Source organism: Veillonella tobetsuensis, assembly GCF_001078375.1.
Classification (GTDB): Bacteria; Bacillota; Negativicutes; order Veillonellales; family Veillonellaceae; genus Veillonella; species Veillonella tobetsuensis.
Map to the genome: position 1 here is coordinate 1 of NZ_BBXI01000003.1, position 57,671 is coordinate 57,671.

At 38.4% G+C, this 57,671-nt stretch carries 55 protein-coding genes, 2 pseudogenes and 2 riboswitches (1 of these 59 running past the window's edge); of the genes and pseudogenes, 43 read left to right on the forward strand and 14 right to left on the reverse strand.

Translation table 11 applies throughout. The features are described 5' to 3' along the window. The 3 genes and pseudogenes from VEI_RS10165 to VEI_RS10040 form a co-directional block, all read left to right on the forward strand. On the forward strand, nucleotides 1-1,991 hold a 1,991-nt coding region (locus tag VEI_RS10165), incomplete at its 5' end, for a hemagglutinin repeat-containing protein (protein ID WP_174874273.1). A 14-nt stretch (nucleotides 1,992-2,005) separates the two neighbouring features. After that, a complete protein-coding gene (locus VEI_RS10375; protein WP_162837716.1) occupies nucleotides 2,006-2,176 on the forward strand; it encodes a hypothetical protein in 171 nt (56 codons plus the stop codon). A gap of 624 nt (nucleotides 2,177-2,800) precedes the next feature. Further along, nucleotides 2,801-2,932, forward strand: a pseudogene (locus tag VEI_RS10040) (transposase); the annotation flags it as partial. Here VEI_RS10040 and VEI_RS01170 read toward each other — a convergent pair. From VEI_RS01170 to VEI_RS01180, 3 genes are all read right to left on the reverse strand, one after another. Beyond that, nucleotides 2,930-3,931, reverse strand: coding sequence for an ABC transporter substrate-binding protein (locus VEI_RS01170; protein WP_059361440.1), 1,002 nt, complete (start codon nucleotides 3,929-3,931; stop codon nucleotides 2,930-2,932). The pseudogene VEI_RS10040 and the gene VEI_RS01170 sit on opposite strands and share 3 nt — an antisense overlap. Nucleotides 3,932-4,040: 109 nt before the next feature. After that, a complete protein-coding gene (locus VEI_RS01175) occupies nucleotides 4,041-4,787 on the reverse strand; it encodes an ABC transporter ATP-binding protein (protein WP_059361442.1) in 747 nt (248 codons plus the stop codon). A 48-nt stretch (nucleotides 4,788-4,835) separates the two neighbouring features. After that, complete coding sequence (locus VEI_RS01180; protein ID WP_059361444.1) at nucleotides 4,836-5,849, reverse strand: FecCD family ABC transporter permease; 1,014 nt, start codon at nucleotides 5,847-5,849, stop codon at nucleotides 4,836-4,838. Nucleotides 5,850-6,246: 397 nt separating this feature from the next. Between VEI_RS01180 and VEI_RS01185 the strand changes: the two genes are divergently transcribed. From VEI_RS01185 to VEI_RS01200, 4 genes are all read left to right on the forward strand, one after another. After that, nucleotides 6,247-7,380, forward strand: a complete 1,134-nt coding sequence (locus VEI_RS01185) for a trans-sulfuration enzyme family protein (RefSeq protein ID WP_059361446.1) — start codon at nucleotides 6,247-6,249, stop codon at nucleotides 7,378-7,380. A 12-nt stretch (nucleotides 7,381-7,392) separates the two neighbouring features. Beyond that, complete coding sequence (locus VEI_RS01190) at nucleotides 7,393-8,577, forward strand: MalY/PatB family protein (RefSeq protein ID WP_059361448.1); 1,185 nt, start codon at nucleotides 7,393-7,395, stop codon at nucleotides 8,575-8,577. Nucleotides 8,578-8,588: 11 nt separating this feature from the next. Beyond that, entirely contained in the window at nucleotides 8,589-9,548 is a 960-nt protein-coding gene (metA, locus tag VEI_RS01195; protein ID WP_059361451.1) for a homoserine O-acetyltransferase MetA, read from the forward strand. Nucleotides 9,549-9,957: 409 nt separating this feature from the next. Further along, nucleotides 9,958-11,229, forward strand: coding sequence for an O-acetylhomoserine aminocarboxypropyltransferase/cysteine synthase family protein (locus tag VEI_RS01200; protein WP_059361453.1), 1,272 nt, complete (start codon nucleotides 9,958-9,960; stop codon nucleotides 11,227-11,229). Between the two features lie 297 nt (nucleotides 11,230-11,526). Here the strand turns inward: VEI_RS01200 and VEI_RS01205 are convergent, their stop codons facing one another. Continuing rightward, entirely contained in the window at nucleotides 11,527-12,117 is a 591-nt protein-coding gene (locus VEI_RS01205) for a PepSY domain-containing protein (RefSeq protein WP_059361455.1), read from the reverse strand. A gap of 310 nt (nucleotides 12,118-12,427) precedes the next feature. On the opposite strand from VEI_RS01205, the gene VEI_RS01210 reads away from it, so the two are divergent. Continuing rightward, complete coding sequence (locus tag VEI_RS01210) at nucleotides 12,428-12,985, forward strand: biotin transporter BioY (RefSeq protein ID WP_059361457.1); 558 nt, start codon at nucleotides 12,428-12,430, stop codon at nucleotides 12,983-12,985. A 53-nt stretch (nucleotides 12,986-13,038) separates the two neighbouring features. Here the strand turns inward: VEI_RS01210 and VEI_RS01215 are convergent, their stop codons facing one another. The 4 genes from VEI_RS01215 to VEI_RS01230 all read right to left on the reverse strand — a co-directional run bounded on the left by VEI_RS01215 (nucleotide 13,039) and on the right by VEI_RS01230 (nucleotide 17,979). Then, on the reverse strand, nucleotides 13,039-13,812 hold the full coding sequence (locus tag VEI_RS01215; RefSeq protein WP_059361459.1) for a TIGR03943 family putative permease subunit: 774 nt from the start codon (nucleotides 13,810-13,812) through the stop codon (nucleotides 13,039-13,041). Nucleotides 13,813-13,824: 12 nt separating this feature from the next. Then, a complete protein-coding gene (locus VEI_RS01220; protein ID WP_059361461.1) occupies nucleotides 13,825-15,351 on the reverse strand; it encodes a permease in 1,527 nt (508 codons plus the stop codon). Beyond that, nucleotides 15,348-16,265, reverse strand: a complete 918-nt coding sequence (locus VEI_RS01225; protein WP_059361463.1) for a CobW family GTP-binding protein — start codon at nucleotides 16,263-16,265, stop codon at nucleotides 15,348-15,350. The genes VEI_RS01220 and VEI_RS01225 overlap by 4 nt, the downstream gene beginning before the upstream one ends. Nucleotides 16,266-16,530: 265 nt before the next feature. Continuing rightward, entirely contained in the window at nucleotides 16,531-17,979 is a 1,449-nt protein-coding gene (locus VEI_RS01230; RefSeq protein WP_059361465.1) for an aminoacyl-histidine dipeptidase, read from the reverse strand. A 224-nt stretch (nucleotides 17,980-18,203) separates the two neighbouring features. On the opposite strand from VEI_RS01230, the gene VEI_RS01235 reads away from it, so the two are divergent. The 3 genes from VEI_RS01235 to VEI_RS01245 are packed head-to-tail and all read left to right on the forward strand — an operon-like array spanning nucleotide 18,204 to nucleotide 21,431. Continuing rightward, nucleotides 18,204-19,655, forward strand: coding sequence for a nicotinate phosphoribosyltransferase (locus VEI_RS01235; protein WP_059361468.1), 1,452 nt, complete (start codon nucleotides 18,204-18,206; stop codon nucleotides 19,653-19,655). Nucleotides 19,656-19,663: 8 nt separating this feature from the next. Beyond that, nucleotides 19,664-20,434 carry an NAD(+) synthase gene (nadE, locus tag VEI_RS01240; RefSeq protein WP_059361470.1) on the forward strand — a complete coding sequence of 257 codons (771 nt, stop codon included), beginning with the start codon at nucleotides 19,664-19,666 and terminating at the stop codon, nucleotides 20,432-20,434. A 19-nt stretch (nucleotides 20,435-20,453) separates the two neighbouring features. Continuing rightward, on the forward strand, nucleotides 20,454-21,431 hold the full coding sequence (locus VEI_RS01245; protein ID WP_059361472.1) for an asparaginase: 978 nt from the start codon (nucleotides 20,454-20,456) through the stop codon (nucleotides 21,429-21,431). A gap of 149 nt (nucleotides 21,432-21,580) precedes the next feature. Here VEI_RS01245 and VEI_RS01250 read toward each other — a convergent pair whose 3' ends face one another. Next, nucleotides 21,581-22,360, reverse strand: coding sequence for an adenosylcobinamide amidohydrolase (locus VEI_RS01250; RefSeq protein ID WP_059361474.1), 780 nt, complete (start codon nucleotides 22,358-22,360; stop codon nucleotides 21,581-21,583). 172 nt (nucleotides 22,361-22,532) lie between these two features. Here VEI_RS01250 and VEI_RS01255 point away from each other — a divergent pair, with 172 nt between their 5' ends. The 3 genes from VEI_RS01255 (at nucleotide 22,533) to yfbR (ending at nucleotide 25,010) form a co-directional block, all read left to right on the forward strand. After that, a complete protein-coding gene (locus VEI_RS01255) occupies nucleotides 22,533-23,444 on the forward strand; it encodes a mechanosensitive ion channel family protein (RefSeq protein WP_059361476.1) in 912 nt (303 codons plus the stop codon). Between the two features lie 45 nt (nucleotides 23,445-23,489). Continuing rightward, nucleotides 23,490-24,344, forward strand: a complete 855-nt coding sequence (locus tag VEI_RS01260; protein WP_082161442.1) for a D-alanyl-D-alanine carboxypeptidase family protein — start codon at nucleotides 23,490-23,492, stop codon at nucleotides 24,342-24,344. 78 nt (nucleotides 24,345-24,422) lie between these two features. Continuing rightward, complete coding sequence (gene yfbR, locus VEI_RS01265; protein ID WP_059361481.1) at nucleotides 24,423-25,010, forward strand: 5'-deoxynucleotidase; 588 nt, start codon at nucleotides 24,423-24,425, stop codon at nucleotides 25,008-25,010. A 14-nt stretch (nucleotides 25,011-25,024) separates the two neighbouring features. Here the strand turns inward: yfbR and VEI_RS01270 are convergent, their stop codons facing one another. Further along, a complete protein-coding gene (locus tag VEI_RS01270; RefSeq protein ID WP_059361483.1) occupies nucleotides 25,025-25,918 on the reverse strand; it encodes an epoxyqueuosine reductase in 894 nt (297 codons plus the stop codon). 132 nt (nucleotides 25,919-26,050) lie between these two features. On the opposite strand from VEI_RS01270, the gene VEI_RS01275 reads away from it, so the two are divergent. The 16 genes from VEI_RS01275 to VEI_RS01350 all read left to right on the forward strand — a co-directional run bounded on the left by VEI_RS01275 (nucleotide 26,051) and on the right by VEI_RS01350 (nucleotide 41,823). Then, nucleotides 26,051-26,833, forward strand: a complete 783-nt coding sequence (locus tag VEI_RS01275) for an FAD binding domain-containing protein (protein WP_059361485.1) — start codon at nucleotides 26,051-26,053, stop codon at nucleotides 26,831-26,833. After that, nucleotides 26,833-27,285, forward strand: a complete 453-nt coding sequence (locus tag VEI_RS01280; RefSeq protein WP_059361487.1) for a (2Fe-2S)-binding protein — start codon at nucleotides 26,833-26,835, stop codon at nucleotides 27,283-27,285. Before VEI_RS01275 ends, VEI_RS01280 begins: the two co-directional genes overlap by 1 nt. Beyond that, entirely contained in the window at nucleotides 27,285-29,576 is a 2,292-nt protein-coding gene (locus VEI_RS01285) for a xanthine dehydrogenase family protein molybdopterin-binding subunit (RefSeq protein WP_059361493.1), read from the forward strand. The genes VEI_RS01280 and VEI_RS01285 overlap by 1 nt, the downstream gene beginning before the upstream one ends. Before the next feature lie 32 nt (nucleotides 29,577-29,608). After that, nucleotides 29,609-30,367, forward strand: coding sequence for a selenium cofactor biosynthesis protein YqeC (gene yqeC, locus VEI_RS01290; protein WP_059361495.1), 759 nt, complete (start codon nucleotides 29,609-29,611; stop codon nucleotides 30,365-30,367). Between the two features lie 8 nt (nucleotides 30,368-30,375). Further along, nucleotides 30,376-31,092 carry a nucleotidyltransferase family protein gene (locus VEI_RS01295; RefSeq protein ID WP_059361627.1) on the forward strand — a complete coding sequence of 239 codons (717 nt, stop codon included), beginning with the start codon at nucleotides 30,376-30,378 and terminating at the stop codon, nucleotides 31,090-31,092. Beyond that, nucleotides 31,089-31,901, forward strand: coding sequence for a selenium-dependent molybdenum cofactor biosynthesis protein YqeB (gene yqeB, locus VEI_RS01300; protein WP_059361498.1), 813 nt, complete (start codon nucleotides 31,089-31,091; stop codon nucleotides 31,899-31,901). Before VEI_RS01295 ends, yqeB begins: the two co-directional genes overlap by 4 nt. After that, entirely contained in the window at nucleotides 31,885-32,616 is a 732-nt protein-coding gene (locus VEI_RS01305) for an XdhC family protein (RefSeq protein WP_059361500.1), read from the forward strand. Before yqeB ends, VEI_RS01305 begins: the two co-directional genes overlap by 17 nt. Then, complete coding sequence (locus tag VEI_RS01310) at nucleotides 32,606-32,920, forward strand: XdhC family protein (RefSeq protein ID WP_059361502.1); 315 nt, start codon at nucleotides 32,606-32,608, stop codon at nucleotides 32,918-32,920. The genes VEI_RS01305 and VEI_RS01310 overlap by 11 nt, the downstream gene beginning before the upstream one ends. 158 nt (nucleotides 32,921-33,078) lie before the next feature. Further along, the gene (cdaA, locus tag VEI_RS01315; protein WP_059361503.1) at nucleotides 33,079-33,891 is read left to right on the forward strand and encodes a diadenylate cyclase CdaA; all 813 of its coding nucleotides are present in this window, start codon (nucleotides 33,079-33,081) and stop codon (nucleotides 33,889-33,891) included. Continuing rightward, on the forward strand, nucleotides 33,888-34,805 hold the full coding sequence (locus VEI_RS01320; protein ID WP_059361504.1) for a CdaR family protein: 918 nt from the start codon (nucleotides 33,888-33,890) through the stop codon (nucleotides 34,803-34,805). Before cdaA ends, VEI_RS01320 begins: the two co-directional genes overlap by 4 nt. 2 nt (nucleotides 34,806-34,807) lie before the next feature. After that, nucleotides 34,808-36,409: an NAD(P)/FAD-dependent oxidoreductase gene (locus tag VEI_RS01325; protein ID WP_059361505.1), complete on the forward strand. Its 1,602-nt coding sequence runs from the start codon at nucleotides 34,808-34,810 to the stop codon at nucleotides 36,407-36,409. 135 nt (nucleotides 36,410-36,544) lie between these two features. After that, nucleotides 36,545-37,900 carry a phosphoglucosamine mutase gene (gene glmM / locus VEI_RS01330; protein ID WP_059361506.1) on the forward strand — a complete coding sequence of 452 codons (1,356 nt, stop codon included), beginning with the start codon at nucleotides 36,545-36,547 and terminating at the stop codon, nucleotides 37,898-37,900. A gap of 540 nt (nucleotides 37,901-38,440) precedes the next feature. Continuing rightward, nucleotides 38,441-40,081, forward strand: coding sequence for a phage tail family protein (locus VEI_RS01335; protein ID WP_059361507.1), 1,641 nt, complete (start codon nucleotides 38,441-38,443; stop codon nucleotides 40,079-40,081). Then, nucleotides 40,081-40,335: a YkgJ family cysteine cluster protein gene (locus VEI_RS10580; protein ID WP_059361508.1), complete on the forward strand. Its 255-nt coding sequence runs from the start codon at nucleotides 40,081-40,083 to the stop codon at nucleotides 40,333-40,335. Before VEI_RS01335 ends, VEI_RS10580 begins: the two co-directional genes overlap by 1 nt. Nucleotides 40,336-40,337: 2 nt before the next feature. Further along, nucleotides 40,338-41,342 (forward strand): hypothetical protein, encoded by a 1,005-nt coding sequence (locus VEI_RS01345; protein ID WP_059361509.1) that lies wholly within the window; start codon nucleotides 40,338-40,340, stop codon nucleotides 41,340-41,342. A gap of 25 nt (nucleotides 41,343-41,367) precedes the next feature. Then, nucleotides 41,368-41,823: a hypothetical protein gene (locus tag VEI_RS01350; RefSeq protein ID WP_059361510.1), complete on the forward strand. Its 456-nt coding sequence runs from the start codon at nucleotides 41,368-41,370 to the stop codon at nucleotides 41,821-41,823. Between the two features lie 358 nt (nucleotides 41,824-42,181). On the opposite strand, the gene VEI_RS10540 is transcribed toward VEI_RS01350, so the two are convergent. Both VEI_RS10540 and VEI_RS01355 read right to left on the reverse strand, forming a co-directional pair. Next, entirely contained in the window at nucleotides 42,182-42,313 is a 132-nt protein-coding gene (locus VEI_RS10540) for a hypothetical protein (RefSeq protein ID WP_256359131.1), read from the reverse strand. Between the two features lie 113 nt (nucleotides 42,314-42,426). Beyond that, nucleotides 42,427-43,773: pseudogene (locus VEI_RS01355) on the reverse strand (hypothetical protein). Nucleotides 43,774-44,326: 553 nt separating this feature from the next. Here VEI_RS01355 and glmS point away from each other — a divergent pair. The 9 genes from glmS (at nucleotide 44,327) to VEI_RS01400 (ending at nucleotide 52,535) form a co-directional block, all read left to right on the forward strand. Next, nucleotides 44,327-46,159, forward strand: coding sequence for a glutamine--fructose-6-phosphate transaminase (isomerizing) (gene glmS / locus VEI_RS01360; RefSeq protein ID WP_059361511.1), 1,833 nt, complete (start codon nucleotides 44,327-44,329; stop codon nucleotides 46,157-46,159). Nucleotides 46,160-46,240: 81 nt separating this feature from the next. Beyond that, complete coding sequence (gene trpS / locus VEI_RS01365) at nucleotides 46,241-47,227, forward strand: tryptophan--tRNA ligase (protein ID WP_059361512.1); 987 nt, start codon at nucleotides 46,241-46,243, stop codon at nucleotides 47,225-47,227. Between the two features lie 29 nt (nucleotides 47,228-47,256). After that, the gene (locus VEI_RS01370; RefSeq protein ID WP_059361513.1) at nucleotides 47,257-47,742 is read left to right on the forward strand and encodes a hypothetical protein; all 486 of its coding nucleotides are present in this window, start codon (nucleotides 47,257-47,259) and stop codon (nucleotides 47,740-47,742) included. Nucleotides 47,743-47,847: 105 nt separating this feature from the next. Continuing rightward, on the forward strand, nucleotides 47,848-48,657 hold the full coding sequence (locus VEI_RS01375; protein ID WP_059361514.1) for an amino acid ABC transporter substrate-binding protein: 810 nt from the start codon (nucleotides 47,848-47,850) through the stop codon (nucleotides 48,655-48,657). Nucleotides 48,658-48,780: 123 nt separating this feature from the next. After that, entirely contained in the window at nucleotides 48,781-49,437 is a 657-nt protein-coding gene (locus VEI_RS01380) for an amino acid ABC transporter permease (protein ID WP_059361515.1), read from the forward strand. Between the two features lie 9 nt (nucleotides 49,438-49,446). Next, entirely contained in the window at nucleotides 49,447-50,205 is a 759-nt protein-coding gene (locus VEI_RS01385) for an amino acid ABC transporter ATP-binding protein (protein ID WP_059361516.1), read from the forward strand. A gap of 55 nt (nucleotides 50,206-50,260) precedes the next feature. Beyond that, nucleotides 50,261-51,526: a hypothetical protein gene (locus tag VEI_RS01390; RefSeq protein ID WP_082161443.1), complete on the forward strand. Its 1,266-nt coding sequence runs from the start codon at nucleotides 50,261-50,263 to the stop codon at nucleotides 51,524-51,526. 141 nt (nucleotides 51,527-51,667) lie between these two features. After that, on the forward strand, nucleotides 51,668-52,114 hold the full coding sequence (locus VEI_RS01395; protein ID WP_059361517.1) for a universal stress protein: 447 nt from the start codon (nucleotides 51,668-51,670) through the stop codon (nucleotides 52,112-52,114). A gap of 130 nt (nucleotides 52,115-52,244) precedes the next feature. Beyond that, entirely contained in the window at nucleotides 52,245-52,535 is a 291-nt protein-coding gene (locus tag VEI_RS01400) for an ArsR/SmtB family transcription factor (RefSeq protein ID WP_059361518.1), read from the forward strand. A gap of 95 nt (nucleotides 52,536-52,630) precedes the next feature. Here the strand turns inward: VEI_RS01400 and VEI_RS01405 are convergent, their stop codons facing one another. Then, nucleotides 52,631-53,620 carry an AEC family transporter gene (locus tag VEI_RS01405; RefSeq protein ID WP_059361519.1) on the reverse strand — a complete coding sequence of 330 codons (990 nt, stop codon included), beginning with the start codon at nucleotides 53,618-53,620 and terminating at the stop codon, nucleotides 52,631-52,633. 205 nt (nucleotides 53,621-53,825) lie between these two features. Between VEI_RS01405 and modA the strand changes: the two genes are divergently transcribed. The 3 genes from modA to VEI_RS01420 all read left to right on the forward strand — a co-directional run bounded on the left by modA (nucleotide 53,826) and on the right by VEI_RS01420 (nucleotide 56,015). Then, nucleotides 53,826-54,614, forward strand: a complete 789-nt coding sequence (modA, locus tag VEI_RS01410; RefSeq protein ID WP_059361520.1) for a molybdate ABC transporter substrate-binding protein — start codon at nucleotides 53,826-53,828, stop codon at nucleotides 54,612-54,614. 94 nt (nucleotides 54,615-54,708) lie between these two features. Continuing rightward, nucleotides 54,709-55,377: a molybdate ABC transporter permease subunit gene (gene modB / locus VEI_RS01415; protein ID WP_059361521.1), complete on the forward strand. Its 669-nt coding sequence runs from the start codon at nucleotides 54,709-54,711 to the stop codon at nucleotides 55,375-55,377. A gap of 8 nt (nucleotides 55,378-55,385) precedes the next feature. Continuing rightward, nucleotides 55,386-56,015 carry an ATP-binding cassette domain-containing protein gene (locus VEI_RS01420; protein WP_059361522.1) on the forward strand — a complete coding sequence of 210 codons (630 nt, stop codon included), beginning with the start codon at nucleotides 55,386-55,388 and terminating at the stop codon, nucleotides 56,013-56,015. 45 nt (nucleotides 56,016-56,060) lie between these two features. Here VEI_RS01420 and cytX read toward each other — a convergent pair whose 3' ends face one another. After that, nucleotides 56,061-57,260, reverse strand: coding sequence for a putative hydroxymethylpyrimidine transporter CytX (cytX, locus tag VEI_RS01425; protein ID WP_059361523.1), 1,200 nt, complete (start codon nucleotides 57,258-57,260; stop codon nucleotides 56,061-56,063). A 52-nt stretch (nucleotides 57,261-57,312) separates the two neighbouring features. After that, nucleotides 57,313-57,418, reverse strand: a riboswitch (TPP riboswitch). An 81-nt stretch (nucleotides 57,419-57,499) separates the two neighbouring features. After that, nucleotides 57,500-57,594, forward strand: a riboswitch (TPP riboswitch). A 62-nt stretch (nucleotides 57,595-57,656) separates the two neighbouring features. Here cytX and thiD point away from each other — a divergent pair. Next, a protein-coding gene (gene thiD / locus VEI_RS01430; RefSeq protein WP_059361524.1) for a bifunctional hydroxymethylpyrimidine kinase/phosphomethylpyrimidine kinase crosses the window boundary here: on the forward strand, nucleotides 57,657-57,671 show its beginning. It continues 831 nt past the right edge of the window; the window shows 15 of its 846 coding nt (coding positions 1-15); it begins with the start codon at nucleotides 57,657-57,659; its stop codon lies beyond the right edge, outside the window.

Consider the following 57,671-nt stretch of genomic DNA (forward strand, 5'->3'; position numbering starts at 1 on the left):
AACAAGTAAATACTGTCTCTGGAAATAATACAGAAATTATTGGTTCTAAGGTTATCGGTGAAAGTGTAACTACAAAAGTTGGACATGATTTGAACATTGAAAGTTTACAAGATACGAATGACTATCATAAAATTAGTAAAAATAAAAGTATATCTGTATCTTATGGAATGAGTGGGCCAGCAAGAGTTGGATTTGAAAATTCTCGAGGGACAACAGATAGCCATTATGCAAGTGTCACAGATCAGGCTGGTATATACGCAGGTGATGGCGGATATAATGTACAGGTAAATCATGCAACTACACTTACAGGTGGTATAATTAAAGGTAGTCCTGATAAATCCAAAAATAGATTATCCTCTAACTCTTTAAAAATGAATGATATTCAAAATGAAGCATCTTATTCTGCCAAGACTTCTGGCTATAGTTTATCTACGACCAAACGCACTAAAAATAATCCAATAGGCATTACAGGTAGTCCTAAAATGGGGATTCCTGTAAAAGGTAGCTCAAAGTCTACTACGCATTCAGCTATTAGTGAAGGTATCATTGAAATTGCTGAGAAAGAATCTTTAGAAAAGATTAATCATGATACGGAACATGCACTTAATAAATTAGCACCAATTTTTGATAAAAAAACAGTAGAAGAAAAACAAATATTGTTAACAAAAATTTCTAATAAAGGTTATAGGTTGATAGGTGATATTGCTGTTAGCGAACAAAAAAAATATGTGATCTTAGCAGAATCTGCTGAAAATTCTAATAATGAAAAATTAGCAAAAGAATATATTGATAAGGCTAAAAAATGGGATGATGGTGGAATTTATAAAGTTGCTTTACATGGTGCATTTGGTGCAACTATATCGAAGCTTTCTGGATATAATTCTTTTGATGGGTTTAAAATTAGTGCAATAAATGAAGTTGCACAACCACTTCTGAGAAAAATTGATAATCCTGATATGCAAAAGTTAGTTAGTATAATTTTAGGGAAAAGTATTAGTGATCAATCAATAGCAGCACCTTTGATAAATTCAGCCGTTGATAATAATTGGTTGACTCATGATGATCAGTTAAACTTGTTACGTGATTATAGAAGTTTTAAATATGGAGAAATTAGTTTAGATGAATGGGTTAGAAAGTTAGCCTTTTATGAAACCTTAATGTGGCATGAATATAATCATCCTGATATATATAAAACAAGTAATGCGACCTCTAGAGAGCTATATGATAAACTAGAATCCGATGAACTTGGATCGGGATCATTTCAAGATGTTATGAGTAATCTTGTATATAAATATGTAATATTAAATGGGTTAGAAGATTCATTTTATATGTATAAGAGAGAAGCGAATGATAAGATCATAAGTTCACGTGAAATATTTATTGCAAATAATTATTTTAAACTTCATACTCAAAATATTTGGGATGTTTCCTCGAATAATTCTCTGGAAAAACCATTAAATTTTATACAATCTAATACTAAAAATGAAAGTTATATTATGCCGTATCAGGAAGGAATTTCAAATCCTGATAAACATAGTAATTTCAGATTGTTTGGTAACGAAACAACAAATATAACTGGAATACATACTGATACAGATATAGGTGGTTTAAGTTTTAACAATAGTATTAGTTCTGGTGTTAAAGGAGAGGTGAGTCTCGTTAGAGTACACCATGAAGCTCAAAAAAATGCCGCTAAAGTTGAAGTAAATGGGGACATTTTATATTTGGCTGGAAGTGTAGATGGAGCCCTAGGGCAAGGTAATTTATATGTTAAAGCAGAAGCTTTGGCTGCATTAGCGGCTGCTCAGGGGAAATATTCATTAGATTTTGGAAGTTTTGTTATTATTGCAGAAGGTAAAGTATATGGAGCTGGAGTTGGAGCTGGAATTGAAGGTGGGTTTAATAAAGAAAAAGGTACAATTAAAATAAAAGGCGACTTATCATATTTTGTTGGTGCTGGTGGGGGTATAACCATTAAATTTAAAAATTAGGAGGATTTAATATCATGAAACGTTTATTTTTCTATGGATTTGCATTATTTGTATTAATATCCATTGTATATGGAATGGCCTATGATTTCATAACTGGTGCTGAGATTCACTATGATTTCTATGGTGCAGGTTTTGTTGCTTGGCTAGTATTTTTTGGTATCTTAAAATTAGTTTTACGAGTATAAAATACAGATATATTTAAAATGCTTTTAATATAAAATCATTCATAATATCGGCGATTTAATGTAATGAGTATTTTACAAACAGTGGTTCAAACATGATTGTTATATATGATAAAGTACTTAGAGATACATATCACTTATTTAATTTATAATTGAAAGAGATATAGGAATGCGACGATTAATATTATACGGATTTGCAATATTGGGAATAATTTCTATCATATATGGAATAGTAGATGATTTCATAACAGGTACTCAGATTAGCTATGATTTTTATGGTACATCTTTTGTTTGTTTATTGATATTTATTATCGTGTTAAAATTGGCTTTTCGTATATAAAGCTATTGTAAGCGTATAATACATTTATAATAAGTAAATAATAGGCAGTGTAATATCTTTTGTGTAAACTGTTCTCAAACAATTGAAAAGAGAACCAATCCTCTTTGGCACCAATCATATGTATGGTTGGTGCCATTCTTTTTGTACACCGAATAGGCATGACTAAAACTCCAGTTAAATTTGGGGAGGCGGTAAAAAAATTCTTAGAGAAAAGGAAAGAACCTCCTAGTGGCAAAATGAAGTTGGCCTAGTAACCACAACATTTTAATATAGGAGGTTCAATGTTAATGAATGACGTAAAAAGCTTATCACATAGTAAATGGAGATGTAAATATCATATTGTTTTTGCGCCAAAGTATAGAAGACAAATAATTTATGGTCGAATACATGTTGATATAGGTAAAATTTTAAGAGATTTATTGAACTGTAATACCGTGAATTTCTTGTGCTAAACGTTTTAAAGCGTCAACAGTACGAACACCAGGTGTGATTTCAGACAATTTTACACGGATAAAGTGATTTTCTTTAATCGCTGTAATGTCTTGTAATTGAGGATTAGCTTTCAATTTAGCGATTTTTTCTTGGAAATCATCATCGTTGCGGATGGAATTGCCGTAGTCAGCGATAATAATATAGTCAGGATTTTGGGCGATTACAGTTTCCCAAGAACCTTTAGCCCAAGTTTTATCAACACCAAGGCCACTCATTACATTATCGGCACCGATGAGACGAAGAATGTTAGTTGTATAGCCTTCAAATGCTGTGAACGGTTGACCATCTTCGGAATCATAGATGAATACGCGTTTTCTAGGGACATCTTTCAATTGGTTTTGTACTTTTGTAAGAGTATCACGTTGAGCCTTAACCCAATCATTAGCTTTAGACTCTACACCGAAGATTTTACCTAACATAATCATATCTTTAAAGTTAGTTTCTAAATCAGCCTTAGTAGAAAGCATAGATTCTGGTAACCAAATATTAACTTTATTAGCAATCATTTTGTCTGCTGGAATGGCACGTTTGCTGAAGGAATCAGGCCAGCCAGTAGCAAAGTCAGGTTTTACGCTCATGAATACTTCGTAAGAAGGCCATTTTTCAGCTAATACTTTTACCTTGTCGTACTCACCTTGTAATGGCTCGTAGATTTCCTCTTCTTTAAATGCAGTGCCTGCCATTTTGTCAGCGAGACCAAGTTGAAGCATCATTTCGGTTGTTGCCTGGGACATGGATACAGCATGTGTTGGAGGTGCACTTACGGAGAAGTTTGTAGTAGCGCCGTCGAATGTTTCGCTCCAGCTAGCGATTGCTTGTGCTGTTTGCGTGTTTTGTTGGGACGTAGTGCCGCAGCCAGTGAAAGCTAGTGTTGTGCCTGCCACCAATAGTCCTAGAAGGGTAAAGCGTTTTACTTTGTTTAACATTATAATGTCCTTTCTGTAAAAACAGTAAGTGAGGAAATCCTCAACATAAGTAGATTAGCTATATACCTGCATATAGCTATATATTTTTTAGCGTTAAACGCTATAAAATCTAATATTGAATACGATAAATACCGTCTTCTGTCTTTGTGGTAAAGGGGATTTCAAATACAGGTTCCAATAGCTCTGGTGTTAACACCTCTTGTGGAGAACCTGTTTTTACAATGCGTCCCTTATTCATTAATACGATATTATCACAATAGGTAGCTGCCAATTGAATGTCGTGAAGAACAACAATAACCGTTCCTTTGAATGTTTGCAATTCTTTCATTAAAGCCAACTTATATTTTAGGTCTAGATGGTTTGTAGGCTCATCTAGCAATAATATGGTAGGTTCCTGTGTTAGGGCTTTTGCAATAAATGCACGTTGTAATTCACCACCTGAAAGGTGTTGCACTTCTTCGTTTGCAAGATGAGAAATACCTATATGCTCCATATAGGATTCGGCAATGGCTACATCTCGCCTTGTATAGTTCCCAAAGCGTGTCTTATGAGGATAGCGCCCCATGAGAACTATATCTTTCACAAGAAAATCGTCAATCATAGCATCATGCATTTGAGATAAGATGGATACAAATTTTGCAAATCGTGACGAATCGATTGACTCTAAAGGTTCATCATTAAGTGTGATGGTTCCCTTAGAATAGATTGATTTTGATAAGTGCTTTAACAATGTTGATTTCCCGCACCCGTTAGGGCCAATGATGGCTGTGATTTTATTAGTGGGAAACTCTACCGATATATCATGTAATACGGATCGAGTAGGATAGTCAAAGCTTAAGTGATTAACTGTATACATAAATTTCCTTTGTCCTAGAAATAGGATTAACTAATCCTTGTATTGTACTTAGCCGATATTTTTATATCGTTTCATAATAATCCAGATAAATAATGGGGCCCCTAATAAAGAGGTAAGAACACCGATAGGGATTTCTTCTGGGCTATATAGTGCTCTAGATAGTACATCAGACCAAATCATGACGATGCTGCCTATGAGCATGCTAAATATCAAAGTATTTTTATGTTTAGGACCACCTGTAATACGAGCGAGGTGGGGGATAATAAGACCGATAAAACCAACCACACCTACCTTAGATACTAAGGTAGCAATCACTATGGATGATGTTATAACGATTGATAATTGTAATGTTTTAACTGAAAGTCCCATGTTGGCAGCCTCTTGGTTGCCGAGGAGTAAGACATCTAAATCTTGCTTATAAATGTAGATGAATAAACAAAATAGAGCGACAATGATGGCTGATAATGGTAAATCTTGCCATTGGATGCCCGCGAAACTACCTAATAACCAAAACATGGCACTTCGCACCTGTGCTTCGTGTTTAGCACCATAAATAATCATCATTGTTAACGCTGAGAAAATGCCTGTCATACCCATGCCAATAAGGATGAGTTTAACAGGACTATTACTTTTACCAACACATAATAAAACTAATATGATGGATAACATGGCACCAAAGGAGGCAAAGAAAGGCGTATTGTATGCTCCTAGTAACGGTAGACCTCCACAAATGATGGCGAATACAGCCCCTGTACTAGCTCCTGATGATACACCTAACACGTAAGGGTCTGCTAGTGCATTGCGTGTTACCGTTTGCATTAAAAGACCTACAGCAGATAAGCCGATGCCAGTTAAGATTGAATATAATAGGCGAGGTAAGCGAATATCCCACAAGATTGTGTCGGTCATATGAGGGATAGAAAGGTTTTGTCCTCCTAAGTGTGAGGAGAGACTATTTAGTACATCTGTTAAGGGGATAAAGGTGGATCCAAATTGAAGAGATGTAACAAGGGATACAATGAGTATTGCTCCTAAAATTAAAGCCTTAATAGTGTTTTGCATGATGCCTCAAAATGATATTTATAATTACAAAAACTTATACTAATATTAGTATAGATAATGCTCGATGTAATTACAATAGAAGTACTGGTATAGGTATAGAAACTAGTTTTACTGTTTCCTGTAAACTCATAAAAATTCTGGTAGTAGTATATTTTATACATGAAACTAAAAGTTATGGCTACTCATTCAAAATACATATGACTTAAAAGGCCTTATTACGCTTTGTGAGAAGCTCTTTTAATTGACTAAGTATAGAGACCTTTTTATAATAGTTATATTATTATACTATAGTTTGATAGTAGGTATATTAATTCCTAGCTAATACTAGGAAATTAGAGTGGCTTTATAGTATGTTCTATAAAATGATATACCTTACCATATACAAGGAGATGTTACGATGAAGTTTAATACAAAGTGTGTCCATGGTGGTGGCAAATCAGATAATACAGGTGCAATTTCTCCTGCTATTTATATGTCTAGTACGTTTTCTCATCCTGGTTTAGGTGAAACTACAGGCTTTCAATATACCCGTGAGTCTAATCCTACTCGGGATCGTTTGGAAAAATTGATAGCTGGTTTAGAAGACGGTTTTGATGCCATCGCATTTTCTTCTGGTATGGCTGCCATCGATGCGGTATTTCATTTATTTTCTCCTGGAGATCACGTTATTTTAGGGGATGACCTTTATGGGGGCTCTATCCGCTTGTTCACTAATATATATGAAAAAAATGGCGTTGAATTTACCTATGTTGGTACCTCTGATTTAACGGCGGTACAAGCGGCATTCAAACCTAATACAAAGGCTGTATATATTGAAACTCCTACAAACCCAATGATGGAAATTACAGATGTTCGTGCGGTGAGTAATATGGCTCATGATCGTAATGCTTTGGTTATTGTGGATAATACATTTTTAAGTCCCTATTTCCAAAAACCATTAAATCTAGGAGCCGACATTGTTGTACATAGTGGTACAAAATTTATTGGAGGCCATCATGATGTTATTTCTGGCTTTACTATTGTGAACGATGAATCCTTAGCAGCTCAACTGCGCCTCGTTTATAAGACAGTGGGGGCTTGTTTGTCTGCCTTTGATAGCTGGCTCGTTATTCGAGGAATCAAAACATTAGCACTCCGTATGGAGCAACATCAAAAGAATGCTATTGCTATTGCAGAATGGCTTAAACAGGAACCAAAGGTAACAAAGGTGTTGTTCCCAGGGTTACCAGAACATCCTGGTTATGAGGTAAATAAAGCTCAGTCAACGGGATTTGGTGGCATGTTGTCCTTTGAAGTGGATAGCGAAGAAACGGCTAAACAGGTGTTGGAAGGTATTGAGTTGATTCAATTTGCTGAAAGTCTTGGTGGTACAGAATCCTTGTTGACATATCCTGTTACACAAACACATCCTGATTTAAAGCCAGAGGATGCAGAACGTAAAGGGATTACTCGTCGCTTGCTTCGCTTGTCCGTTGGCATTGAAGATACAGATGATTTGATTGCTGATTTAGCACAAGCTTTCAATAAATAAAAGGAGGCTATTATGGGTCGATATAATTTTGACAAAATCGTAGATCGTAAGCATACAAAGTCTCTAAAATATGATTTTGCTGTACAACGTGGTAAACCAGCAGATGTGTTGCCGTTTTGGGTGGCAGACATGGATTTTGAAATCCCTAGTGAATTAAAGCAAATTCTGTTGAATCGCGTTAATCATGGTGTTTTTGGATACACTGAATCCGATGATGAGTATGTTAATGTATTAAAAAACTGGTTCTCTTCTCGATTTAACTGGTCCATTGAACAAGAGTGGCTAGTAAAAACGCCTGGCGTTGTGTTCGCACTCGCTATGGCGGTGCGAGCTTTCACCAATGAAGGTGAAGGGGTGCTTATTAATCAACCTGTATACTATCCGTTTAGTTTAGTTATTGATGACAATAACAGAAATCTCATTAATGTACCGTTGATTCAAGGTGAAGATACATATACCATTGATTTTGATGGCATTGAGCGTGCGATAGTAGAGCATAATGTGACATTGTTCCTTCTCTGTAATCCTCACAATCCGGTGGGGCGCGTTTGGACTGAGGATGAATTAAAACGCCTCGGCGATATTTGTATTAAACATAATGTGATTATCGTTAGCGATGAAATTCACGCCGATTTTGTGTGGGACAGTCATACACATACGGTTTTTGCTAATCTTGGTGAAAGTTATGCGGAGCACTGCATTGTTTGTACGGCCCCTAGCAAAACCTTTAATATTGCAGGTCTGCAAGTATCGAATGTGTTTATTCCTAATGAAACCTTGCGTAAACGATTTGTTAAGGAAATTGATAAAGCCGGTTATAGCCAACTAAATACAATGGGACTTGTGGGCTGCCAAGGTGCTTATGAAGTCGGTGGCCCGTGGCTCGATGAATTGAAAGTGTATATTCAAGGTAATATTCAATTTACCCTTGATTATTTCAAGCAATACTTGCCGAAGCTTCGCATGTATCGTCCAGAAGGGACGTACCTCATGTGGTTTGACTGTTCTCAGTTACCATTAACTGCAGATGAGCGTGAACAATGGTTATTATATGATGCGAAATTATGGCTTGATAGTGGCTCTATGTTTGGTAAAGATGGAGAAACTTTTGAACGCATTAATGTAGCGTGTCCTCGTGCTACTTTAGTGGAAGGTTTAGATTCCCTTCGTCGTGCGTATGAGTCGAAAGGGTATTAGGAGGTTATATAATGCCTATTAAAGTAATTAAAAATTTACCGGCTATAACAAAGTTAGCACAAGAGAATATATTTGTAATGGATACAGAGCGTGCGGAAACACAGGAAATTCGTCCGCTTCAAATTTTGCTTGTCAATTTGATGCCTACGAAAGAGGTTACAGAAACTCAAATTCTGCGAGCCCTTAGTAATAGCCCGTTACAAGTTAATTTAACCTTGCTTCATACTGCATCTCGTAAATCTAAGAATGTAGATGAAGAATATTTGGAAACCTTTTATCGAACCTTTGATGAGGTTAAAGAGGAATTCTTTGATGGCTTAATTATTACTGGTGCACCAGTTGAATTGATGCCTTTTGAAGAGGTGGATTACTGGGATGAACTCGTAGAGATTATGAATTGGAGCGAGGAACACGTATACTCCACATTCTATATTTGTTGGGGTGCACAAGCTGGTCTTTACCATCATTTCGGCATTAATAAACGCATTATGGATAATAAGTTATTTGGCGTTTACGAACATGACATTTATAATGATCGGCCATTATTATTGCGTGGATTTGATGAAAGATTCTGGATGCCCCATTCCCGTCATACAACAGTATCCTTAGAGCAAATTAAAGAAAATAAAGAGTTAGAGTTGTTGGCTGGTTCTGAACCGACCGGTGCAGCCATTGTACGCAGTTTAGATAATAAACATATCTTTATTTTTGGGCATGCTGAATACGATTGGGATACGCTAAATCGTGAGTATGAACGGGATGTTGCAAAAGGCGATGATATTGCAGTTCCAGAAAATTATTTCCCTAATAATGATCCAAAGCAACGTCCTATCGTAAGATGGAGATCCGTAAGTACCTTATTGTTCACTAATTGGTTGAACTACTATGTATACCAAGAAACTCCTTACATCATTGAACAAATCCAGAAGATGAAGTTTGAACGAGATAAAAATTTTGGTGCTTATATTTAAAATACATTAGTATTCGAACCGGTGGGACATCAAAGCCGACACGCTACTGCGCTAAAGCGGAGCCCGAAGTCGTTTTGATGTCCCACCGGTTCTTTATATCAATATTATATTTAAAGGGCGCCAAAATTTTGGCGCCCTTTGAATATGTTATATATGAAGAAAACCAAATCGGTTTCCAATGGCGACTTTGGCCCTGCGGAGGCCGCAGGCCGGAGTCAGACCCGGCCGGTGGAGCCATTGGGAATTGATTTGGTTTACCGGTACATAGATAGGCACCAAAATTTTTGCTATAGCTTATAGTTATGGAGAATGTATTATAAAAAGTGGTAGACATATTTTTTAATACATAGTAATATAATAGGCATAAGAAATGAAGTTTATTCCTTTAGATGAATGGGAGTTGAATTTAATGAGCAAACAATATAAATTTGAAACATTACAATTACATGCTGGCCATACAGTTGATTCAACAGGTGCTCGTGCGGTGCCTATTTACCAAACTACATCCTTTGTTTTTAAAGATGCTGAAGAAGCAGCTGGTCGGTTTGCATTGACTAATCCTGGTGGCATTTATTCTCGACTAGGTAATCCTACGACTGACGTATTAGATGCTCGCGTAGCACAACTTGAGGGTGGTGCTGGTGGTATTGCTGTAGCATCTGGTTCTGCAGCGATTACATATTCCATCTTGAACGTAGCTGGTGCGGGTGATAACATCGTTGCTGCATCTACATTGTACGGTGGTACATATAACTTGTTCACTGCTACATTGCCACGTTTTGGCATTGAAACTAAATTTGTAAACCCAGATAATTTAGAAGAATTCGAAGCAGCTATCGATGATAATACTAAAGCTGTGTATATCGAGTCCATCGGTAACCCTGGTATTAATCTTATCGATGTGCAAGCAGTGGCTGATATTGCACATAAACACAATATTATCTTGATCGTAGATAATACATTTGCATCCCCTTACTTGTTCCGTCCATTAGAACATGGTGCTGACGTAGTTGTTCATTCTGCTACAAAATATCTTGGTGGTCACGGCACAACATTAGCTGGTGTAGTTGTAGAATCTGGTAAATTTGACTATAAAGCATCCGGTAAATATCCTGATTTTGTGGCAGGTGATGAACACTATAATGGGTTAGTATATGGTGATTTACCAATTCCTTTTACTGTAAAGATTCGCGCTCAATTGCTTCGTGATACAGGCGCTTGCATTACACCACTTGCATCTTGGCAAATCTTGCAAGGCATTGAAACATTGTCCTTGCGCGTAGAACGTCATGTTGAAAATACTCGCAAAGTCGTAGATTTCTTGAGCAAACATCCTAAAGTGGCATGGGTAAATTATCCAGAATTAGCAGACAGCAAATATAAAGCATTAGCTGATAAATACTTCTCTAAAGGCATTGGTGCTGTATTTACATTCGGCGTAAAAGGCGGTAAAGAAGCAGGCATTAAATTCGTTGATGCTTTGGAAATCTTCTCCAACCTTGCTAATGTAGCCGATGCTAAATCACTTGTTATTCATCCTGCATCTACAACACATGCACAACTTAACGAAGAACAACAAAAATCTGCTGGCGTAACACCAGATATGATCCGTTTATCCATCGGTCTTGAAAATGCTGATGATATTATCGAAGATCTTGCACAAGCATTGGATAAAGCTTAATCTTAACATAACTCCTTCAAGCGTTTAGCTTGCAACAACCTATAGAACATAAAAGAAAACCTTATAACAATCGCGAGCCTTTGTGCTCGCGATTATTTTGTATATAGCACAAGAAAAAGACCTTGAATTCAACGATTCAAGGTCTTTTAGTGTGTGTATATGTGTGTGTATTAAAAGGGTTTGTTTTATGTGTGTATAGTTTTATGAGTTTTTAGTATATGAGTGTGTTAAGAATTTGGAGAGAGACATATATTATAAAGTGGTTAGGTGAGTCTATATAATATATGCAATGGGTGCTTAGTATTTAGTGGTTTTTACTTTTGCACTGAGAACTTTGCCGGAAAGGGCGTCGATCTTAACATCAGCTTTTTTGTCGCCACCATTAGTCATTTCTAAATCGTAGACAACTTTATTGCCTTCCATTTCTAATTCCCATTCCATTGTTTGGAAATCACTACCTACACGTTCGATAGCTCTTGTTTCAGCAGCTTCAGGAGTGATTGTGTTTTGTGGATTGAAGCTATGAGCTTTCTTCATGCGATTCCAGTAGCTAAGGGATTTAGCTTCGTTGGAGACAACTTGACCAGTAGCTTCATCAATTTTCATTTCTACTTTTTGTGTCTTAGTATACGCTTCTACTTCATATGTAGGATGATGTTTTGCATCATAGGAAATAGAAGTGATCATAGCATCTGGATAGTAGCGATGTAATGTAGTAACGGCACCAACGTAGTCGATTTCGCTACTTTGCATTGGAGATGCTACACTACCAACACCGTCCCAGCTGCTAGGAGCCGGATATGTTGCAGCTGTTGCTACACCTGCAAATAACACAGTGCTTACGCCTAGGGCGCATAATACTTTAGATAACTTATTTACTTTTTTCATGTTGATTACCTCCATAAAAGGATTTTGCCTAATAGCAATTGTAAAAGTAGATTTCATCAAATCTACTTACGTATAATTTAATATGATAAAATGAATGTAAAATGAAGAACTAGAAATATATACGGAAAAATTTCAATATATATTATATATTCGACAGAAATATTGTATTTTCCTTTAAATTAAATAGAAAATGTAAACTTTTAAAATGCATATAGTTGACATAAATTAATGAGAATGGTATTTTAAATTTAAATACAAATGTAGTTTGTTTAGATAGGTTTCTATTGTGTATTTGATGGAGGGGTGTACCATGAGTGCCATACCAAAACAACATTTAAGTACAAAAGAGTTAACAATGACCGCATTGTTTGTTACGTTAATTACAGCAGGTGCATTTATACGTGTGCCATTGCCGAATTGTCCGTTTACGCTGCAGATTTTATTCACTACATTAGCCGGTATTATATTAGGTAGTCGCCTTGGTGCTATTAGCGTAGGTATTTATATTATATTAGGACTTATAGGGGTGCCTGTGTTTACATCAGGTGGTGGACCAGGCTATGTACTTCAACCAACCTTTGGTTATTTAATCGGATTTATGGTTGGTGCTTATGTGGTAGGTCGTTTTAGTGAAACTTCACAAACCTATTCGGTAAAGAGATTGTTAATAGGTGCTATTATTAATCTACTCATCGTTTATGGATTTGGCATGGTCTACTTATATATGATTATGAATCTATATTTAGGCACACCTATCGGTTGGTGGCCTGTAATTTGGTCATGCTTCCTAATTCCTGTTGGTCCTGATGTGTTCTTGTGTGCTGTGGCAGCTGTTATGGGCAAACGAATTATTTCACAATTAAGATAAAAATAGTATATACAATAAAGGGCTATCACCTATTGTGGTAGCCCTTCACTATTTTATGGATACACATAACCTAAGATTTCTTGTGCATCTTTTGTCTTATTAATTTCTATATATGGTTGTTTACGACCGTGAAAGTCTCTAGTAGATACGGTGCCTTCTACGGTTACCCATTTTTGATTGCTAAAGGAATCGCCGTCGTTTTTGTGCATTGTTAAGCCTATTGGCGCAACATCTGCAATACAACAAGCCATGGACATGCGGGATAGAGTAAATTCATTAGCTTTCAATGTATTGTCATCGCGATTCACATAGCCAGTCATGTAAATTTTGTAGCCTACATATTGATCAGGGTTAGATCCAAGGGCCACAATTGTACGATAATAGTTGTCTGAGTTTAAAACGATTTCTTTCTTTGATTTAGAAATCCCCGGTTCTTTAGCCGCATTATTAATGGTAATTACTTCACCAATATCATCTTGGGAAAAATCAAAATCATTTTTGTCCTCTGTAGATGCGGTGTTTCCTGCAACCTGTACTGTAGTTGGTGCTAGGATAGGAGGTACCACTAGTAATACAAGGGGAATAATGATAGGGATAATAGAGCGCCAATTGTGCTTATACTGTTTAGTAGGCGACCATAGTATAGAGATGATGCCACCACATAAAAAGGCGATGCCTGCTAGTAATAGAAATAATTCATATCGAGGCGCTACATAGAATTTATATTGCCCTGTAATAAGTAAATATAAAATACTGATGCCTAATGCTGTGTACAGTGAGCCTTTCACAATACTTAATATATCTTTATTCTGTAGTTCTGATAACATATGATGTTCTCCTTATATAACAAATAAGAATTGAGCTAGTACTGTCATAATATACGTAACGATGCTGATTGTAATAACTAGACGTAGTATAAAGGATAGTGACATGTACTGACGAAGTATGTATACATTTTTTATGTCAATCATGGGTCCTAACCATAAGAATCCAAGTACTGCGGATATAGGGAATAGACCGCTTAATGTACGTCCTATAATGGCGTCTGATGTAGAACAAAGTGAGAATATAAATGCTAAGATTAGTAATAATGCATTAGCAATTGGTGTAGCTACATTAAATGATGTAGCAAAGAATACTGGTTTAATCCAAACCTGGAATAAGGCCAATGTGAATGCTGCTGCTCCAAAATATAGCAGTAATTGGCTGAATTCTTTTTCCACATGAAGTAAAAAGATTTTCTTTTTATCACGTTCTGGTATGGGTAGTGTATATTCGTAGTCTCTTGGTTGCGGTAGTTTATTTTGAGTTTCTTTTAATTTGTGAGGAAACCATTTAAACGTGAGTGCTACTATAAGAGCTATTAATATGCCGCCGATGATTCTCGCCAAGATGATTTTTGGCTCCTCTGGAAAGGCATAATAGGTTGCCAATAATGCGATGGGATTCATGATAGGGCTAGCTAACATAAATAGTAGACCTAAATGTTGTGGTATGCCTCGTTGCAATAGGGCATTAAACATTGGGATAGTAGCACAGTCGCAAACCGGTAAGCAGAGGCCGCTGCCGAGGGCAATACCATAGCTTTTTAGAGAGTCTTCTTTCATATAACGCAATAGCCAACGATCTGGTATGAATAGCGTTATAATTGTAGAAATGACCGTGCCTAACAATAAGAAAGGCATGCCTTCTAATATGATGCCTGACGTAATAGCAAGGACCTGATGAATAGAATAGGAAATGTTGTGGCGGAATACGGTTACAAGCAATAGATATAATGTCAATATGGCTACAATACCATACAGTGTCCAAGGCCATTTTGGCCTCGATAATCGATTGTGTATATCCTGAGGTGATGGTGATACTAGTATAGTACATTCTGTATTATAGGCGTGTAATAGTTGTGTAATACTATGTATTTGTGTACTATCAGTAGGATATAAAATAATATAATCTGCACTATATATTTGTGATAAAATCCCAGGCCCCAAGGCTTGTATCATAGAACGTATTGTATTTTCCTTTGCCGTATAGATCACTCGTTCTATATGGCATAATTCTTTTAAATTTTGACTAAAGAAGATCGATTCTAATTGCTGAAATGGAAACATACCATTCCATTCAATCCATATTTCTTTTGGTCGAGTTTTAACAATATGATTTTCTATTTGTAGTATAACATGGGCGGGACTCATCTCTATGTCATCTGGCTCGATGGTGAGTGGTTCCTTTAAATGCACTATATTACCTAATTCAAAGGTAATGATTTCTGTGGAACCTAGTTTTTTTCGTTCTCGCAGTTCTTGGTTGATTAAGGTACTTTTACCAGTGCCTAATAAGCCAGTTACGATATATACAGGAATCATAATGGGTTACACACATTTCTAGAAATGGATGCTATATCTATTTCTGTACCTATGATGACTAGGTGAAAGCTGTCTAAGTTTGTAGCGCTCATGGAGCAGTTTTGAGGTGTATATTGTAATTCCATCGGACCTGCTGATGTTGGTACAATCCCTTTGGCTCTAATAATAGTAGATGGGAGTATATTACATAGTTCCATCCATCGTTGTTCTTCTAGCGTTTGTAAATTGTAGAAGGTATGACTTATAAATGGTTGGTGTTCATGTTCGTGCTGATGGTGATTACAATCGTGAGTGTGGCCGTGGCAATTACAGTCATGATAATTGTGCGCATGTGCTATTTGGTGGATTTGGTTCACATCTTGCTGGAGAGACTCTATATCGGTGTAAACCGGTGTATTAGGAACTAATTCTGTAATGAGTTCCTTTGTTTTTGCTGTTTGTTTAGTATCTTCTATATGGGAAAGTAAAATAGCATGGCAATGCTTGATTTGATCTTTAAAGAAAGGTCCGAAGTTTTTGATTGCCATTGGGGCTTGCATAGCATCTACAATTGTTATAATCATATCGATATAGGCTTTTTCGCAGATTTCTTTGTCCATGCAGGTGCTGATAATTTCACTTAATTTGCTAACTCCAGATGGCTCTATGTAGATTTGGTCTATGTCCTGTGTGGATAAGATATCGACTAAGGCATCCTTAAAATTACCTTGTAGACTACAGCAGATGCAACCTGATGTTACCTCTCTCACTACAGCACCAGAAGTGGATAGTTGTTGTGCATCTAAACTGGTTTCGCCAAAATCATTTTCTATGATTAATATACGTTCATTCGTATTTCGTTGATTTAAAATGTATTGTAAATAGGTAGTTTTTCCGGCTCCTAAGAAACCGGATATGATAGTAATTGGTATCATAATACACCTCCCTTGTAAATATAAACATAGTATACTACTCTTAGTTTACATAAAAAAATACCCATATGGGTATACCGAAATCCCTTTAAATACAGTAGGAAAGCATATCATAAGAAATTTTGATAACATTATACTAATATGAGTATATGTGAACGTATTTATATGATGAAAACAGTAGTTTTACATAAAAAGCGTATGCCTCATCTTAGATATATGAGTGCATACGCTTATATGAATAAATATTATTTTGCAAAGTTTTGAGAAATTATTGCAATTTTTCTAGTAAAGCTTTGAAGTATACATATACACGTTCAACGGAAGGAAGGTGTACGCGCTCAATATTTGTGTGTGGACTAACGATTGTTGGACCAAAGCTAATCATTTCTGTATTAGGTAATACCTTTTTCAATAAACCACATTCGAGGCCTGCGTGAACTGCACATACCTTAGCTGGTGTATCGGACATGCTATTGTAAAGAGAAATGGCTTGTTCCTCTAATCTAGAGCCTTTGTCGTATTCCCATGCTGGATAGCCGCCTGTACGAACTGCAGAAACGCCTAATGTATCAGCGAGAAGTAATAATTTTTTCGTTAAGTATTCTAAGCTATTTTCATTGGAACTACGAACAGATACGAGAATATCGATAGTGTGATTTGTTTCAGATACGATAGCTAGATTGTTTGATGTTTCCACGAGGTTTTCGATAGTTTGGCTCATGGAATGAACGCCGTCTTCTGCGATATAGAGGTAGGAAATCAATGCTTCAGATGTATCATCTGCATAGACTACTTCCGGTGTAGCAATATCTTCAACAACCAATGTAAGACCTGGATCTTTTACACCGAATTCATGTTGATATTGTTTTTCGTAGTATTTAAGTAATGTTTTGATTGCTGCTACATCTTCGCTGCGTACAGAGAGTGTAACAACTGCTTTAGATGGGATGGCATTGTGTTTTACACCGCCTGCAAAAGAGGCAATATTAATAGAATATTGTTTTTCTAAATCATATAAAACGCGTGCTAATACTTGGTTAGCATTAGCTCGTTGTTCAATGATTTCAATACCAGAATGGCCGCCTTTTAATCCTTGAACAGTAATGGAGAGACCTGCATCATAACCAGGTAAATTGTTTTCACGTAACAATGGAATAGATACGTGAACATGGCAACCACCAGCACAGCTTACGCAGAATTCATGTTCGACCTCTGTATCAAGGTTGATGAGGTAATCGCCTGTCACTTGGCCTTCTTGGATTGCTGCCGCACCGTCCATACCAGTTTCTTCGTTTGTGGTGAATAGTACTTGTAGAGGACCATGTTGTTGGTTTTTATCTTCTAGTACCGCTAAAATCATGGCACCACCCATACCATTATCTGCACCAAGGGTAGTGTCATCAGCATGCATCCATTCACCTTCGATGATATTGGCAATAGGGTCTTTTTCAAAATCATGATTTGAATCGTGACCTTTCACGCATACCATGTCAATGTGACCTTGTAATATAACAGTAGGACGATTTTCGTATCCTGGTGTAGCTGGTTTTTTGATGACTACATTAAACTCACTGTCTTGTGTAGCTTCAAGACCGAGGTTGTGAGCAAAATTAACGATATAATCGCTAATACCTTTTTCATTGCCAGATCCGCGTGGAATTTGGCTCATTTCTTTGAAAATTTCTAATACGCGTTTTGCTTGAACGATTGTGTCCATTTTGTGCCTCTCATTCTGAAACGATTCCCATATGATTTTATTGTCCAATATGGGATGGCTCATGTTTATTCATTAATTAATAAGTAAATATTATCTATAATATAGTTATATCATATGTAGTGTGAATAGAAAAGAAGCTGTATATGGTTTATAATAGTATCATGCGTAATGAATAACGAACGCGCTGTATTATATCCCTTTTATTTATGTAGGATGGTGAAAGTATGCAACATGAACGTCGCAACATCAGTATGCTCATGGATCTCTATGAGATGACCATGGCTCATGGGTACTTTACGAAACAAGACAATACAGATCGCGTTGCCTTCGACGTATTTTACCGTCGTAATCCAGATCAAGGTGGTTTTGCTATCTTTGGTGGATTAGAACAAGTAGTAGAGTATATTTTGAATCTTCATTTTGATGATGAGGACATCGGGTATTTTAAATCGCTCAATCTATTTAGCGATGAGTTTTTAGAGTATTTACGTAATTTCAAATTTACTGGCGATGTATATGCTTTCAAAGAAGGCACTATTATATATCCTAACGAGCCGATTATGACCATTGTAGCTCCGCTTATTGATGCACAAATCGTTGAAACGGCGGTGCTGACGATGATTAATCATCAGTCGCTTATTGCTACAAAGGCAAATCGTATTGTACGTGCTGCAGATGGACGTATTGTATCTGACTTTGGTGCCCGTCGTGCTCATAATGTAGACGCTGCTGTGTATGGTGCCCGTGCCGCTTATATTGGCGGTGTTCATGGTACCGCCACTGTATTAGCAGGTCAACAATTCGGAATTCCTGTTAACGGCACCATGGCCCACAGTTGGGTTATGTACCATGATACAGAGTATGAAGCCTTCAAAGCCTATGCTGAGGTATATCCGGATAATCCCGTGTTTTTAGTGGATACCTACGATGTGTTAAACTCAGGTATTCCCAATGCCATTAAGGTGGCCAAAGAGGTGTTGGAACCTCAAGGATATCGGTTGAAGGGTATTCGTTTAGATTCTGGTGACTTAGCATACCTTGCAAAGCATGCTCGTCATATGCTCGATGAAGCAGGCATGGAAGATTGTAAAATTATGGCTTCTAATAGTCTCGATGAATATACGATTACATCCCTCCTATATCAAGGTGGCCCAATCGATATTTTCGGTGTAGGAGAACGCCTGATTACATCGAAAACAGATCCTGTTTTTGGGGCTGTTTATAAGATTGCTGGCATACAAAAGCAAGGTGAGTGGGAGCCGCGTATTAAGATTTCTGAGTCCGTTACAAAAATCACGAACCCAGGCCTAAAAAAGGTGTATCGCGTATATAGTGAAGAAGGAAAGGCCATTGCAGAATTGTTGACCTTACCTCATGAGGTTCCGTCTACGAACTCACCATATCGCTATATAGATCCTGAAAAGCCTTGGAAGGAATTATACTTTGAAAATTGTACATTTAAAGATATGCAGGAATTAGTTATTAAAGATGGTGAACAAGTTGTGGCGTCGCCATCCTTAGAAGCCATTCGTAGCTATGTACAATATCAATTAGAGAATGAAATTTGGGAAGAAGAACAACGATTTGAAAACCCACATAGACACTATCTAGATATGAGCCCTGAGTATTATCACATGAAGATGGACTTGTTAAATCGTATTGGCCGTAAAAAATAGGAGGCTTTATGCTTACAAATCCAGAGAAAACAAGAGCGGAATTAGTAACTTGGATTCGAGATTATTTTGCTGAAAATGGACCGATCTGTTCGGCTGTTATAGGTATCTCTGGCGGCAAAGACTCCACTATTGTGGCTGCTCTTTGTAAAGAGGCTCTCGGCGCTGAACGTGTCGTTGGGGTTCTTATGCCCAATGATGTACAATCGGATATAGATGATGCAAAGGCTGTTGTAAAGCATCTTGGTATTCCTTATATGATTGTTAATATTGGCAATGCCTATTGCGCATTGACAGAAGCTATTGTACAAGGGGAGGGTTTCTTCCGTGTGACTGGTCGAAACGATTTGGCTCGTGATGCAGAAATTAATACGCCACCACGCCTTCGGATGGCAACCTTGTATGCAGTGGGGCAAAACTTGCCAAATGGTGCGCGTGTTGCGAATACTTGTAATGGATCCGAAGATTATGTAGGTTATTCTACAAAGTTTGGCGATGCAGCAGGCGATTTCAGTCCATTAGCACAACTCGTGGTGGAAGAGGTCCGTCAAATTGGACGTTTACTAGATATTCCACGTCATTTAGTGGAAAAGATTCCCAGTGATGGTCTCAGTGGTCAATCGGATGAGGACAAATTAGGATTTACTTATGCCGTTCTCGATCGGTACATTCGGACGGGCGAAATTGATGATGTAAAAACGAAGGAACGCATTGATTACTTGCAACGTATTAATCGCCATAAATTAGAATTGATGCCTTCTTTTACACCATCTAAATTATAATTATTATGTGGAGGATATGATGACAAAAAAAATTGCAATTATCGGTACTGGTGGCACTATTGCGGGACAAGGTGCTTCAGATACAGATTTGACAGGCTACACAGCAGGCGTATTACCCTTGGAAGACATCATCTCCTCTGTGCCTGGTGTTAGAGAATATGGCCCGTTTGTATGTAATCAGTTCGCTAATATTGAAAGCTCTGATATTTCCCTATTTCAATGGGTGAGATTATCTAAATTAGTACAAAAATGTGTAGATAATGATGATATTGAAGGCGTTGTAATTACACATGGTACAGATAGCATGGAGGAAACTGCATATTTCTTACATCTTACGGTACATACAGATAAGCCAATTGTTATTACTGGCTCCATGCGTCCCGCCGGTGCGGTGAGCGCAGATGGTCCTATTAATTTGTTGCAAGCAATCCAAGTAGCCCGTACACCAGCCTCTTATAATAAGGGGGTACTAGTCGTTCTCAATGGCTATATCGATGGTGCTCGGGACGTGACAAAGATGAATACTACTAATGTGGCGACCTTCGGTAGTCCCAATTCTGGCCCCCTTGGTATCGTACAAGATGGTGTGGCCCATTATTACACAAGCCCATTGCGCAAGCATACTATGGCATCAGAGTTTGGATTACCAGCGGATGACGATTTGCCGCGTGTAGAAATCTTGACCTGTTATGCGGGCATAGAAGAAATTGTGGGGCTTGCTATTGTAGCCACAAACCCGGCAGGCTTAGTTTTAACTGGTCTAGGTCATGGTACAATTCCACAAACTATTCGTAAGGTAACATCTAATTTGCCAATACCGGTTGTGAGAGCATCACGTACGGGAAGCGGTATTGTTTCTAAAGTTCCACAAGATAAGGACGCAGGTTATTTTGTGAGTGATAGTTTATCACCACAAAAAGCACGTATCTTATTGATGCTAGCATTACAAAAAGAACGTACATGTAAAGACTTGGAGAGAATTTTCCAAGAGTATTAAGCCTAATAGAACATTTCTGAGCATATTAAGATAATAGAGCATTTCTACATAATAATGTAACTATGTAGGCTGAATAAAAAAGAACCTTTGTTGTAAGTTTTTACGCAAAGGTTCTTTCGTTATTTTGGGCAATTAATCAACATAGGTAATTAATCATCAAATTCTATAGCTAGTGTTAATGCACGTTGTACGCCGATGTATACGGCCTTGGCTAATGTGTCGCCAAATAGGGAATAGGATCCAGCGTCTGTTAATAGGTCGCCATTTGTATCAATGGTTAATACAATACCATCTGTAGCTGTACCGGTAGCAGAAGTATGCACTTCTTTAGCTAAACTATGGTCTACGTTTATATTGTATTTTTGAACTTCATCTGTACTTTCCACTTGCCAATTTTGTAGCGCTGCCGTTTTAGCTTCAGTAATCGTCATGATGGCCTTTACCATAGCACTATCTGTTAAGGCCTTGTTAGTAAACACGAGGATGTTAATCGTACCAGGTGTATGGAATTCTCCATTTCTTTCCTCGTAGCAATAACCAGTACCTGCACGATGAGCCGTTTTATTATATCCACCAGTAATGATGGTTTCAACAATCGTATCGCTTTCTTGTACTATGGTGTAGGCGTGAAGGGAAATGGTAGCAGATGTTAACAGAGCTGTGCTGAAATGAACGGGCACATCGATATGTTCAAATTCTTGAGCTAAATAATTTGCCACAGAACCACCAGGCAAATCTTTTTCCGTTTCGATATGATAGGTTAATTGTTGGTTGCGAACCCCTAAGGTATGGTGAAAGCCTCCATTGAGCTGACCACTGCTCAAGGAATAGTGGATATCGTCAAAGAGTACTGTCACAGAAGATGTTTCTTTTATAATATGACCGCCAGTTACCAGTTCATCTGGCGCTGTATATGGATTGTTAGGCATATAGGACTCCCTAGTTTTTCATTGTTAGATATAGCATATAAAGTTATAATAAAAGGTAACAATTTATTATCTTCATATGTGATGTTTATAATATGTAATATTTATATGTGAAATTATATCATATGTTTACCATAGAATTGAGTAAATTACTTTAAGAAAGATGGAGGCTTATATGTATGAGTTTTTAGCATCTGCTTCAGAGCTATTATTTAAAGATGCGAATGTACTATTAAAATTACGGGAATGGTTTTTTAGCCAAGCCGGCAATATTTTGCTTGCTCTTATTATATTTTTGGTAGGCCGCTATATTATTCGGTGGATTAAAAACGTTGCTGTTCGTGTTATGACACGGGCCAACTATGATACTGCTGCAATGGGCTTTGTATCTCAAATTATTAATTATGTATTGCTTGTAGGTTTATTATTAATCTGTCTTAATCAAGTTGGTGTTCCTACAACATCCTTTGTAGCAGCTTTCGGTGCTTTTGGTTTAGGTATTGGCTTAGCATTACAAAATAATCTAGCGAACTTAGCATCAGGATTATTGATCTTAATATTCAAACCATTTCGTGCTGGACACTATATTGAGGTTGGGGACATTATGGGTAGCGTTACATCCATACAGTTTATGAATACCATTATCACTACAAAGGATCAGAAACGGGTGTACATACCAAATTCGATTCTTACATCTCAATCAGTAACGAATTATTCCTATATGACTGAACGAATGATTCCGTTTGTTTTTGATATTGGCTATAACAATGATCATCATGAAGCGATTAGAATTTTAAAGGACGTTTTTGCCAAGGATAAACGTATTCTAAATGCTAAATATATGGAGATTGGTATTTCTGAATTTGGTGATAACTCTGTGCGTATTTCTGCGTTTGCAGAAGTTAAAACTAGTCAGTTTCTTGATGTTCGATATAGTATTATGTCCGATGTGAAAGATGCCTTTGATAAGCATGGTATAGATATTCCATATCCACAACGTGTTGTATATATACAAAACGCAGATACTTCTACAGGTGAAATTAAAGGTACTAAGAAAAAAGTAACTACCACGAATCAAGAAAGCTGATAAATCATGAAATTACAAGTTAATAATATGTAGAAAGAGATTGATATGAGAGATTTAATAATGCATAGGCACTTAGTGTGGCAACGATTTATATTGGCGTTAGCTTTCATAGGTGCTATGATTCTAGGTACTGTTGCTCATGGTGCTGCACCTACGCCTCCATCTACCATTGGTGAAGCAGTGGTACTCATTGATGCAGATACAAAGGAAATTTTATTTGCTAAGAATCCCGATAAATGGATGCATCCTGCCAGTACAACTAAGATGGTAACGTTGCTAACCGCTCTAGAATTGAAGGGAACGCAATTAGATGAATTGGCTACGATTAGCCCATATGCGACGAGCATGGAGGAATCTAATTTAGGTATACAAGTGGGGGACCAAATTACCTTAGAAGGTGTTCTAGAAGGTATGATGGTGGCCAGTGGCAATGATGCGGCTGTGGTAATTGCTGAAAATGTAAGTGGTTCTGTAGCTAATTTTTCTAAAGATATGAATCGCGTAGCCGCAAAGGCGGGTGCTAAAAATAGTGTGTTTTTAAATCCTCATGGATTAACACAAATGGGGCATCATTCAACGGCACGTGATTTGGCATTGATTGCTGCCTATGGTATGAAGTACCAAATGTTCCGCGATAAGGTAGCCAATGATTACTATAAGGTGCCTTATCAAAATCGAAAGCCTGAAACAATTCGCACAACAAATCACTTTATTCGAAACAAATACCCTGGTGCTAATGGTTTGAAAACAGGTTTTACCAATGCGGCAGGGGAGTGTTTAATTGCATCGGCAACGCGTAAAGGGCATACCATGATTATCGTTATGCTCAATGATGATAATCGTTGGGAAGAGGCGGTGCAATTCTTAGATTATGGATTTAAGCTACGCGGTGTTATTTAATATAACTATAATTTGACTATACAAATAATATAAAGGGTCCTACCTGGTGGTGGGACCTTCAGTGTAAGGGGGATATGTATGAGTTCATTTTTTGCTTTTTTAAAACGGATGCGATTTATCAATCGTTGGAGTTTGATGCGCAATACAGAAACAGAAAATATTCAGGAGCACAGCCTTGAAGTAGCCATGGTAGCTCATAATTTGGCGGCTCTAAAAAATGAATATTTTGGTGGGAATCTTGATGTTAATAAGGTGGCTGTTATCGCTATGTATCATGAAGTCAGTGAAATTTTTACGGGAGATATGCCAACGCCTATTAAATATTTTGATCCAAAGCTGCGTTCTTTATATGGTGAGGTAGAAACCTTAGCACAAGAAAAAATGTTAAGTACCTTACCAAAACGATTGCAAGCCATATACAAGCCGTATATTGTGGATGCTGAAACGTTGCCTGAATGGCCCATTGTGAAAGCAGCTGATACATTATCTGCGTATATGAAATGTGTCAATGAATTACATGCGGGCAATGATGAATTCAAGGAGGCCCACGATACGATTTTAGCTAAATTAGAATCCCTCAATATGCCGGAGGTAGATATGTTCATCGAAGAATATGTGCCAGCACTCAGTCAATCATTAGATCAATTGAACTATTACAAAATATAATATAAGTGGAGCGATTATTTTTGCTGTAAAGTTTTTGAGTTAATATATTTATTGTTTCGTATTAATATCTTTTTTCCTCTCCACGAAAAGGCACGATGACCATATTTGGCTTTGAATTCTTTATTACTTATTGATTCCAATTCCTCGATGTCTACATAAGGCTCAATGGATTGGAACTCAACAATTGGTGTTGTAGGTAGATCTTTATTATGAGGACATACCTCTTGGCACAAATCACAACCAAATGCTAAAGGTGATTTCCCGACGATCGATTGCTCATCATCGGTGAGGTCACCTTTTTTTTGTGTTAAATAGCTTTTACAGGTGTCATATTTAAACTCGTTGTGGTCTAAACATTTTCCAAGACATGCTGAGATGCAGCGGTTACAGCCTAGACAGGTTTCTGTCATAGGCGTGTTTGGCTCAAATTCAAGGGTGGTAAGTACGGTGCCGATGACAATGTAGGAGCCCCAGATTGGGTTGATAAAACACTTATTTTTCCCATAAAACCCCAGCCCAGCTAGATATGCCATGTATCGGTCGGCTAATGGGCTTGTATCGCAATGAATGGAAAATAATTCACTAGGATTTGTAGAGGACAGTTCGTCCACGAGGCGTTGTAAATAGTCTGTCACCACGAGATGATAATCGGTAGCCCACGTATAGCGTGCAAGATTTGTTGCACCGCTGTAAGGTACATGGTATGGAAATAAACATACGATAGCACTGCGCGGAATAAAATCAGGCGTTCCCATTAGTCGCTCATCTAAGTCCGCAGCCGTAAATGGGCATGGATTGGATTCACACAGAATTTGCCGTGCCTCGTTCGGGAGTGGCCAAGAGGTGGTACCCACTACGGGTATATGTAATTGTTTGCAAACTTCTTGTAATTTTATATTGTTTGTCATAGATTTACGATGTAATAGTTGTTACAATTAAAGTATATAAGTATATGAATTAATAGGTCTTGAAATAGGACCATATATAGTTGATGTATTAAGATAATTATTGTTTTTAGTATACCATTGTGAGGATAGAATATGTTAGCTTTTTTGAAAGTATTACAACCGAAGACGGTGGAAGAGGCCTATGAATTAGCCATAAAAAATAAAACAGCGCCTATGCTTGCGGGGGGGTGCTGGTTGCGCTTAGGTCGTCGCACTTGGCCCGCTGTAATCGACATGTCAGGATTAAATTTAAGATATGTTCGTGAAGAAGATAATGAATTTGTCATCGGTGCTATGGCTACTCAGGGCGATGTGGAACGCTTTGAACCATTACAAACATTTTGCGGTGGTGCGGTTGTGCGAGGTATCAAGGAAATTCTAGGCGTACAGTTTAGAAATATGGCGACTATGGGGGGATCTGTAGCTAGTAAGTTTGGTTTTTCAGATATAATCCCTGCTTTGCTTGCGGTTCATGCAGACATCGTAACTTATAAGGGTGGTCGTATGTCTATGCAAGAGTATATGAATTATCGAGAAAAGGATATTTTAGTAGAAATCCGTATACCAAATCATGAGGTACCGGTTGCTATTGAAGCATTGCGTATTTCTCGCGGAGATTTCCCGTATTTAACTGGTTCTATTCGTCATGATGACACGGGGTATAAAATCTATATTGGGACTCGTCCTGGGGCACCACAACTGGCGGTGAAAGCAAGTGCTTTGCTTTCAGAAAAAGGATTAGCAGCATTGGATGAAGCGGCCCAAATCGCATCAGAGGAATTGGTGTTCCAAAAAAATTCTCATGCATCGAAGGAATATCGTATGGAGATGGCTAAAGCCATGGTTCGTCGCTTGGTTAAGGAGGTGGCACAATAATGGAATTAGTATTGAAGATTAATAATAAGAACGTAACCGTTAATGTGCCAGCAGACGAAATGTTATTAACTACGTTGCGCAACTTAGGTTATTATAGCGTACGCTGTGGCTGTGATACGACAAACTGTGGTTTATGTACTGTGTGGGTGGACGATGAAATCACTTTATCCTGTGCATATCCAACATTCCGTGCGCCGGGGCATACAATTACAACCCTAGAAGGTCTTGAGGAAGATGCAACTTTATTAGCCGATTGCCTTGCCTCTGAAGGGGCTGATCAATGTGGTTTTTGCACTACAGGCATGATGATGAGTGCTATTGCATTGAAACGAAGAAATCCAAATGCTAGTGATGATGAAATCAGAGAATATTTAATTGGTAATCTCTGCCGTTGTACAGGCTATGAGTCACAACTTCGAGGCGTTCGCAAATATCTACAAGGAGGTTTATGATGAAACACGTTGGTAAGTCTTATGACAAAGTCGATGCCAAGGGGATTCTAAGCGGTAAACCTTCTTATACGGGCGATTTTGTACCTAAAGATGCCCTTATTATCAAGGTGTTGCGTAGCCCTCATGCACAGGCGCGTATCAAATCCATCGATACGTCAAAAGCTAAATTAATCCCTGGCGTAGAAGCCATTTTTACATATGAAGATGTACCGAATACGCGCTTTACCTTGGCAGGGCAAACCTATCCAGAGCCATCTGCCTATGATGCGTTGATTCTCGATTCTGTAGTTCGCTATGTAGGTGATGAAGTGGCCCTCGTTGTGGCTAAAGATGAAGCTACTGCATTGAAGGCGATGCCTCTCATTAAGGTTGAATACGAGGTGCAAAAACCGGTACTTGATTTACGCACGGCTATGGACCATGAAACAGTAGTTCATCCAGAAGATGATATTCTCAATCATATTCCAGTAGGACAAGACTATAAACGCAATATTTGTGTATCGTACCATAAGCGTGTTGGTGATATTGAAGCGGAACTTGCTAAATGCGATTATGTCGTAGAAGGCACATATTTCGACCAAGCTACGCGCCAATCTGCGATGGAACCATTTCAAAGCTTTGGGTATATCGATCATTTGGGCCGCATTGTTATCGTTAGCTCTACGCAAATCGTATTCCATGTACGCCGACATATTGCACGTGCACTGGGGATTCCGGCCTCAAAAATTCGCGTTATTAAACCTCGTATTGGCGGTGGCTTTGGGTCTAAGCAAACGGCTTGCACAGAATTGATGACCGCCTTTGTAACCTGGAAATTACAAAAGCCTTGCTATCTTCTTTATGATAGAACTGAAGCGCAAACCTGTTCCACTACGCGCCATGCTCGTGAATGGTATATTCGTCTAGGTGCTACTAAGGATGGCATTATCCAAGTTATCGATATGGACTCTATCACAGCTGCTGGGGCACATGCTACGCATTGCTTTACAACAACTACGGCAGGGGAACATAAATCGGTGCCTTTGTACAACAAGGGTAAAGCTGTTCATTATGGTACGGAAGGCGTCTATACAAATCATACTCCAGGCGGTGCTTTCCGTGGATATGGTGCTACAGAGGCATTGTGGCCATTAGAATGTGCAGTCAATCGCTTGGCTGATGAAATGGGTGTAGATCCGGCAGAACTTCGTCAAAAGAATTTGATTGCTGCTGGTGAACGCAGCTTAGTATATGATCCTGATGAAATTATGGATTCTGGACTATTCCAAGAAACCGTAAATAAGGTTAAGGAAATGGCTCGTTGGGATGAGCGTCCTCATAGTTGGGACATTGATGAGCGCTATCGCGGCGGTTTGGGGATGGCTCTTGCCTTACAAGGGTCCGGTGTTGCTAATATCGATGTAGCATCTGTAGAAATTCGTCTGGGCGATGATGGTAACTACACTTTGTATACGGGTTCTTCCGATATGGGGATGGGGGCTAATACAATTCTTACACAAATGGCTTGTGAAGTCCTTGGCTGTCCTATGGAGTCTATGACGGTTGTTGAATCCGATACGGATATCGTACCATTTGATCCTGGATCCTATGCATCGAGCACGACCTATGTAACGGGTACTGCGGCGAAAATGGCGGCTGAAGAACTGAGAGAAAAGATAATCCATAAATTAGCGCAATTTATGGATGTTAAACCAGAAGATATTGATTTTGACGGCTTAGTAGGTGTGACTAAGGACGGTACAAAGAAAATGTCCGTTCAAGAACTAGCACCGAAGCTATTAGTAGGAACTACATCTGAACAACTAACGGGTTTTGCAACGTGGGGGAGTCACACCTCTCCACCACCATTTATGGCGTCTATTGCTGAAGTTAAGGTAGATAAACAAACGGGACAAATTATACCGTTACATATGTATAATTGTGTAGACTGTGGTACCGTTGTAAATCCTAAACTAGCACGTGTACAGGTTGAAGGCGGCGCAGTACAAGCTATTGGTATGGCTTTGTATGAAGACGTTAGATACTCTAGTAATGGTCGTTTAGAAACTAATAATTTTATGACCTATAAAATTCCTACACGTCAAGATATTGGTGAATTACATACAGCCTTTGTTGAATCATATGAGGAAAGTGGCGCATATGGTGTTAAATCCATTGGTGAAATTGTTATTAATACAGCTTGTCCCGCAATACAACATGCTGTAAAAAATGCAGTTGGTGCGGATATTCGTACATTACCTATGACACCAGAGAAGGTATTTATGGGGATGGACGAGAAATATAAAGTATAACCATTTTACATTCCTAAAGGGGGCCTCACGCTATGACATCACAAACGCAGTATTGGAATCGCCTTATTCAACCCGGAATTGTTGCATTGGTTGGTGCAGGCGGCAAAACAACAGTTTTATCTAAGCTAGTAGAGTATGGCAGGTTGCAAGGGCGACCTATCGTGGTGACCACTACGACACAATTGTACGAATCACAAGTGGCTCAGTACGAACCTATTTATACAAAGGATATTAATGAGGTAGATGAATATTGCACTAAACGTATTCAACAAGGCTATTGTGGCGCCTGGTTTAGTGGAATTACAAGAACTAAGGTGGATTCTGTAGATTGTGAAAGCATCGATAATCTTAGCACCTTGCATCCCAATTGGCAAATTGTTGTAGAGGCAGATGGTGCTAAAGAAAAATGGCTTAAGGCTCCAAAACATACAGAACCTGTTATCCCTAGCCAAACAAAGACTACAATAGGTGTTGTAAATCTTCAAATGTTGGGGGCCTCTTTAGACGAGGATCATGTACACAACTTGGAACTCGTTCAGTCTATCGTTAATCGTGAAGAAGGCGCTATTGTAACACCGAGCATGCTCGCTCAAATCGTGCTTCATAAGCAAGGCCTGTTCCAATATAGCAAGGGCAAAAAGGTGTTGTTCTGTACAGGCTATGATACGGTACAACATAGAATTATTGATGATTTTATTAGCCATGTATTAGATAGTGATATTACAGCTATCGTATTGGCTGATGGATATAAGGCTAGCTGTGAAATTCGCCGCATTATTCAATGCCGATAGGTAGCAAAATGGAATATAAGGCCTGTGAAAGCGCTCCCGTAGGGGGCGCCCTTTTACGAGAGTTTCCCCGCATTGGGATTGTTCTATTAGCGGCTGGGCAATCGCGTAGAATGGGGACTAATAAACAATTACTGCCGTGGAGAGGAAAAACTGTTCTTGATGCGGTTTGTCATGCTTTACAAACAGGCTGGATACAATCTGCGAACGGTAGTAGTTTAGTGAATTATCCATTTGTAGCAGTTACAAATGATAATAGAAATATAGACGAAATTGTAAAGAATTATGGCTTTAGTGTTGTTCATAATGAGAATCCTGAGTTAGGTCAGGGTACATCTATCGCTTTAGGTATACAGTATCTATTAAGTACATACGGTAGAAATTATTTTGATGGTATCATTTGTTCTGTATCGGACCAACCTTTATTATGCCCTAAGGTTATTGAAACGCTTATACAGTACTTTCAGCAGAGACATGATGCAGATAATCGAATAATTGTAGTGCCAAAATATGGATTTACACAACATGCTGGGAACCCTGTTATGTTTGGGAATCATTGGTTTGATGCATTACAGACTATAGAGGGAGACCAGGGTGGTCGAACCATTATTTGTGGCGAGGGACAAGATTTTATAAAACATGTATATATAGCCTCTGATTGGGGGGATGATGTAGATACGCCAGAGGATTATAACGATTTGTTAAATCGTGAAAGTGAGGGTGTATGAAACCATTAATATTAGTGCGCGGAGGTGGGGATATCGCATCCGGCGCTATTTATAGATTAAGACGTGCAGGCTATCCTGTAGTTGTTAATGAAATTGCCATACCAACTATGATTCGTAGAGAGGTTAGTTATGGTAATGCTGTTCATATAGGTGAAATGGTTCTTGAAAGGCTGGTAGCACGTCATGTGTCCATCAGTGAAGTTCAAGATACATTAGCCCAAGGTGTTATTCCTGTTGTGACCTCCTCTTATGAGGACTTACTTGACCGATTGCATCCAGATATCGTAGTAGATGCCATTCTATCCAAAAAAAATTTAGGAACAACAAGGTTAGATGCGCCTTTTGTTATTGGTGTAGGTCCTGGATTTAGTGCAGGGCGTGATGTGAATGTAGTAATCGAAACTATGCGAGGACATAATTTAGGTCGCTGTATTTACGATGGTGAGGCAGAGTCTAATACCGGCGTTCCTGGTAATGTAGGTGGATATACTCATGAGCGCGTTGTACATTCACCGAAGTCAGGTTTGTTTACTGCCAAGCGTCATATTGGGGATGAGGTGCAGGCTAACGAAGTGATTGGCTTCGTTGATGATACACCGATAAGAGCCAAGATTACAGGCGTGTTACGGGGCATTTTGCATAGTGGTCTTATCGTATCAGATCATTTTAAATTGGCAGATATAGACGCACGCTGCGAGGAGTCTCATTGTTATAGTATTTCTGACAAATCTCTAGCAGTTGGTGGTGGTGTTTTAGAGGCTGTTACCGCTTGGGACTATGAAAGGAATCAAGATGGAATGCATTTATGATATTATGAAAGACCGATTACAAGTAACGGAACCAACATTCTTGGTAACCATTGTATCGGGACCGCGTCAAGGGGATAGAGCGATTTATAACGAAGCGGGCCACGTATTATATGGTGATGCTATAGAAGGCTTTACACCAAATGCCATTAAACCCAATGCATTATGTGTATTTGGCACTACAGAGTGTTTTGTAGAGCCCGTCGAAAAGGATCCGTCTGTACTCGTTTTAGGGGCTGGACATGTAAGCCGTGCAATCACTGATTTGTTGTTGTTCATCGGTTGTCGAGTTACCGTTGTAGATGATAGACCGGAATATGTAGTGCCCGAATTCTTTGATGATCGAGTGACGCGCAAATGTTTACCTTTAGATAATTTTGGAGAGTTTTTATCTCTTGATGAATATAATGGATTTATCGTAGTTACAAGAGCACATGAGTTTGACAATGCCTGTCTAAAACAATTACGGGAACAATTGCCAACCTATATGGGGGTTATGGGCAGTCAAAAACGCGTTCATTATGCACTGGAGAATTTGAAAGCTCATGGTTGGACGCAAGAGGAAATCGATATGATTTATGCGCCTATTGGATTAGATTTAGGTGCTCAAACACCAGAAGAAATTGCATTGTCTATTGTTAGTGAATATTTGGCTGTTACGCGAGGTAAAAAAGGACAATTTTTGCGTAGAAAGAGAGTGGTAGAACATGAATCGTGAGTTTGTAGAGTATTTAAGTCAACGAACAAATGAAACATTAGCGGTGGCCACAATTCTTCATACTGCAGGATCTACGCCACGAAAAGCGGGGACTTCGATGGTGGTATTTCCCGATGGATCCATATTTGGCACTATTGGTGGTGGTCGCGCAGAAAATGAGATTCGTTTGAGTGCTATCGACTCCATAGAGAAAAGAGAAAATTATCGACGTATAGAAGTAAAGTTAGATGATGACGTGGCCGTAAAAGAAGGTATGGTCTGTGGTGGTTGTATGGATGTGTGGATTAGAACACAAAATGTGTAAAATGGATATACTATGTATAGTAATCACTAAATGGTGAATCCTATGATAGAGGTATATCTGTCGTTTTAAATTTACAGTGACCATAAAATACGTTAAAATATAAGGTACAGCTAAAAGTATTAGTTGTACCTTATTATTTTGTGTAAGGAGTAACGAATATGCAGTTTGAAGCTCTCATACATACCTTTAGAATCCTAGATGTTATCGACATTTTAACGGTTGCTATCGGTATTTACTATATGTATAAACTTTTAAAAGATACACGTGCTGTAGCTTTGTTAAAAGGTTTATTGTTTTTGGCTATTTTGAATGTGCTTAGCCATGTACTCAATTTATATGTTATCAATTGGATTTTACAACAAGGGATGACGGTTATTCTTTTTGCTTTGCCGGTCGTATTCCAACCGGAATTGCGCCGTGCATTGGAACAACTTGGTCGAGGTCGAATTTTTAGTAAAGCTCAAAATGTTAACGAAGAAGAGATGGATATGGCCATTGATGAAGTAATGGCTGCCGCTCGTGTTATGTCCCGTGAACATACGGGTGCCCTCATCGTATTTGAACGTGAGGTGGGCTTGAATGATTTTATCGATACAGGGATTATCGTTGATGCTGTATTGAGTCGTGAATTAATTAAAAATATATTCGTTCCAAGTACACCACTCCACGATGGAGCTATGATTATTCGTAATGGTCGGATTCAAGCTGCTGGCTGTTTATTGCCACTTACGGAAGACCGTACATTGAGTACTGAACTAGGTACTCGTCACCGTGCAGCGATTGGCTTATCTGAACAAACAGATGCAGTAGTAGTTGTTGTCAGCGAAGAAACTGGTGTTATTTCTTACACGTATGGTGGTCACATTTATCGTCACTTGCCAGAAGACCAAATTAAAGAGGCTCTTCGCACATTTATGGAACGACCTCGTCAAAATATTACGAGCATGTGGAAATGGGGTGGCAAGAAATGATGATTCATTTAAAACGCAACTGGCCTGCGAAAATACTTTCATTATTAGTGGCCATCGTCATGTGGTTTTTTATTATGCGTGATCAAAATCCTGTGATGGAGGTTTCTTATGTGGTACCTGTGCAGGTACAAAATTTAGCAGCGAATTATATTGTAGAGGATGCACCTCAAAGTGTTCGTGTTGTTCTGAGTGGACCGCGCGATACGATTATTAATTTGAAGTCTGAAAATCTTAAAGCTTATATTGATGCATCTGGTGTATCGCCAGGGCAAAATAATGTAACCATTCATTTTAATTCACCATCTGGGATGAGTTTAATGGAGGTTAAACCGGATACTATAACTCTTACGGTCGATGAATATGCAGAAAAGAAATTACCTGTAGAAATCGTACCATTAGGACAAATTTCAGATAATGTAGCATTAAAGTCTGTTACAGTAATTCCGAAGGAGGTTACCGTATCTGGTCGTAAGCAACAAGTGATGGCGGCAACCCGTGTAGTAATGAAGGTCAATGTTTCGGGACAAACCAAAAACTTTAGTTCCGTTGCTGATTTAGAAGCTTGGGACAATGCAGGAAACGTACTCAATGTGAATATTAATCCTGCACAAGGTCAAGCACAGTACGAATTAAATTTACTTAGAAAAGATAAAGCCGTACCAGTTTCGGCGATTACTGTTGGTCAAGTAGCAGAGGGTTATGAGGTTAAAGGTATTACGATTAAACCTGTACAAGTAACCATTACAGGTCGTGAAGAAATGGTCGATATGATTTCTGAGCTTAAGACAGAGGTTATTGATATTAGTGGTGCCACAGCGCCTGTTGAGGCTACCTATAATCTCATAATCCCAGATGGAATTACCAGTAAGGTTACTACGGTGCGTGTAACTGTAGATATACAAAGAAAAGCATAGATATGATTAGAATAATAAATCTTCGTGTAGCCGTTACTGTGAAGGCTACGATTGAAGAAATTGTAGAAAAGAAATACCCTCAAATGAAAGGGCATATACAGAAAATTCATGTGGTGAGACGTGCTGTAGATGCGCGTAAGAAACCGAATATCGTATTTGTATATACCCTCTTTGTAGAGGCAAATAATGAAGAACAAATCCTTAAAAAATTAGGCAAACAAAAGGATGTAACCTTGTTTACTCCGGAGGATCCCGAGCCTGTTATAATCGGTGAAAGGCCTTTAGTGTATAGACCTGTTGTTATGGGCTTTGGCCCGGCAGGCATGATGGCAGCCTTTTACCTGGCACGAGAAGGTTATCGTCCTATCGTGTTAGAACGCGGTCAAGATGTAGATACGCGTGCAAAGGATGTAGAAACATTCTGGAAAACAGGTTCTTTTAAACCTGAATCAAATGTTCAATTTGGTGAAGGGGGAGCGGGTACTTTTTCCGATGGTAAGCTGACCACTCGTGTAACGCATCCACGATTATATGAAATCTCCAAGTATTTTGTGGAGTTCGGTGCACCAGAAGAAATCTTATACAAACATAAACCTCATGTGGGAACAGATAAATTGCGTAATATGGTGAAAGCCATGCGTAAACGCATTATCGAATGGGGCGGTGAAGTTCGCTTTGGTGCTAAGGTGACAGATGTATTTATTGAAAACGGTCAGGTTGTAGGCGTTGAAGTAAATCAAGCCGAGCGCATTGATACGACCCTGATTTTGTCTGGCGTAGGTCATAGTGCACGAGATACCTATGAAATGCTATATAAACGAGGCGTTGATATGGTGGCAAAACCATTTGCCATTGGTGTTCGTATTGAACATCCTCAAGATGTCATCGATCATTCCCAGTATGGTGTAGATCCAAAGAGTTTAGGTTTGGGCGCCGCAGAATATTCCTTGGTATATCATGATAAAGAATCGGGGCGTACGGCCTATAGCTTCTGTATGTGTCCTGGTGGACAAGTGGTCGCATCTGCGTCCGAACCGGGCGGTGTTGTAACCAATGGTATGAGCTTGTATGCCCGTGACAGTGGCGTTGCAAATAGTGCTATCGTCGTAAACGTAGGCCCTGATGATTTTGGTACCCATCCTCTAGATGGCGTAGCATTTCAACGAGAATGGGAACGCAAGGCTTATAAATTGGGTGGTTCAAACTTTAATGCACCGGCTCAAACGATAGGTTCTTTCTTAGGCCAGGCTGATGCGCCGTCTGTTGAAAGCAGTATACATAGTTATGAACCTCATATCGTAGATTGCGATTTGCACCAGTGTTTACCTGATTATGTATCGTCCGTTTTAGAACGGGCCTTACCGTATTGGGGACGCCGTATCAAAGGTTTTGATAACCCTGAAATCTGTATGACCGGCGTTGAAACGCGTACATCTTCACCGCTTCGTATGGGACGTGATGATAATCGCGTATCCACTACAGTCGGTGGCTTTTACCCGATGGGGGAAGGTGCAGGCTATGCGGGTGGCATCATGAGTGCCGCTTTGGATGGTGCAGAAACGGCGATTGCGTGCATGAGTATGTATGCAAAACCTAATGAATGATACTTTCACAAATAGATTTATACATTTACGTGCTATAGTGAAAGTCCAACCTGGATTTTATAAATTGTACAAACTCGTGTGATATAATACACACAACATAGATTGAAATACATTCGTTTGTAGACGGAGGAGAATATGGCTCGATTATTTGGTACTGATGGTGTACGTGGCGTTGTTAATGAATTTTTAACACCTGAATTGGCATACCATTTGGGGCGTGCAGCGGCAACACATTTTGGTAAAGAAAAAGAACATCCTACATTTTTAATTGGTAGAGATACGCGTATCTCTGGTTCCATGTTGGAATGCGCGTTGGCATCTGGCATCTGTTCTGTAGGCGGTAATGTAGTTATGGCGGGAGTCATTCCTACACCTGCTGTAGCATACCTTGTAAAGCAACAAGGCTTTGATGCGGGCGCTGTTATTTCTGCATCTCATAACCCATTCCCAGATAATGGTATTAAATTCTTTGATGGTAGTGGTTTTAAATTACCAGATGAAGTAGAAGATCAATTAGAAGTATATGTACGTCAAAGTGCAGATAACGAATTACCTCGTCCTACAGGTGCTGGCATTGGTCGTGTAGAGTATAATGCAAATCTTGCACATCACTATGCTCACTTTGTTCGTCATACAATCGATACATCCCTTGAAGGTTTAACGATTGTCTATGATGGCGCGAATGGTGCCGCTTCTAGCGTAGGTCCTGAAATTTTGTCTGGTCTTGGTGCAAAGGTTATCAATATCAATGTCAATCCAGATGGTTTGAACATCAATCATCATTGCGGTTCTACCCATATCGAAGGCTTGCAAGTAGCTGTTCAACAACACCATGCTGATTTAGGCATTGCCAATGATGGTGATGCAGACCGTTGTTTGTTAGTAGACGAAAAAGGTCAAGTCCTCGATGGCGACCAAATCATGCTTTTATGTGCTCTTAAATTGAAAGAAGAAGGTAAGCTCAAAGGCGATACCGTAGTTGGTACCGTTATGAGTAATATTGGCTTCCACAAAGCAGCTGAAGAACTTGGTATGAAAACCGTTTCTACTGCTGTTGGTGACCGCTATGTATTGGAATATATGCGTGAACACGACCTTTCCATTGGCGGTGAACAATCAGGTCACGTCATTTTCCTCGATCATAACACAACTGGTGATGGCATGTTGACTGCTGTTCAAGTGGCGGCTCTTGTAAAAGAAAAAGGCCAACCACTTTCTGAATTGGCTGGCATCATGACAAAATACCCACAAGTTCTTATAAACGTACGCGTTGCTACAAAGACTGGTTGGGAAGAAAACGATATCATCAAAGCTGCTATCGTAACAGCTGAAGGTGAACTTGGTGACGAAGGTCGCGTACTGGTACGTGCATCTGGTACAGAACCACTCATCCGCGTTATGGCTGAAGGTCCTAATCAAGAAGAATTACAATCCTTATGCCAAGAAATTGCTGATATTATCGGTAGAGAACAAGGGTTGGCCGAAAAGTAGGGTGTGAGGCAGCAGAGGAGCTTGCGACGATGAAGCCCACACATCACTTTGTTCCGAGCGTAAGATTTTGCAAAGCAAAATCCACAGCGAGGAACCGATTATATTAAGATTAAACCTAAAGTTTTTATCTATTATACAATTTCATATTAAAGGTATACCCTTCTATATATGTCCCTTTGCTCCGTTCTACGTAAAGTCGCTGCAGGAACATATATAGGAGGGTATTTATTTTATATTTATTTAGGATGATTACTGAATGGAACTGTTATTATTACTCGAATGTTTCTAGATTTTACTATAGTTAACAATGATTGTACTTACTAGAGTATAGGTTGTAAATAGATACCAATTGTGATTAAATCATTTAGATTATGAGTCTCTATTACTATAAAAAGTGTTTTGTTTTTTATGCGTATAAAATATCCCATATAATTTTTTATTATTGACTTAGAAGTACATCAATCTTATAATGAGTTCATTAATAATTCATGAATATAAAGTGAGCTCTTAAGTGTTGTGATTACAAAATAGGGGGATGTTATGACAACACAGTTTGTTAGTGAAATTGATTCAAATTTGATAGTTAACGATAAAAAAGAGACTAAAAAATCGATATTTGAAGAGTACGAACGTGTAATTATAGATTCACTGTTGCAGACTTTTGGTTTAGATTTTATTATTCTTGATCAATATGGTGGTGATGTAGATACTATTCATAATTTAGAGAAGGTTGGTGATAATTCTCGAATGAGTATTAAAAACTCTGAGACACGTCATAAATATGAAACTCGAGGTGAATATGACTCGCATAAGTATCATAGTGATAAGCAATATATAACTAGAAATAGGGAGTTTAGTAAACAAAGAAAATCAGGTGGTATTAAAGATGCTTACACAAAAGAGACATTACATAAATCCCATGATTTAGATCATATTATTTCTGCAAAATCGATGCATGATAATGCAGCTGTATATGCGACGTCGTTAGACCCAGTTACATTGGTAAACTCTGATGATAATCTCGTTCCGACGATTTCATCTGTGAATCGCTCTAAAGGTGCTAAATCTGTCAGTCAATTTTTGTCTGATTGGGAAAGTACACGAGAAATGAGACAGACAAAAATTAAAGAGTTGCGTAATAAGACTATATTGACGGATAAAGAGAGAAAACAATTAAAAAAATATGAAGAATTAGAAAAACTAAAACCTGAAGAGGTAAAGAAACTTTATAATAAATCAAAGCAGTCTATGGACAATAAACTTAATAAAGACTATTATACAAGTTCAAAATTTGCAAAGGATACAACTAAAGCGGCATTGAAGCTCGGTGGCAAAATGGCTGTTAAACAAGTTATTGGATTTGTTTTAGTTGAAGTATGGTTTTCGGTTAAAGAACGAATTAGCTTTTGTTTGGGTGATTCCTTAAAATCGTTTTTCTCTGAAATCTTGGAAGGGATAAAGGAAGGTTTTACTAAAGCAAAAAGTAAGTATAAAGAGATCATCTCTAAGATTAAGGAAGGTTTACTATCTGGCATTATTGCATCTTTAATGACAACCCTAACTAATACGGTAAAAACATTACTTGAGAGTTCGGTAAAGATATTGAGGCATGCCAGTAGTGCGATTGTTCAATCTATTAAGGTTTTGTTCTTTGATAAGCATAATAGCTGGCAAGAAAAAATACATGCTGTTTTGGTTTTGTTAGCAACTTCTGCATCTACCATAATTGGTTCTTTAATTGGAGGTTACTTAGCTCCCACATTATCTAATATTCCTATAGTAGGAGATTTGCTAGTTACATTTATTGAAATATTCATATCAGGTATGTTAAGTTGTACTCTTATATACTTTATTGATAAATGGAATATAGCAAAAAAAATAGTAGATTTTATACAGAGTCTTGATGTGAACCCTTTTGGCGAATATGTTGAAAGTATGAAACAACGAGTTGCCGCATATGAAGCATATGTTGCTAAACTGTTAGAAGTTGATGTAGATAGTGTTGTTAGAGAGACTAAAAGATATGCGCAAGTAGTGTCTATTTTACAGTCCGGTAATGATGATGCGGTAACTAATTATGAGCTAAAAACACTATTTAAGGACTTAGAAATCACATTGCCATGGAAAGGTGATTTTTCTAGTTTTATGAGTGATAAAAATAGTCAATTGGTATTTGAATAATGTTTCAGTGTGATCAATGTGGGAAATGCTGTGAGAAAGTCGGTAGCTCTAAGTTGTATGGATTTTTAGCAGATTCTACAGGTAAATGTAAATTTTTAAATGATAATAAATGTTCTATATATGCTCAAAGACCCTTAATATGTAGGGTTGATGAAATGTATGAACATTATTATAAAGACTCTATGACCAGAGATGAGTTCTATGAGTTGAATTATATGTTATGCAATGTGTTAAAGAATGAAAAGGGGAACTAATTATGCCATTACCATTTATTGTTGGAGCAATTGCGGTAGCAGCAGGTGCGACGGGGGTTGCAAAAGGCGTATCAGGAGCTAGTAAAATTAAAAAAGCAAAAGAAGAGGCTGAACTTATTGAATCAATGTATGAAGATGATAAAGAGCGATTGGGTGATCAAGAGGAGTCTACACAACATACTATGGATTCTCTTGGGAAAAAAGAACTTGATATCATGGCATCATTTAAAGTTTTCAGTGATACTATAGAGAAAATTCATAATAGACCTAAATTTAAGTATGAAGGTCTTGGTGGGAATGATATTGCACAAATTGATATTAAGAGATTGAAAGATGTATCTATTGGTGCTGAAGCTTTAAAAGCAACCGTGGCAGGATCTGCGCTCGGAGTAGCAGGAGCTTGTGCAGCAAGCGGTGCCACTGCAAGTGCAGTCAGTATGTTTGGTGTAGCATCTACAGGTACGGCTATCAGTGGATTATCAGGAGCTGCTGCAACTAATGCCACATTAGCTGCATTAGGTGGTGGTAGTTTGGCTGCTGGTGGTGGTGGTATTGCACTAGGGTCTGCAGTGCTTTCTGGAGCGACACTGGGAATAGGTCTTATGGTAGGTGGTTTTGCAATCAGCCATGTGGGTAATAAGGCTAAAGAGAATGTAAATAAAGCTTGGGACGAATATTGGAAAGCCGAAGAATTAATTAATGAGGCTATTTCAATATTAGAAGAAATTGAAATAGCAGCTACAGATTATATAGAAGTTCTTACTGATATTTCAGAAGAATACTTTAACTTGTTGGATTGGACTGTTAACTTAGTTAATGAACGCTGCTCTTGGGATACATATAGCATTGATGAGCAAAATAAAATTGAGAAGCTAGTTCTATTAGTTGCAATTCTCTTCAAAATGTGCTCTGTTAAATTTATTTTACAAGAAAATAATAAGAATACTTTAAATAAAGATGATATAAATAAGGTGTATAAATTTATTGAAGATAATCCTATTGCTTAATATTGTTTAATTAGGAGTAATAACTATGGGTACAATTAAGTGTGATTTCTCTGGTATAGATACGCTTGATATTATGATTGATGCGGGTTTTGGGATTAATAAATTAATGTTTGGTGATGAACCCGATGTTTATAAGAAAACAATTCCAATCTTCATGAAGAAAATTGTAAAAAAGAAATTGATTGAAATTTTATATGAATGTTTTAAGGAAAAAGATTCAGAGATAAGGTTTTTGAATTTTACGCATGATGTTGGGCTCTACTGTGGTCTTTCTAACATAATTTATAAAGATGAAAATGTAAAATTGTTAGTAAGAAATGAATTTATTAATGCTATCTACTGTTATGTTGAAAAAAAATCAAGTAAGTTTGTTGATTTAGATCCTGCAGTTCTAGCGATGCTTAAAGATAAAGATATATTAGCATCTAAAATAGTTTTTGATGAACCTAAAATTTATGAATATTCTATAAAATCAAAGTAATTGAAAAAAGGGGCTGTAACAGAATGCGGTTTTACCGTATTCTAGTTGCAGTCCCTTTAAAATATAAGAAATACTAAGAAATTTAGATTTTTAAAATCTTATGTTTTCTTGGTATTTTTTGCTTTTAGACATACTTTAATAAGCCTTTAGATCTATTTAAAAATTTCTTGGTTTTAGCAGTTCCTTTTGAAGTAAATAATGTTATATTAATTCATCTTGCTTTGATTCCGTTATGTAATTTTGCTAGATTGAATCCCTTTGACAAGAGATATAACATCTTATATACGTTTCCACTGCCACAGTGTAAAAATCGTCTAAATTCAAGAACTTGTTTTAACACATCAAATGTGCCTTCCAATTAAATGGAACGATTAATTCGTAATTGAATGCCTGTATCACTAATCAGTCTATCTTGGTTTTCTGCCAATAAAACATCGTATGCAGGTGTAATTTCAACTCGTTTTACGGGAGTAACTGAGGTTGGTTTCATATACCGCTGGAATTCCTTCTTCTATTCACACCGGTTACAAGATTCACAAATATATACCTTTCTCTCAGATACAAACCCTGTTTTGTTTTTTGCCTTACGTGTGAAGGCATATTTTAATTTACAACAAGTTTATATCCATTCAAGTGAATGTTTTCACCAGTTGTGTCTTCGTTAGTTAAAGATTTTACATAGCTGTCGCCTGTAAGTGTCCAGCTAGAGTCTTTGCTGAGTTTCAGTGTAATTTCTTTTGCTGTGTTGTCTGTGTTGATAGCGCCAACTAAACTAGATTCATTTGTCAGGTCTAGTACAATGGTGCTAATTGCATCGGCTACAATATTGCCCTTTAAGGCTTGGTTGGAGGCGCGAAGTGTAAGGTGACCGCCATTTTCACCGGTTTTGCCCCAACGGGAGTCGGCTGCTGCTTTCACTAGTGTTGTAGTATTTGGAGTAGAGATAACATTGCCAGTAAGGTCTACCTCTGCAGTGGTGTTATTTACATAGATAAATGCGCCTGTAGCGTGAGAAGTGAGCGTGTTATTTTCTGCTTTGAGGCGTGCAATACCGCTTTCAGCGTCGCCAGAGAAGCTTTGGTATAGCATGAATCCATTATCTTTGTTCCCCGTTACAGTAGAGTTGGTAAGGGTGATGGAATTTTTACCTTCTACGACGCCGATTTCACTGTTTTTAGCTTCACCCGTAATGTAGTCAGCTGTGATATTACCAGTAGAGTAGATGATAGGGCTACCTTCACCAGATGTCGTTAATTTAGCAGCCTCTGCTGTGATTGTGCCTTCACCACGGTCTGTAGCGAGTGTAGCGGAGTGAGCCCCTTCGGTTGTAATTGTAAGGTTTTTACCATTCACCGTACCCTTATAGGTGGCGTCTAAACCGCGAGAGGAATCACTTTTTGTATGAATGTTAGTATTTTCTACATTGATGACAGAACCTTCACCAGTGGCAAATACTGCATTCGAGCCATTGGAATTGGATGTAATATTGCTGCCTTTGATATTGATTTGACTACCGTCGGTACCGAGTATTACTGCATTTTGACCACGGAAATTACTATTGTCATCGCTGGTTGTGTTACCTGTTTTATCGAATACGCTGTTTTCGATGGTTACGACTGCTTTATCTTTGCCGATGAACGCATTTTGATCTGATGTTGTATTAGATATCAATTCATGTGCAATGGCTTTATTTTCGGTTACTACCGTAGTACCTGTGAAAGTATTAGGATTAGCTTCAGCTTTTGGAACTGGCCCATTAGGTGCACTCATAGGTGGATTTCCAGCTGGTGGTGCACTTGGTATGTCTTCTGCAAAGGTTGGAAGGAATGCCAATGTAGAAAGGGCGGCACTTAATACGGCAGGAAGTACCTAACGGCGTAATTTTCTATATGAGTGTTTATGGTTTAGAGATGTTGTCTTTTTATGTGTTTTATTATTTTGTGTATTCATTGTAATCTCTCCTGTTAGACAATAAATATGCATCATGTAAGTTTTGAAAAATATGATTGTATAAAATTTTTATAATAAGTAGTATAATGATGGTGTATGAGTGATTTATGAAATCGTTTGGCTTTATGTACCCCTATGAAAATAAGCGTTATATCTCGTGTTTAATGCTTTCATAAGGTCTAGATTCTTTACATTTATTACATCGATTTAGTATAATATAATTTAGTATGATTACAATTGTACTAGTTCTGCCACATATTATTGAAAGGAATTCCAAATTCGTAAAGGCGAATAGCGCAAGTACCCGCGAAGGCAGTCGTTAGGGTAGACGAGGTGAAGAGTGATCGAATCATCAGCGGATGCTCTTCCGGCACATTCATGTCGTAACAGATACTAAAAAGCCCATTGGTAACAATGGAGACAAAGTGTATCTGAATGAATTGTATTGAAGTAATAATTAATACATAATTGAAACATTAATCTAGAACATTAATTAGTTAGCCTTAGTTGTTGGCTGGGGCTAGAATACCCCCAGTTATAGGAGGATATACTTATGTGCGGTATCGTAGGATACATTGGCTTTAATCAAGCATCTGATTTCTTATTGGACGGTATGGCGAAATTAGAATACCGTGGTTATGATTCTGCAGGCATCGCTGTTATCGGCCCTGAAAATGCAATCAAAATTCAAAAAAAGGTTGGCCGTCTAGCTAATCTTGAGGCGATTGTAAAAGCAGATCCTAATGAAGGGACTGTAGGTATTGGTCATACTCGTTGGGCTACTCATGGTCGTCCATCCGATATGAACGCCCATCCTCACTCCTCTGAAGATGGTAAATTTGCTGTTGTTCACAACGGTATTATTGAAAACTACATGCCTTTAAAAGAAGAGCTCATCGAAAAAGGGTACCATTTCAAATCTGAAACTGATACAGAAGTAGTAGCTCATTTATTAGAGGATATGTACGATGGCGATTTCGTGGGTACTGTACGCCGCATGCTTGCTCGTGTTGACGGTGCGTATGCTCTTGAAATCATCTGTGCTGATGAGCCAGACAAAATCATTTGTACTAAAAAAGAAAATCCATTGGTTATCGGTCTTGGTAAAGGTGAAAACTTTGTAGCATCCGATATTCCAGCGATCATTAACTACACACGTGATACATACATCTTGAGCGATGGTGAAATGGCTATCGTTACTCGCGATACTGTATCCGTATTTGACCGTGAAGGTAATCCAGTTGATAAAGAAGTATTCCACGTAAGCTGGAATGCAGAGGCTGCTGAAAAAGGCGGTTATGAACACTTCATGTTGAAAGAAATTCATGACCAACCTAAAGCTGTACGCGATACATTCGGTACGCATATCTCTGAAGATGGTAAAACAGCAATCTTTGATGAGTTGAATTGGACTGCTGAAGATGTAGCAGCTTTCAACAAAATCCTCATCGTTGCATGTGGTACAGCATACCATGCAGGTCTTGTAACAAAACAATATATTGAAAACTTGGCGCGCATTCCTGTAAATGTGGAAATTGCATCTGAGTATCGTTACAGCAATCCGTTGACTGATGAAAAAACATTATGTATCGTTATCAGTCAATCCGGTGAAACATCTGATACATTGGCAGCGTTGAAAGAGGCTAAACGTCATGGCGCTAAATCCTTGGCAATTACAAACGTAGTAGGTTCCAGTATTTCCCGTGAAGCAGATAACACTGTGTACACATGGGCAGGTCCTGAAATCTCTGTAGCGTCTACAAAAGCGTATGCGACTCAATTAGTAGCAGGCTTGTTGTTCGCTGTATACCTTGGCCAATTAAATGGTAAAATGGATCCGGGTTTAGGAGCAGAAATCCTTTGCGGTGTTAAAAACTTGCCTACATTGATTCATGAAATCTTTGAAGTAGACGAAGATATGAAAGCCTTTGCAAAACATTATGGCTTCAAATCTGATGCGTTCTTCTTGGGTCGTGCTATCGACTATGCAGTAGCGATGGAAGGTGCTTTGAAATTGAAAGAAATTTCTTACATCCATGCTGAAGCATATGCTGGTGGCGAATTGAAACATGGTACATTGGCTCTTATTGAAGAAGGCGTACCTGTTATCGCATTGGCTACACAAGAAGATGTGTACGATAAGATGATCAGCAACATCCGTGAAGTAAAAGCTCGTGAAGCTGTTGTAATCGGTATTGGCATGAAGGGTGACGAAGAATTGTCTAAACACGTAGACCATACAATCTATGTGCCTCGTGCAAATAAATTCATCGCTCCAATCCTTGCTGTTGTACCATTGCAATTATTGGCGTACTATGCAGCGATTACACGCGGTGCAGATGTAGACAAGCCACGTAACTTGGCTAAATCTGTTACTGTAGAATAATCAGCTAATCAATCATTATTAAACATGACTACCAACAGGGCTTTTGCCCTGTTGGTTTATTTCACGATAAGGGAGAGACATATGTCTGTTATATTTTCCGGTATTCAACCAAGTGGCGAATTGACCTTAGGTAATTACCTTGGCGCATTGCGCAACTTCCTTGACTATCAAGATACTGATGAGTGTTATTATTGTATTGTTAATCAACACGCAATTACTGTTCCGCAAGATCCAAATGAGTTATTCCAAAATACTCGTAATTTGGCTGCATTGTACCTTGCAGTTGGTCTTGATCCTAAAAAGGTAACATTGTTCGTGCAATCCGAAGTACCTGAACATGTAAAACTTGGCTGGGTTATGCAATCTATTAGCTATGTAGGCGAATTAGAGCGTATGACACAATATAAGGATAAGTCTCAAAAACAAGGTGACTCTATTCCTACAGCGTTGCTTACGTATCCACCATTGATGGCGGCAGATATTTTGTTATATGGTACTAACTATGTTCCAGTAGGTGAGGACCAAAAACAACATCTTGAATTGACTCGTAATTTGGCAGAGCGTTTTAACCGTAGATTTGGCGAAACTTTCGTAGTACCTGATATCAAGGTAGGTGAAGGTGGTGCTCGCGTTATGAGCTTACAAGAGCCAACTAAGAAAATGAGTAAATCTGATGATAACCAAAATGCTACAATTCGTCTTTTGGATGCACCAGACTTGATCGTGAAAAAATTGAAACGCGCTCAAACTGACTCTGATAACGCGGTGCGTTACGATAAAGAAAACAAACCTGGCATTTCTAACTTGATGGGCATTTACCGTGCTATTACAAAAGATAGCTATGAAAAAATTGAAGAAATGTATGCTGGTAAAGGCTATGGCGTATTTAAATCAGATATTGCAGATTTACTTGTAGCAACACTTGAGCCAATTCAACAGCGTTATAATGAACTCATTACAAGCCCTGAACTCGACATCATCTTAGATGAAGGTGCTGCTAAAGCACATACAAAAGCATCTGTTATGTATCGTAAGGTTGAGGAAGCTATGGGGCTTTGCCGAAAATAAGTATTTATATAGACTTTTTGAGGCATAGTATGACAAAACAAGAGGTAAGTGAACGATTTTCAGGCGGTCGTGTTAAGCATATGGTTACCACGCATAAAGCCGTACAGTGGATAGGGCGCATCTTAGGTATTCTAACTTGCGTTGCGCTCATAAAATGGGCTCCACATGATGTAGGTAATCGTATCCTATGTTATGCATTAGTTGTGTGCTTGTTGTGGTGGATGAACGGCCTTGATATGGTGCTCGTATATATTTGTGAAAAGGGATTTGTTATAAAACAAAGACCGACTACATTACGAGATTATTTTTGGAGTGCTATCCATTTAGATGATTATTATTTGTATGTGCCTTTTGATACGGTGGTTGGTTTTACTCCGGATTGGAAAGAGTTGCAGGCTGTCAACAATCATGGTGGTATCTATGTAGTACCATTAGATCTGCAATTAGCACCCTATAAGGATAAAATACGTCTCCAGGCGGCTATAAAACATTATAGAGATACACATAATGAATAAAATTTGGAAAATTTATTGATTTAGCTATTTACAACTTTAGCAGACTAAAGTATAATAGGTTCATAAGTAAGAACTTGATCTGTAAAAGATTACGTGGAGGATATTATGAACTGGAAAAAGATTATGGCTGTAGGTTTAGCTGCAGTATCTATGATGGCTTTTGTAAGTGGCTGTGGCAGTGATACAAAAACAACAAATGAATTACCTAAAAAAATTGTTGTCGGCCTAGATGATAGCTTCCCACCAATGGGCTTTAAAGATGATAAAGGTGAAATCGTAGGTTTAGATATCGACTTGGCTAAAGAGGCTGCTAAGCGCGCTGGTATGGACGTTGAGTTCAAAGCGATTGACTGGTCCAGCAAAGAAGCGGAGTTAAAATCTAAGAAAATTGACGTATTGTGGAATGGTTTAACTGTTTCTCCTGAACGGGAGAAAAATATCTTGTTCTCCGATACATATATGAAAGATAAACAATATATCGTTGTTCGTAACGACGATAATGCTATCAAGGGTAAATCTGATCTTGCTGGCAAGGTTGTAGGTGTGCAACAAGCTAGTACTGGTGAATCTGCATTACAAAACGATCCTAGTGGCAAAACCGTTAAAGAAATTAAATCCTATGCTGATTTCGTAAGTGCATTCATGGATCTTGGCATTGGTCGTGTCGATGCAGTTATTGCTGATGGTGTTATTGCTCGTTACCTCATGACAAAAGAACCTGGTAAATACAAAATCGTAGAAGGCACTGATTACGGCGTAGATAACTTTGCTGTAGGGTTCCGCAAAGATGATACCGCATTACGCGATAAAATCAATGGTATCTTAGCCGAAATGAAAAAAGATGGTACTGCTGATAAAATCGTTGAAAAATGGTTGGGCTCTAGCGCAGATCTAGATAAGAGCGATGCTAAATAGTACGATTCGTGATATACTAATAGTACTGTGGTCAGTATGTACAACTAATAATTAAAGAACGAAATGTACACTAGAGAAGAGGCCATGTGCCTCTTCTCTATTCGTGTTTTGAAGGAGTATTTCATGTTAGATTATTTATTACAGATTATCCCGACCATTGCGGATGGGCTTAAGGTCACCATTGCACTGTTCTGTGTCGTATGGGTACTATCTATACCTGGTGGTATCATATTAGCTTTACTGCGACTATCTAAGCTTCCTGTAGTCGATAAAATTGTTGAAGCCTTTGTATATCTAATGCGTGGTACGCCATTGATGTTACAAATTTTATTCATGTACTTTGCATTGCCAATCATGACTGATGGGGCCATCCAAATGGATGATTCAACAGCAGCAGTCGTTACCTTTGTACTTAACTATGCGGCTTATCTTTGTGAAATCTTCCGCGGAGGCATTCAATCTATCCCACGTGGTCAATACGAAGGGGCAAAGGTACTTGGTTTTACCTATGGTCAAACGATGCGTACCATTATTTTGCCGCAAATGTTTAAACGCGTATTACCACCCCTTGCTAATGAAACAATCAATTTATTGAAAGATACATCTCTTGTTTATGTATTAGCAATGAACGATATCTTGCGTATTACGAAATCTATCGTGCAACGGGACTTTGATATTTCTGCATTTCTCGTAGCTGCAATATTCTACTTAATCTTTACATTCATTTTGACAAATATCTTCAATTACTTAGAAAAACGTTTCTCTGTATATGACGAATAAGAGGTAGTTATGACTTTTGTAAATATGGAACGTATAGAGAAACATTTTAATAATAATGTAGTTTTAAAAGATGTTTCTTTACAAATGAATAGAGGGGAAATCGTGTCCATTATTGGACCATCAGGCTCTGGTAAATCTACATTTCTACGTTGTTTGGGACAATTAGAAACCATCGATGGTGGTGCTATTACCGTTGATGGTGTAGAGTTAGTATCCACCGATACAAACGGCGTTGTTAAATATGCTGATAAACAAACTATGCACGATTTATTACTTCGCATGGGCATGGTATTTCAATCCTTCAATCTATTTCCACATATGACGGTACTTGAAAATATTATGGTTGCACCTCGTATGGTAAAAGGTATGAAAGATACAGATATTATGCCGATAGCAGAACGTTTACTTAATAAAGTAGGCCTTTGGGAAAAACGCGATATGTATCCATCGCGTTTATCTGGTGGCCAACAACAGCGTGTAGCTATTGCTCGTGCATTGGCGATGAACCCAGAAATTATGTTGTTTGATGAACCTACATCAGCTCTAGATCCAGAATTAACTGGTGAAGTACTGAAAACGATTAAACAATTAACCGATGATCGTATGACTATGATTATCGTTACTCACGAAATGAATTTTGCTCGTGAAGTATCCGATCGCGTTATCTTTATGGCAGATGGTATAATTCAAGAGGAAGGCGCTCCGGAACAATTGTTTACAAATCCACAATCCCCAAGAACAAAGGCTTTTTTAGACAATATGTTATAATGGTTGCCACCTATGAGCTCATAGGTGGTACCTTCACATATAGGAAAGGAATTTTATGAAGAAATTACCTATCGCATTAGTATTGGCCGGCTTGTCTGTTGTGACTGGTGTTGCTTATGGTGCTACACCTGAACAGGCTACACCTAAGGCTATTGTGGCATCTCAACAAGATGCACTTTCTGTGTTGCCCGAGCAATATAAATCGTATGCTACAAAAATGAATACTGTCGTAAAGGATACAAAAAATGGTTATACTTTCACTATTCCATGGCGTGTCAATGATGGTGTTATGATTGATATGGATGTGCGTAGTGAAAGTGAACACGTACAAGGTTACTCCTTTAACTTGTCTGGTCCAAATCAAGACGATGCGTATACTGTATCATTTACAAAGCGAAATAATACGCCACAAGGTAATGTGTCTCAGAAGGTATGGAATACTACCTGGTATGATGTGCCAATTAAGGGCATGTCCGATGATGAATATCTTCGTATTTGGCGACAACATAGTAATGTGTTTGAAAATAATGATGTAGTGGGGGGATTTTTCCCTAAGAAAGGTGCACAAGCTGCGCGTTGGAGCAGAACTACACCTAAGTCTTATGCTGAAATGACCTCTACTGAACAGGTTCATTCCATTTTCGAAGCTGAATTTATTATGGAGAAGGATCCTACGCATCGTTATAATCTTGTCAGTACCTATCCACCAGTACAAGCAAAGTTTATGGAGCAAGGTCTTTTAGAGAAAGCGATTCCAACATTTACATTGTTAGATACGAAGAAAAACTCTACATTAAATAATGTGAAAAAGATGTTAGTTGGATCTGGTGATATTAATGTGGCAGATGGATTAAGATTCATGAGTCCTAAAGGATTCACACGCATTAATGAGCCTAAAAAGCTAGCTTTTACAAAGGATAAAATTCGACTCGATGTGGAAAGTTTTGCTGTACCTATTCAAGCGGTAAGCAGTGCGATGCCAACGATGATGGGTAAGCAGATGCTAGGTGATCAGTATCTAAAATCCTTAGTTGATGTAAACAAGGCGACAATTGATCGATATGAAACACATATTATTGATGGCGCTGTTATGTTTTATGTAGCAGGTACTATGAAAAATCCTGAATCATCGGATACGGATACAGCAGAGCCGGTTGCATTTGGTGCTACTATTATTTTAGGAAATAATGGTAATGTAGGTGTTGCTCGCATGATAGCGCCTGTTGGCACTGTATTGACAACACCTGAATTAGTTGATGTATTAGATGGATTTAAGTTAACCAATTCGTTAAATATTAATAATTCTTCCCAAGTTCTTTAATCTGTAAAAAAATGTGCTATAATGTATATAAATCCTCGTTTAAAAAGAGGATTTTTCCTAAGTCGTATAGAATATTATAAATAGACTAAACGATATTTAATCATATCCCTTCATAGGGGATTAGAAATAGGAGGGGTTAATATGGTTACCTACAAAACTATTGTCGTACCTACTGATGGTTCTGAAAATGCAAAGCGTGCATTAGAACATGCACTCGCTGTAGCAGATCGTAACAAAGCGGAATTGATTATTGTTCACGTAGCTAATATCGTATCTGCTATCTCTAACTTCGATCAAACACCTATTAGCGGTGGCTACGTGTCTGAACAAATTGCAGAAGACATGGAAGAAACAGGCAAAGAAATCTTGAATGATGTAGTGAAAGAAATTCCTGCAGGCGTTACAGTTAAGTCTGTATTTGAAGTTGGTTCCCCAGGTCCTGCATTATTAGCAGTTGCTAAGAAATTTAATGCTGATCTTATCGTAATGGGTAGCCGTGGTCTTGGACCTTTAAAAGGCCTATTCATGGGTAGTGTAAGTAGCTATGTAACAAGCCATTCCTCTTGCCCAGTATTAGTTGTTAAATAATATCATACAATTTAAAAGGCTTTGTCATTGTGAACAAAGCCTTTTTTTGTATATAATAGTTATGATAAATAATAAAGTTTTTTACTTGATAGACTAAGTTAATTGTATTGTTTTAATAGAAAGGATATTTATGAGCAGCGAGAATGAAGCGTTGTTAAAGTTAGCAGAATTGTTCAAGATTCTCGGTGATCCAACACGCTTAAAGATAGTAGAGCTATTACTGGAAAATGAAATGTGTGTTAATCACATTGCTGAAACGATGGGAATGGGGCAGTCCGCCATTTCCCATCAATTACGCGTGTTGCGACAAGCACGTCTTGTAACATACCGAAAAGAAGGAAAGACCGCGTTTTATTCCTTGAATGATGATCATGTAGAAGGTCTAGTTCGTATGGGTATGGAACACGTATCACATCAATAATTTGATATAATTTGTCTATGTAAGAACACCATATGGGGAATATGTAATACACACAAAAGGGAGCCATTTGATGGCTCCCTTTTGTGTTTTTGTAGTTAATATAGTGGAAATAAATAATAAGCAAATGTGATAAACAGAGGCATGGTTATGGCAGACAATATGGTTGTTCCCATTACAATTTGTGTAGCGTATTCTGGGTTGTTCTTCATTTCGATAGCGATGAGTGCCATATTAATAGCTGTAGGCACGCTATAGGTTATGACAATCGTTTGGGCCGCTATTGGATGCATAGGGCCATAGAATAGAATAAATATAACTGTTATAACAGCAGCTAAAAGTGGACTAATGACGAGTCGCAATAAGCTTGCTAGTATGACATCTGTTTTAAAGAAATTCAATGGCGTTCTATTGATTTGCACCCCTAAGGCAATCATGGCAACGCCGACGAAGGCGTTGGCAAAGATATTAAGTGGTGCATAAAAGAAGAGGCCGTGTAAATCGAAAGGTAATAATTTACAAAGTAGTGCGAGGGGAATCGCATATGACATTGGCATATGGAATAAGACGTTGAGCGCATCTCTCGTGCTTAAACGACCTGCACCAGCTTGGTAAAATCCATAGGTATTACTTGTAACCGTTTGAATAATCATGATGGATACAACACTAAATAGTCCTAAATCGGCATAGGGGGTGGCGCCATCAATGACATAGGGTACATTGGTAAATACAAAGAGTGCAAGGGCAATACCCATATTTCCTACATTATTAAACATAACGCAGTTTTTTAGAGTTGCTATTTTAGGTATATCGTAACCCTTTAAACGGCCTACTATATCTGCGATGACTGAGTTTAGTATGAGTACACAGACAGCACAGAAAATGATTTCCATGGTGCTCGAGGAAAACTTAGCATCATACATGGCTCTAAACACAAAGGTTGGCAACAGTATGTAAAAGTTTAGCTTGCTTAATGTATATAAGTCTAATTTAAATTTTTTATCTAGTATAAATCCCACGCCTATCAGTATGAATATAGGTATCATGGAATTCATGAAAATATGTCCTATTAGTGTTAGTAAATTCATAGTCTCACCTAGAGTTCTATTTTATATGTAATGTGATTTAAATCATGGTATACTTTTAATATGGTAATTTATGATACATGGTAAGAATGATGTAAATAAGGCTTTTACCTAATTACCCTATATTACTATCATACCATAGGATGTAGAGTTTAGGTCTATTTTTTATGTATTTTATGCATTAATCCTGACAGGGATAGGAGGTTGTATGAGAAAGCTTTTATTTGTATTAATGAGTATTTGTATGCTAGCCTTGGTCGTGGGTTGTGGTAATGATGCTGGTAAAACAGATGATAGCACAAAGCCTAGTACGTCAGAAAAAATTACGATTCAAGCAGCAGCCAGCCTTAAAGGGGCTCTTACCGAATTGGCAGATGTATATAAAAAAGAACATCATTTAGCAGATGATCAAATCGTTATCAATTTTGCCGGTTCTGGTACATTGCGGCAACAAATTGAACAAGGTGCACCTGCTAGTTTATTCATTTCTGCAGACGAAAAGAATATGAAAATGTTACAAGAGAAAGAGTTAGTAACAGATGTAAAACCATTTGTCACTAATGAACTCGTTCTCGTAGTTCCTAAAGGACAACCTAAAATTGAGCTTAGTCAAATTACATCCGTAAAACGCATTGTATTGGGTAATCCTGATACAGTACCAGCAGGTAACTATGGTAAACAAGTATTAACAAAATTAGGTGTGTGGGACCAAGTAGAACCTAATGTAGTCTACGCAAAAGACGTTAAAGCTGTAACTGCTTCTATTAGCCAAGCGGCTGGTGATGCAGGATTTATTTACAAAACTGACGCTATTGCAGCAGGCGATGCAGTTCAAATCGCTGCTGTAACACCTGCTGATTCTCATGATCCTGTTATATATCCAATTGGTATCATCAAAAAATATGATAATGCATTGGCAAAGGATTTTTATAAATACCTAACGAGCCCAGAAGGCCAAAAAGTATTAGAGAAATACGGTTTTTCTACCTCTAAATAAGACTTAAACGCTAGCTTTCTAGGCTAGCGTTTTCTTGTGATACAATAGAAATATAAATATGTATCGGTTATAGTTAGGAAAGAAAGGAGGGGCCATGAGTCCGTTCTGGTTATCTTTGTGGGTAGCGAGTATAGCTTTAATTATCGTTATAGTAACTGGTTTGGCCACTTGTTATGGGATGAATCGCTGTAAATGGGGCGGCATTGCTATTCTTGATGCACTTATTACGTTGCCCCTTGTATTACCACCCGTTGTTGTTGGCTTTGCGTTGCTCATGGTATTTACACCAGGCTATGCCTTTGGTGCTTGGCTTGAAACTCATGGGCTGAGCGTGGTCTTTGCCGCTTCCGGTGCAGTGATTGCTTCCTCTGTAATTGCATTTCCACTATTTTACCAAACCGTACGCTCTGCATTGCAGTCCGTGGACCATAATATGGAAGACGTAGCCCGCACCTTGGGCGCATCTGAATTGCGCATCTTCTTTACCATTTCCGTGCCATTAGCATGGAAAGGAATTTTGACGGGCAGTATTTTAGCATTCTGCCGTGCTATGGGTGAGTTTGGTGCCACCATTTTAATTGCTGGTAATATTCCGAAGGTAACGCGGACAATGCCACTGGCTATTTACTCCTACGTAGAGGCTGGGCAGTACATGGATGCCTTCGAGCTTGTTGTTTATATTTGTGTACTTACATTGGCATTGTTGAGCGGTATTCACCTTATTACAAAAGGTTCCTTATTCCGCCATACAGAAAATAATTAGGAGGTTCTATGATTACATTTTCTTTTACTGTATCTAGACCTTCTGTGACTGTGAAAGCCGATGGTACACTGTCTTCGGGAATCACTGTGTTGACTGGTCAGTCCGGTAGTGGTAAAAGCACCTTTATTAAGTGCATTGCAGGCCTTGTAAAGCCTAGTACTGGGCGTATTCAATATGATGACATAACTTGGGTTGACCGAGCTAAAAAGATTTGGGTCCCTGCTCAAGAACGCCAGGTAGGTTATATGCCTCAAGGTAATATTGTATTCCCTCACTTATCTGTTGAAAGTAATATTATTTATAGTAAACGAGGCACACCTGATATGTGCGATAGTTTATTAAGCCGTTTAGGTTTAGAAAAATATCGAAAAACAAAGGCGGGTAGTTTATCTGGTGGTGAGCAACAACGGGTTGCCTTGGGACGTGCCCTTTATTCAAAACCGACTATTTTACTTCTTGATGAGCCTCTGTCTGCGCTTGATTGGAATTTGCGTAAACAAGTACGTGAGGATCTGGTGTCCATCATTCGTGAATGGGATGTGCCATGTGTATGGGTGACCCATGATGAAAGCGAAGCTGATGCAGTTGGTGATAGACACTGGATCTGTGAAGACGGACAAATTATTATACCTGAATAGTAAAACACCTTCATAAGCATGATTGCTTACGAAGGTGTTTTTGTTTTAGTGTTGTTTTATTTCGACAGATGAGTTTTCTGTATGACTTATGAAGCCAACGATAGCTGTTACGAAGAATGCCGTTGTAAAGGCTGGCAGCGTAGCCCCAATCGTACTTTCACTATGTAACATATAGTGATAGAGTCCAACGGAAACTACCCAAATTAAACCGCGCACGAGATATGCTGAGATCGTTTGTACTTGTTGGCGATTGATAAAATAGTCCGCCAAAAGAATGGCTATCATCGGAGCAAATACAGAGCCAATGAGGTATAGGAAGTCTGTAATATCATCCATCGGATATAGGATGGCAGCGATTGTACCAACGATAGTAACTATAACGGCTATGCCTTTACTAGAAGCACTCTTGTAGATAGTTGTGCTAGAAACGCCTGCAGAATAAGCATCCATAAAGGTTGTTGTTACAGTAGAGAAGATAATAACGATGAGCCCTGCAAGGCCAAGACCGGCGTTCATCATGATGGTAATGATAGAATCGCCACCACCGAAGATAGCCGCACTGAGGCCTAAGGTATACATAACGATACTTGTTACTGTGTAGACAGTAGCACTTGTAAGTGATGCGGCAAAAGGCTTCTTGCTTTCACGAGTATAATCACTGATGAGAGGGAGCCAAGATAGTGGCATGGTAATAGATAATTCAAGGGCAGCGATGAAACTCATGTTTCCGCTCGTTAGAAGGATACCTTCACTAGGCCATTGAGATAACATGTGAACGCCCATGTAAATGGTAAGTCCAAGTAATAAAACAGATACGATAGCTTGAATATAGCCCGTATTGTGGAGACCGATGAAAAGCCACAAGATGACAAGCGCTCCAATAGCTATCGTCCAAATCATAGGGGATAGAGGTGCTAGTTCTTGTAAGGCTAGCATAGCATCGTAGATCATGATGCTAGTCCAGCCGATAAGTTGAAGCATATTTAAAAAGGCAAAGCCTTTAGCCCCTAGTGGGCCAAAGCTGAAGGCGGTAGTATTCATACTGCCTTGCCGTAAACGTCCACCGATGAGGCCAGCTCCAAAGAGCAATACACCGCCGATGATATGCCCCAGTATGATGGCATATAGACCTTGGGTGAGCCCTAAGGGGGCTAGATAGGTTCCTGTCATAATTTCCGCTATAGATAGAGCGGCACCAAACCATATCATGGCGAACTGTGGTTGTGTAATGTGTGTGTCTTTCATACGTCCTCCTTGCCAAGGAGTCATAGAAAAAGCCGAGTTCACAGGAACTCGGCTATTAATCCTCTATGTTCCCTACGTTGGCATTATCCAAATCAGGTTATGGGTTAAAGCATTAGCTTACTCTCAGCCCACTCATGTGAGCACCCCGTTATGGCTTCATTATATGCGGATAATAGGAAATCGTCAATTCTTTTGTTGCATAGATTGTATAATAATGTTATAACTAGAGTATAAAAATATATTGCCACTAGGGGTGCTTTTGCTGAGATTGACCATTCAAAACCCTAGACCTGATCCAGATAATACTGGCGTAGGAAAGTGGAGTGCAACATAATACTAATCTATTACGAGACCATTCCATTGGGAGTGGTCTCGTTTTATATGTTTGGAGGTATTATGAAATTACATACT

What these genes read in the sequence shown, in the direction of transcription:
- VEI_RS01420 (WP_059361522.1), top strand. Translation starts at nt 55,386, where the DNA reads ATGATTACATTTTCTTTTACTGTATCTAGACCTTCTGTGACTGTGAAA.
- VEI_RS10580 (WP_059361508.1), top strand. Translation starts at nt 40,081, where the DNA reads ATGTTTCAGTGTGATCAATGTGGGAAATGCTGTGAGAAAGTCGGTAGC.
- VEI_RS01375 (WP_059361514.1), top strand. Translation starts at nt 47,848, where the DNA reads ATGAACTGGAAAAAGATTATGGCTGTAGGTTTAGCTGCAGTATCTATG.
- trpS (WP_059361512.1), top strand. Translation starts at nt 46,241, where the DNA reads ATGTCTGTTATATTTTCCGGTATTCAACCAAGTGGCGAATTGACCTTA.
- VEI_RS01220 (WP_059361461.1), bottom strand. Translation starts at nt 15,351, where the DNA reads ATGATTCCTGTATATATCGTAACTGGCTTATTAGGCACTGGTAAAAGT.
- VEI_RS01245 (WP_059361472.1), top strand. Translation starts at nt 20,454, where the DNA reads ATGACAAAAAAAATTGCAATTATCGGTACTGGTGGCACTATTGCGGGA.
- VEI_RS01170 (WP_059361440.1), bottom strand. Translation starts at nt 3,931, where the DNA reads ATGTTAAACAAAGTAAAACGCTTTACCCTTCTAGGACTATTGGTGGCA.
- modB (WP_059361521.1), top strand. Translation starts at nt 54,709, where the DNA reads ATGAGTCCGTTCTGGTTATCTTTGTGGGTAGCGAGTATAGCTTTAATT.
- VEI_RS01350 (WP_059361510.1), top strand. Translation starts at nt 41,368, where the DNA reads ATGGGTACAATTAAGTGTGATTTCTCTGGTATAGATACGCTTGATATT.
- glmS (WP_059361511.1), top strand. Translation starts at nt 44,327, where the DNA reads ATGTGCGGTATCGTAGGATACATTGGCTTTAATCAAGCATCTGATTTC.
- yfbR (WP_059361481.1), top strand. Translation starts at nt 24,423, where the DNA reads ATGAGTTCATTTTTTGCTTTTTTAAAACGGATGCGATTTATCAATCGT.
- cytX (WP_059361523.1), bottom strand. Translation starts at nt 57,260, where the DNA reads ATGAAAGACACACACATTACACAACCACAGTTCGCCATGATATGGTTT.
- VEI_RS01215 (WP_059361459.1), bottom strand. Translation starts at nt 13,812, where the DNA reads ATGTTATCAGAACTACAGAATAAAGATATATTAAGTATTGTGAAAGGC.
- yqeC (WP_059361495.1), top strand. Translation starts at nt 29,609, where the DNA reads ATGACATCACAAACGCAGTATTGGAATCGCCTTATTCAACCCGGAATT.
- yqeB (WP_059361498.1), top strand. Translation starts at nt 31,089, where the DNA reads ATGAAACCATTAATATTAGTGCGCGGAGGTGGGGATATCGCATCCGGC.
- VEI_RS01175 (WP_059361442.1), bottom strand. Translation starts at nt 4,787, where the DNA reads ATGTATACAGTTAATCACTTAAGCTTTGACTATCCTACTCGATCCGTA.
- VEI_RS01390 (WP_082161443.1), top strand. Translation starts at nt 50,261, where the DNA reads ATGAAGAAATTACCTATCGCATTAGTATTGGCCGGCTTGTCTGTTGTG.
- VEI_RS01405 (WP_059361519.1), bottom strand. Translation starts at nt 53,620, where the DNA reads ATGAATTTACTAACACTAATAGGACATATTTTCATGAATTCCATGATA.
- VEI_RS01295 (WP_059361627.1), top strand. Translation starts at nt 30,376, where the DNA reads ATGGAATATAAGGCCTGTGAAAGCGCTCCCGTAGGGGGCGCCCTTTTA.
- VEI_RS01370 (WP_059361513.1), top strand. Translation starts at nt 47,257, where the DNA reads ATGACAAAACAAGAGGTAAGTGAACGATTTTCAGGCGGTCGTGTTAAG.
- VEI_RS01210 (WP_059361457.1), top strand. Translation starts at nt 12,428, where the DNA reads ATGAGTGCCATACCAAAACAACATTTAAGTACAAAAGAGTTAACAATG.
- VEI_RS01190 (WP_059361448.1), top strand. Translation starts at nt 7,393, where the DNA reads ATGGGTCGATATAATTTTGACAAAATCGTAGATCGTAAGCATACAAAG.
- VEI_RS01310 (WP_059361502.1), top strand. Translation starts at nt 32,606, where the DNA reads ATGAATCGTGAGTTTGTAGAGTATTTAAGTCAACGAACAAATGAAACA.
- VEI_RS01345 (WP_059361509.1), top strand. Translation starts at nt 40,338, where the DNA reads ATGCCATTACCATTTATTGTTGGAGCAATTGCGGTAGCAGCAGGTGCG.
- VEI_RS01260 (WP_082161442.1), top strand. Translation starts at nt 23,490, where the DNA reads ATGAGAGATTTAATAATGCATAGGCACTTAGTGTGGCAACGATTTATA.
- VEI_RS01180 (WP_059361444.1), bottom strand. Translation starts at nt 5,849, where the DNA reads ATGCAAAACACTATTAAGGCTTTAATTTTAGGAGCAATACTCATTGTA.
- VEI_RS01385 (WP_059361516.1), top strand. Translation starts at nt 49,447, where the DNA reads ATGACTTTTGTAAATATGGAACGTATAGAGAAACATTTTAATAATAAT.
- VEI_RS01255 (WP_059361476.1), top strand. Translation starts at nt 22,533, where the DNA reads ATGTATGAGTTTTTAGCATCTGCTTCAGAGCTATTATTTAAAGATGCG.
- VEI_RS01250 (WP_059361474.1), bottom strand. Translation starts at nt 22,360, where the DNA reads ATGCCTAACAATCCATATACAGCGCCAGATGAACTGGTAACTGGCGGT.
- VEI_RS01185 (WP_059361446.1), top strand. Translation starts at nt 6,247, where the DNA reads ATGAAGTTTAATACAAAGTGTGTCCATGGTGGTGGCAAATCAGATAAT.
- VEI_RS01395 (WP_059361517.1), top strand. Translation starts at nt 51,668, where the DNA reads ATGGTTACCTACAAAACTATTGTCGTACCTACTGATGGTTCTGAAAAT.
- VEI_RS01235 (WP_059361468.1), top strand. Translation starts at nt 18,204, where the DNA reads ATGCAACATGAACGTCGCAACATCAGTATGCTCATGGATCTCTATGAG.
- cdaA (WP_059361503.1), top strand. Translation starts at nt 33,079, where the DNA reads ATGCAGTTTGAAGCTCTCATACATACCTTTAGAATCCTAGATGTTATC.
- nadE (WP_059361470.1), top strand. Translation starts at nt 19,664, where the DNA reads ATGCTTACAAATCCAGAGAAAACAAGAGCGGAATTAGTAACTTGGATT.
- modA (WP_059361520.1), top strand. Translation starts at nt 53,826, where the DNA reads ATGAGAAAGCTTTTATTTGTATTAATGAGTATTTGTATGCTAGCCTTG.
- VEI_RS10375 (WP_162837716.1), top strand. Translation starts at nt 2,006, where the DNA reads ATGAAACGTTTATTTTTCTATGGATTTGCATTATTTGTATTAATATCC.
- VEI_RS01320 (WP_059361504.1), top strand. Translation starts at nt 33,888, where the DNA reads ATGATGATTCATTTAAAACGCAACTGGCCTGCGAAAATACTTTCATTA.
- VEI_RS01205 (WP_059361455.1), bottom strand. Translation starts at nt 12,117, where the DNA reads ATGAAAAAAGTAAATAAGTTATCTAAAGTATTATGCGCCCTAGGCGTA.
- VEI_RS01230 (WP_059361465.1), bottom strand. Translation starts at nt 17,979, where the DNA reads ATGGACACAATCGTTCAAGCAAAACGCGTATTAGAAATTTTCAAAGAA.
- VEI_RS01280 (WP_059361487.1), top strand. Translation starts at nt 26,833, where the DNA reads ATGGAATTAGTATTGAAGATTAATAATAAGAACGTAACCGTTAATGTG.
- VEI_RS10540 (WP_256359131.1), bottom strand. Translation starts at nt 42,313, where the DNA reads ATGAAACCAACCTCAGTTACTCCCGTAAAACGAGTTGAAATTACACCT.
- metA (WP_059361451.1), top strand. Translation starts at nt 8,589, where the DNA reads ATGCCTATTAAAGTAATTAAAAATTTACCGGCTATAACAAAGTTAGCA.
- VEI_RS01285 (WP_059361493.1), top strand. Translation starts at nt 27,285, where the DNA reads ATGAAACACGTTGGTAAGTCTTATGACAAAGTCGATGCCAAGGGGATT.
- glmM (WP_059361506.1), top strand. Translation starts at nt 36,545, where the DNA reads ATGGCTCGATTATTTGGTACTGATGGTGTACGTGGCGTTGTTAATGAA.
- VEI_RS01305 (WP_059361500.1), top strand. Translation starts at nt 31,885, where the DNA reads ATGGAATGCATTTATGATATTATGAAAGACCGATTACAAGTAACGGAA.
- VEI_RS01380 (WP_059361515.1), top strand. Translation starts at nt 48,781, where the DNA reads ATGTTAGATTATTTATTACAGATTATCCCGACCATTGCGGATGGGCTT.
- VEI_RS01335 (WP_059361507.1), top strand. Translation starts at nt 38,441, where the DNA reads ATGACAACACAGTTTGTTAGTGAAATTGATTCAAATTTGATAGTTAAC.
- VEI_RS01400 (WP_059361518.1), top strand. Translation starts at nt 52,245, where the DNA reads ATGAGCAGCGAGAATGAAGCGTTGTTAAAGTTAGCAGAATTGTTCAAG.
- VEI_RS01200 (WP_059361453.1), top strand. Translation starts at nt 9,958, where the DNA reads ATGAGCAAACAATATAAATTTGAAACATTACAATTACATGCTGGCCAT.
- VEI_RS01325 (WP_059361505.1), top strand. Translation starts at nt 34,808, where the DNA reads ATGATTAGAATAATAAATCTTCGTGTAGCCGTTACTGTGAAGGCTACG.
- VEI_RS01225 (WP_059361463.1), bottom strand. Translation starts at nt 16,265, where the DNA reads ATGATACCAATTACTATCATATCCGGTTTCTTAGGAGCCGGAAAAACT.
- VEI_RS01270 (WP_059361483.1), bottom strand. Translation starts at nt 25,918, where the DNA reads ATGACAAACAATATAAAATTACAAGAAGTTTGCAAACAATTACATATA.
- VEI_RS01275 (WP_059361485.1), top strand. Translation starts at nt 26,051, where the DNA reads ATGTTAGCTTTTTTGAAAGTATTACAACCGAAGACGGTGGAAGAGGCC.